Origin of the sequence: Polycladomyces abyssicola (assembly GCF_018326425.1) — a bacterium.
GTDB classification, from domain to species: Bacteria; Bacillota; Bacilli; order Thermoactinomycetales; family JIR-001; genus Polycladomyces; species Polycladomyces abyssicola.
Genome location: NZ_AP024601.1, coordinates 2835539 through 2893209, shown reverse-complemented (window position 1 = coordinate 2893209; position 57671 = coordinate 2835539). Strand labels below are relative to the sequence as shown.

Here is a 57671-nt window from a genome sequence, read left to right as displayed (position 1 = left end):
AGGCACAAAAGTACTGGAGCATCGCAGCCGAGATGGATCCTGATTCTCCCGTACCCCGGTACTATCTGGGCTTGCTAAAGAAATGGCGTCTGGATCAGCGGGAGCTTCCGCTGATCAGCTACCATTATCAGTTGCCGTTTCATGAACAGGCGAAGTCGTCGAAGGATCAGACGAACCCCGTGCCCGAGCAATTTCGGGTCAACCCCTTGGTCCGTTCGTCGTTTTACTGGGCCCTCCAACACGGGGATGAGGAGACGAAACAGCAAATCCTGCATTTGTTGAGCTGGATGGCGGATGAGGAAGTGGAGCAAATCCTGCGCCAGTTCCTGTTGAGTCCGGATCACGATGATGAACTGAAGAAAACGGCCCTGATGATCTTGTATCAGATTGGGGCCAAAGGTCCTTACCGTGTCCGGATGGGTGGTGCTGAGCACGTCATTTCGGCAGAACAATTGGCCAAGCAAGCCAGTGAGATCCAAGTCTGGCGCCAAGTGCTGGAATGCTGCTTCGGCCACATGAAAGGTCGTTATCCAGAGGCGTTGCTCCAAGACGCACAGATCTTGTGGACCGCCTTTTTGACGCAAAAACAAAAGGAGTTGCCCACCGTCAGAAAAGTGGAAGGCTGGGCGGCTGCCTTGGAATATGTGATCGCCAAGCTGCACGGACAAGGGCGGACACAAACAGAAGTGGCGGAAAAATACGGCGTATCCCCGTCCACAGTCGGCAGACACGCCCGCCAGATGGAACAAACATGTGCACTGAGCCGCCATTTCAAGGAGATTTCCACCCGTTCAACCGAGTAAACAGCATCGGGCGTTGACATCGTGAGGTTGCAAGGGGGGAGAGTGCGATGGAAAAATTGAATCAACAGTCGTTTGCACAGTTTATCGCATCAGGAAAAAAAGTGGTGGAGTTCAATGCCGGCTGGTGCGTCGACTGTAAACGAGTGGCACCGTTTTTGCCTGAGATCGAGAAAAAGTTTGCTTCCGATTTTCAGTTTGGCGAGATCGATGTGGATGAATCACGTACCATCGCAGAACAATATAATGTAAGAGGGATTCCGACATTCATCGTGTTCGAAGACGGTCGGGAAACCGGCCGTCTGCCGAGTCGGGAGGCCAAAACTCAGGAACAGATCGAAACATTTCTGGAACAGATGGCCAAATAAAGGGTGAAGAGTGTGAGCCGCTTGCCCGGTTGAGCGGCTTTCAGGCGAACCTGACAAATGGATGCAATCGAGGAGACTCGCCCTTGCGAAACAGTTCCCGCCGTGGCGAAGGTTACGCCGACAGGTGGGAACCTGTTTTAAATGGGCTCTGTTTTGGCATTTTTCGAGTTATCGATGGCAGCAAAACGGGTATACAGGAGTTGGAAAGGTTCCATTGTACATCCCACCTCGAACGTGGGATGTTTGCATGCGATTGTATAACCAGAGGGAGGATTGGCTGTGGCAGAAGAAAAGGTATACGACGTCGTGATTATCGGTGCCGGCCCTGCGGGTATGACAGCCGCAGTATATGCTGCGCGTGCCAATTTGGACACCGTGATGATTGAGCGGGGCATCCCAGGGGGGCAGATGGCCAATACAGAGGATATCGAAAATTACCCGGGATTTGAGCATATATTAGGTCCGGACCTCTCCAACAAAATGTTGTCCCATGCCCAAAAATTCGGGGCCAAGTACGAATACGGCGATGTGAAACGAGTCGAGGACGGTTACCCGTACAAAAAGGTGATCACTTCCAAGCAGACGTATCTGGCCAAAGCGGTGATTGTCGCCTCCGGCGCGGAACACCGGAAATTGGGTGTGCCGGGAGAAGATAAGTTGTCCGGGCGTGGTGTTTCCTATTGCGCGGTGTGTGACGGTGCGTTTTTCAAAAACCGGGTGCTCGTGGTGGTCGGCGGCGGGGATTCGGCCGTGGAAGAAGGCGTGTTTTTGACCAAATTTGCCAGCAAGGTAACCATCATTCACCGACGTGACAAACTTCGTGCACAGAAGATCCTGCAGGATCGCGCATTCAAAAATGAAAAGGTAGACTTTATCTGGAACACCGTGGTGGAAGAGATTATCGGCGACGAAGTGGTCAAAGGCGTCAAGCTGAGAAACCGCGTAACCGGTGAAGTCTCCGAATTTCCCTGTGACGGGGTGTTCATCTATATTGGCATGGAACCGTTGTCTGCTTGTGTCCGGGAGTTGGGGATCACCAACGAGGAAGGATACATCCTGACCGATGAACGGATGAGGACGCGCATCCCGGGTATCTTTGCTGCCGGAGATGTGCGGGACAAAACGTTACGACAGGTCGTCACGGCTACGGGTGACGGTTCGATTGCCGCGATGGAGGCACAGCATTATATTGAAGAATTGAACGAGCAATTGGAAAAAGAGGCATCGCATCAGACGGCGGGAAACTGAAGACCAACGGGAACTCTCCGGTGCGGATTACCGTTTCGATAAGTGAAGGACATGTCAGCGTCCGAACGGATCGAAGCAGTTGCGCATGAAATGGAGAGAAGGCGCATCTGGTGCAAGTTTTTTCGCCGCCGGAGCGCCTTTCCGGCGGTGTTTTTATGTCCAGCCTATCGACCGCATTTCCGCGACAGGGGAGAGCAGTATGAAAAACGACGGATTCCTGTTTTCCAGAGAGATTGCGTCGTTGATCATTCCGAAGGAAAAAGTAGTGACGGTGGCGCCCGACTGGACATTGGAGCGTGCATTGCGGGTGTTGATGCGGCGCGGATACGCATCGGTCCCGGTGATCAATGATAACGGGGAAGTCGAGGGATTGATCAGTAAGACGAACATCTTGGACTTCATGATGTCCAAAGGAGATTTCAATTTCCACATGCTCCCTCATCATCGTGTGTACGAAGCAATGAACAAGAATCACTCAGGAATCATGGCCAATTCCATTTTCTCATTCGCTTTTGAAGTATTGATCGATCGGCCCTACATTCCGATCATCGATGTGAAAAACAAATTTATTGGTATCTTGCCCCGACGGGTATTGATGCAAAAGGTGACCGAGTATTTTCAGCAGGAGTTTTGGCAGGCAATGCAAGCGGACTCTCATCCCGAAACAAAGCGGGAAGCGCGGGAATCCGATTCCATTTTGCCCCGAAGATGACGACCGGTTGGTTTTTCCACGCCCACAGGATATGCAAATCGTCTCAGCGGGGGTCATCCCCGCTTGTTTTCTTTTTAAAAAATTTACACGCCAAGGAATAGAATGATATGCTAAAATCCAGAGGTGAAAGCGGATGCAACGTGTGGCCAATTGTATTTTGCGGGATCGGAACCGCGTGTTGTTGCTGCAAAAGCCGCGACGTGGATGGTGGGCCGCACCCGGTGGCAAAGTGGAACCCGGTGAGACGCTGATGGAAACCGTTCAACGTGAATTTGTCGAAGAGACCGGGCTCACCCTGATCCAACCCCGTTTGCGCGGGATATTTACGATTTGTGTTCGGGACGGGGATCAGTTGGTACAGGAATGGATGATGTTTACTTTTTATGCGGATCGCTATACGGGTTCATTGTTGCGGCACACAGAAGAAGGGATTTTGCGCTGGCATCCCGTGGATACGATCAGCCAATTGCCGACGGCACCCGGCGATCGGTTTGTGTTTGATCGCATCGCATCCGGTCAGGACTTGCTGATTGGTCGATTTACGTATACGCCGTCGGAAGAACTGATTGATTACACGCTTCACACCGAGACAGAAAATATCATTGCTTGACCGGTTTACCTTATTGGAGTATAGTCATAGCAAGTCGCAAGACCATTCAGACGAGGGGTATGGAGGCATGGAAGCACGTTACATCGGAATCGATTTGGGTGGTACAAGCGCCAAAATCGGTGTGGTCGATGGAGAAGGGAATTTGTTGAAGCACACGGAGGTCCCAACGCATGGAGAAGGGCCGGAACCAGTTCTGCAACGTGTGGTGGAGACCGTACGAGAGGTGACGATCCAATCTGGAACTTCCTGGGATCAAGTCGTCGGCATCGGTATGGGATTGCCGGGATTTTTGGACTTGGAGCGGGGAGTGATCAAGCGGCTGACCAATTTACCGTGGGAAAACGTACCCATCGTGGAACGGTTGGAAACGCTTTGCAACAGACCGGTTCGCATCGACAATGATGCCAACGTCGCGGCATTGGGAGAATCATGGAGCGGTGCCGGAGCAGGAGTGGACGACATGGTGGCAATCACGTTAGGGACCGGCGTTGGCGGTGGTGTGATAGCGGGCGGCCGTTTGATCCACGGGGTATCCAACGCTGCCGGGGAAATCGGTCATGTTTGCGTCGAGCCGGATGGCGCGCGTTGTGGATGCGGTCAACGCGGTTGTTTGGAAACGATTTCTTCAGCCACCGGCATCGTCCGACTGGCCAAAGAAGCGTTGGAAAAAGGGGAGTCCACTGTATTGGCTGAAACGGCCCAAAAAGGAGAGCTGACTGCCCGAGACGTATTTCAGGCGGCGGAGCAGGGCGATGCGGTTGCTTCCCGGGTGGTGCAGACAGCTGTTGATGCATTGGCGCGGGTGATGGCCATGATCACGGTTGTTCTTAACCCTGCGCGGTTTGTAATCGGAGGCGGGGTTGCCCGGGCGGGTGATACGCTGTTCCAACCGCTTAAGGAAGCTTACCGGAAACATGTGTTGCCGAGTGCAGCGGAGGGTGTGGAAATCGTGCCTGCGAAGCTGGGTAATAACGCAGGCATCATTGGTGCTGCTGGTTTGATCGCGAGACGAGAGAATCCGGCTTCCGCTTCATAAAATAAGTAGAGGCCGTTAATGGGGTGATAACGATGGATGCAAAAAAGGAGATCAACCTGGTCGTGATCACCGGAATGTCCGGAGCGGGCAAAACGGTTGCCGTACAAAGCTTGGAGGATCTCGGCTTTTTTTGCATCGACAACTTGCCGCCCATTTTGCTGCCCAAATTTGCGGAGTTGTTGGAGCAATCGAAAGGGAAACTGCGTCGGGTCGCGCTGGTGATCGATCTTCGCGGACGGGATTTCTTTTCTTCACTTTTTGAGTCGCTGGATACACTGGAAAAGCATCACGGTATTCATTATCATATCCTTTTTTTGGACGCCAGTGACCAGACATTGGTGCGACGGTACAAAGAGACGCGGCGGCGCCATCCGTTATCCCCCGACGGGACACCATTGGACGGTATCACGCAGGAACGGAAGCTGTTGGAAGAAATCAAAGGTCGTGCACACCAGATCATCGACACCAGTTCGCTCAAACCGGCGGAGCTGAAAGAAAAGATCGCGTCCCGTTTCGGCTCGGTCGACACCAATCCGTTTTCGGTTACCTTCATGTCGTTCGGGTTTAAATACGGGATTCCGATCGATGCCGATCTGGTTTTTGATGTTCGTTTTCTTCCCAATCCTCACTATGTCGAATCATTGCGTCCTCATACGGGAAAAGACCAGGATGTGTTTGACTACGTGATGAAGTGGGAGGAAACCAAGCAGTTTCTTGAGAAGTTGGAAGACCTCCTGCGCTTCCTCCTTCCCCATTATCACAGGGAAGGGAAAACCCAATTGGTGATCGGCATCGGTTGTACGGGAGGCAAACACCGTTCGGTGGCGATTTCCGAATATCTCTGCCAAAAGTTCCGCAATCAAGCGCATTGTCAGGTGATACATCGGGACATGGGGAAAGACAGGTGAGCGATCGGGATGTCAGCGATGGTGAGGAGAAAAAGAAGGAGGTATCGCCGCCTGCGCATCGTAGTCATCGGAGGGGGGACCGGGCTTCCCGTGATCTTACGCGGTCTCAAGAAATTTCCGGTAGACATCACGGCCATTGTGACGGTGGCGGACGACGGTGGAAGTTCCGGACGTCTGCGCAATGACATGCAGATGCCGCCGCCGGGGGATATCCGCAATGTATTGGTCGCGCTGGCAGATACGGAACCCCTCTTGGAAAAGGTGTTGCAATATCGGTTTAAAAATGGGGAAGGACTTGCCGGTCACACGTTGGGCAACTTGCTGATTGCTGCCATGAACGATTTGACGGGTGGATTCACCCGTGGGATCAAGGAATTGAGCCGTGTGCTTGCCGTGCGCGGACGCGTGTTGCCGGCCAGTGAGCAGGACGTAGTATTGATTGCGGAAATGACGGACGGCACCATCGTCCGGGGAGAATCCCAGATTCCCAAAGCGGGCAAAACGATTCGTCGTGTCTTCTTGGATCCGCCGGATCCACAGCCGTTGGAGGAGGCATTGCACGCCATAGCCGAAGCAGATGGGATCGTAGTCGGCCCGGGAAGTTTGTATACCAGTATCCTGCCCAACCTTTTGGTTAAAGGAATGGCAGATGCCATTCGGGCCTCGCAGGCAAAAAAGATCTACATCTGCAATGTCATGACCCAGCCGGGGGAAACTGACGATTACACAGCGAGTGACCATATCGCCGCCATCCACCGGCACGTCGGCGAGAGATTCTTCGATGTGGCCATTGTCAACAATGAGTTGCCGCCGCCTTCCATCCAGAAGCAATACGCTGAAAAAGGGGCGATTCCCGTTTTACCCGATATCGAACGTATCCGACAGCTCGGTTGTGAAGTGATTGCGGATAATTTATTATTGTACCGTTCCGTGTTGCGTCACAACGCGAGCAGAATCAGTCGCCACATCATCCGGCTCTTGCGCGACCGGGTGTACCAGCGTCATGGCATGTGAAGGATGATGAATCATGTCTTTTACGTCTGCAACCAAAAAGGAATTGACCCGCATCGAATCGGACACCTGTTGCCAGCGGGCGGAACTGTCTGCATTGGCGCGCATGAATGGGGTGATGCAGATTGCCCGCCAGCGAATCGTGCTGGACATCACCACGGAAAACGCCGCCATCGCCCGGCGGACCTACGCGTTGATCAAGGACCTGTATCAGCTACAAGCCGAAGTACTGGTTCGCAAAAAGGTGCGGTTGAAAAAAAATAATGTCTACCTCGTCCGTTTGTCTGTTCGAGCGGAGGAAATCTTGCGCGATTTGCGTATCCTAGGGGAAGGATTTGAGCGGGTTAAAGGAATCGCGCCGGATCTGATCGAAAAAAACTGCTGCAAAAGGGCATATCTGCGTGGAGCCTTTCTGGCTGGCGGATCAGTCAACAATCCGGACAGCGGTTCGTATCATTTGGAGATTATCTCCACCTACCACGACCACAGTGAAGCCTTGTGCCGTCTGATGAATCGTTTTCGTCTGCATGCCAAAATCATCGAGCGGAAAAAAGGGTTTGTGGTCTACATCAAGGAAGGGGACAAAATCGGTGAGTTGCTTAACATCATCGGTGCTCACCAATCTTTGCTCCGTTTTGAAGATGTTCGCATCATGAAAGATATGCGAAACTCGGTCAACCGGCTGGTCAATTGTGAGACGGCCAACCTGAACAAAACCATCCAGGCGGCCATGCGGCAAATTGACAATATCCAATTGATCGACCGGGAAATCGGATTGAACAATCTGCCGCAGCGTCTGCGTGAGATTGCCGAAGTCCGGTTGCAGCATCCCGACATTACGCTCACGGAACTGGGACAAATGCTTCCCGGTGGGAAAGTGAGCAAGTCGGCCGTCAACCATCGCTTGCGCAAACTGGACGAGATCGCGGATCGTCTCCGACGCAAAACGAGCGGGGAATAACGGAAAAGGTCGGGGGAAACCGCTTCAATACGATCTCAAAACCAACTGACCACAATATGTTTCCAAGGAGGAATATTATATGGTTGAAAAAAAAGTAGTTGTTCAATTGCGCACCGGTCTGCATGCCCGGCCGGCTGCAATGTTTGTGCAGGAAGCAAACAAGTACACCTCGGATATTTTTGTGACCAAAGGCGATAAAAAGGTGAACGCCAAAAGCATCATGGGTATCATGAGTCTGGCGGTTGCTTCCGGAACGGAAATCACCATCTCCGCTGATGGCGTGGACGCCGAGGAAGCGGTAAACGCATTGGCGGAAATCGTCAGCAAAGCGGATTGATCTGTCCCCCGCACCGATTACCACTTTGTAAGCAGTCAGCCCCACACCCATCAGGTGATGGGGCTTTTTTGTTCCTGTTTTCAAAATGGACTAAATATTGGTATGATAGGAAAAAGGATGAGGTTGGCGGGAGGCGAAAAAGATGAGGGTGCCGACAGTAGGTTCGGTGGAGTATATCCAAAATGAACCTTCAGTCTGGGGAGTGTTGTGGGCACCGGATCAGCAATGGGAGCGGATTCGGGTCAAGCCGGTGTTCGGTGGTGCACTGGCTATATTGGCTTTGGCGGAGACCTTGTCTGGTGCGTTGACGGGATCCTTCCTCAGTCACAATCCCGCTGTTGCCGCTTCATTATTGCAAGCGGGTTTTCCAAAAGCATGGATGAGCCCGTTTCTCGCATTGTTGATCGGATTGTTCAGTTTGATCGGCCTTTTGATGAACGCCTTGGTCACCAGTGTCCTGACTTGGTTGATGATGAAAGGGTTGGGGGGGCAGGGGACATTTCGTCAACTCTTTTCTCTCCAGACACATCTGTTGGTTCTTATGGTGTTGCAAACCGCTGTCGGTGCCATCGGGCTCCTGGTGACCGACGGTTGGTTGACAAAACCACCCTCCTGCTTGGCCGCTTACATACCGGTGGAAGGCGGATGGTCCGGGCTTTTGATGACACTGGACCTGTTCATGATCTGGCGACTGTTGCTGATGGCGCGGGGGATGCGGATGATCTGCCGATTGTCAGTCACCCGATCATGGATGGTTGCGTGTCTCCTATTTTTACTCGATATTATCGTCAATACGTTGTCCGCATCGTGAGCATCTGGATAACAGGAAAGAAGCATGAGAAATGGAACAGTCCGGCGCCCGTTGGTAGACCGCAGCATTGATCCTGCAGATGTAAATTTCCCAAACTGCTGAAACTCGCCGTTTCTGGTTCGCTCGTAATCAGTGGCAAAGCAAATGGTATCCTTGAGGACTGCAGAGAAATTCGGTCAAACCATCACGCTCCTTCCAACGCATGGCCATCATTTGCCACCGGATCTTCAACATCATGTGCTGTAGTTTTGTGACGGTTTCCATCATCGTTGTCATGTTCGGGTTGATGGGGGAATTGGGAATTGTGAGAAACAAAGACGACGTATCGACGGCCAGGATATGAAACAGAGAAAGATTGGGATCCATCACGCTTACGTTGCATCATGTGTCGATGGAGCACTTTTACATCAGCATCGGATAAAAAACCTGAAAAAGAGTTGCCAAAATGGACAAGGAAAACGAAAATGGAAAGGAAAGATGATTTGCCCGTAGAGATCGGGTAAAAGATAAAGGGAGGAAATCTCCCGAAACGACATTGAAGAAAGCAAGATAGGAGTGGAATGGCATGCCTTCCCATCAACCCCAGGTGGAACCGTTTGTGATGGTGATATTCGGAGCAACGGGGGATCTTGCCAGACGCAAGCTATTTCCGGCTTTATATGGCCTTTTCCGGGATAAAAAGCTTCATGAACGATTCGCAGTGATCGGCATAGGTCGCAGACCGATTACGATGGACGAATTTCGCGACACGGTGCGGAAGGCGATTGACGAGCATTCCCGTTTGGAACGGGAAGAAGCGGGTTGGGCCGATTTTGTTGCTCGTTTTTACTACCAGCCGCTCAATGTGAAAGATGTTTCCGCCTATGCTCAACTTGGCGGATTGATGGAGCGGTTGGAAAATGAATGGAATTTGCCCGGCAACCGGTTTTTTTACTTGGCCATGGCTCCCGATCTGTTCGGCACCGTGTCCACGAACCTGAAAGCGTCGGGATTGACAGAGACAACCGGATGGAAGCGGCTGATCATCGAAAAGCCGTTCGGAGAAGATTATGAGTCGGCCAAAGCATTGAACGATCAGATTCGGCAAACCTTTGCTGAGGAGGAAATTTACCGGATCGATCACTATTTGGGTAAAGAGATGATCCAAAACATCGAAGTGATCCGCTTTGCCAATTCCTTGTTCGAGCCGTTGTGGAACAACCGTTACATCGACAACATCCAGATTACCGCCAGTGAGACGGTCGGCGTGGAGGAGCGTGCCGCCTATTACGACAAGGCGGGAGCGCTCAGGGACATGGTACAGAACCATATTCTCCAGATGATCATGATGGTGGCGATGGAGCCACCCAGCCGGCTGGTACCGGAAGCAATCCATGCTGAGAAAGTGAAAGTGCTTCGTTCCTTGCGCCGCCTGACTAAAGACGAAGTGAATCAATACATGGTTCGCGGGCAGTATCAGGCGGGAGTTTTGGACGGGCGCCCGGTACCGGGTTACCGGGAGGAGGAGAACGTTGACCCTCATTCGCTTACGGAAACCTTTGTGGCCGGAGAGTTGTATGTAGACAATTTCCGTTGGTCCGGTGTGCCGTTTTACATCCGTACAGGCAAACGAATGGCGCAAAAATCGACGGAGATCGTCATTCAGTTTAAAGAGATGCCCAAAAACCTGTATTTCAACAAAAACGGCGATCTCGGGCCCAATCTGCTCGTCATCAGCATCAACCCGGTCGAAGGGTTGCATTTCGTGTTGAATGCCAAAAAGCCGGGTGCCGATAACGATGTGGTCCCCATCGCCATGGCGTTCTGCAACGATAGAGGCGGGTCGCCGGAAGCATACGAACGATTGATCGGAGATGCGATCAAAGGGGATATGACATTCTTTACGCATTGGGATGAAGTGTCACTGGCATGGAAATTCATTGATCCCATCCGGCGTGCGTGGGATCAGCAAGACGAGTCGACCTTGCATCCATACCGGGCTGGAACCTGGGGACCGGATGCGGCGCATCAGCTTCTGAGCAGAAGAGGCGCACGTTGGTGGCCGTCACGGAATCAGGGTACAATGCCCGTCATTCAAGGGAATCAGGCCATCGAAATCATCACGTGCAAGTAACCGGTGGAATCAGGGGGAGGTCTTTATGTACAAGGTATACGACGTGTCCGCGCCGATCTATGAAGGAATGCCCGTTTACAAAAACAAACCGGAGAAACAACCGAAAATCCGTGTGGTCCAAGACTTTGATACCGGCAAGGTGAGAGAATCCCGCATCGATTTGGATGCACACACCGGGACTCATGTCGATTCACCATTGCATATGGTGCCGGAAGGCGGCACGATGAAAACCATCCCATTGGACCGTTTGGTCGGACCTTGTCGGGTGTTGAACCTGACGCACGTGGAGGGTGGCATTACACGTGAGCATCTGGAGCCTCACGGTATCCGGCGGGACGATTTCGTCCTTTTCAAAACGCGCAACTCCATGGAGGATGCCTTCAACTTCGAATTTGTTTTCCTGGCCGAAGACGGTGCCCGTTACTTGGCTGAAATCGGTGTTCGCGGCGTCGGAATCGATGCCCTCGGGGTCGAACGCAGCCAACCCGGCCACCCCACGCATAAAACGCTGTTTGCTGCCAATATCATCATTGTCGAAGGATTGCGGCTCGCTGAAGTGAACGAAGGTGAATATTTCATGGTTGCCGCTCCGATCAAGCTGGTCGATACGGAAGCGGCCCCGGCCCGGGTCTTGCTGTTGAAAGGGTTGTCGTGGTAAAAACAGAAAAAATGATTCGCAACATCCCGCATCCGTCGCGGGATGTTTTCTTTTGGGAAGTAACAGCGCGAAATTGACACTTTAGGTTGTTGATCGGGAAAGCGAACGGTCTGACTCATCAGATGCAAACTCGATCACTTTGTCATCAGTCTCAAGCGCTATATCCGTGCTTTTTGGTAATACATTACGGAACTTTCTGGGTGGGGCGAACTTTGCTATCGCTTATCGCATAAGTTGAAACATCGGGTTTTCATCTTGAGTACAATACTCAACTTAGTCAAGATTCATGGTGAATTGGAGGGCGATAGCATGGACTTCGTTTCGTGTTTACACCGTTTGCTTCAGAATCTCCATCGTCCTGACATCTGGCGTCTTCGGCAAACGGTTGAACAGTTGGACTGTACACGGGAATGGATTGCCCAGTTGGTGACACAACCTCAGCCTCCCATGAGCTACGGAAGGAATGTCGTATTACGATCGGATCGGTTTGAAGCGATTGTGATTCATCTTCCTCCCGGGACGGAAACTCCGATCCACGATCACGGGAGCTCCATCGGTTGTGTCCGAGTGGTGGCTGGGACATTGGAAAACAGGGTGTTTACGTTGAAGCCGGGCGATACCGAACCGGTGTTGTCTTCAACCGGACGCCATCTGCCGGGGGAATATGTTGTGATTGGTCCTGGATTGATTCATGCCATGTGCAACGCAGGAGAGGAACCGATGATCTCATTTCACGTGTATACCCCATTGGAAAACACGAAGCAGTATCCGTAACGGGGTTCTTTCAGCCTGATTTCTGTCTCACGTATCCGACAGGTGCATCGCTCAACGTGCGAAACCAAGCAGTGATTTTCCTCATATTCTAAAGTAAAATGAGAATAATCTCGCGATTGCCAATTGATATTGGGGAGAGGTGGATGAGGGTGGAAGGCCCTGTCATGCAGGAACATGCCATCAAGAAAACGCGTTGGCCGCTGTGGATCGGGGTGGCCGCTTTAGCCGTCGCCGTCCTGATCGCCCTGGGGGTTGCGGTCAATGGATTGATCAGCGACGCATCCTCGTTTTTGGAGATGGAGCCGGGAGTGAAGCTGGCCAACGAGGTGGATGCCCACACACTGAAGACCCTGCAGCAGCGTCACCTGTTGCAACAGGGGGAAGAGTTGATCGCATATTATGACCGCTCATTGGATATGGATGATTCGGAAATCGCCCTGCTCACCTCCAACCGCCTGGTGTATGATCAACATGGTCGGATCACAGCCGTGCCTCTCACGGAGATCCGGGATATCACTTTTGGGCAATATTCGGACATCGACGGCAAATGGCAACGCATCGAAGTGAAATATCGGGATTTTCACCGTATGAAGGTCGAATTTGCGCCGTTGGAAGGCGGGGATGTGTTTTATCGGGCGCTCAAGGATGTGTGGCAGGCGAAAAAGCTGCAGTCGGCATCTGATGGAAAGGGAGGAGATGGACGATGAGTTGGACTGTGAGACCAATCGGAATTGTCCATTCCCCGATCAGTGAAGCAAGGGACGAAAATTGGGGATGCGTGGAGTCAGACATCGAGCTGTTCTCCCCATATGACCGAGGATTGAAGGGGTTGGAGGAATTTTCGCATCTATTGGTGGTCTTTTGGCTTCACCAGGCCGACTTTCATCCTGAACGGGACTTGATTCGCCGTCCACAGGGAAGAGCGGACATGCCGGATACGGGCATTTTTGCCCAGCGGGCCAAACATCGGCCCAATCCGATCGGGATCACCACGGTCTCCATCCTGGAAGTGGGGGACAACCGCGTCCGGGTGCGCGGGTTAGATGCGATTGACGGAACGCCGGTGCTGGATCTGAAACCGTTTGTACCCGCTTTTGATCAGGTGGAGGATGCCCGCACACCGGAATGGTTGGACAGATTGATGAAGGCATACTTTTGAGAAATGGGGTCAATGGAATAAGCGGCCGATCATGGACAACAGCATAACCAGGGCGATGACCATGCATAACCAGAATAATCTCCGTTCGTGTAGATCCCATTGGCTTTTCATAAGGACCTCCAGTCAACATAGTTCCCTGTTATTTTGTTCTAAACAGAAAAAAGAAAAGCCTCCCGAAGGAGGTCTACAAGAGATAGTGGTTTTTTGGGCGCGTAACCGGACGCGCCCTGTGGATTGATGCCGGTCATTTTGAGGAAGGTAAACTGGTGATCACGTGGTCGATCAGTCCATATTCTTTTGCTTCCTCGGCCGTCATGAAGTAATCGCGGTCCGTGTCCTGTTCGATTTTTTCCAGGGGTTGGCCGGTACGTTCCGCAAGAATCTGGTTGATTCGATCCCGCATTCTCAAAATGCGTTTGGCGCGGATTTCGATATCGGTCGCTTGCCCTTCGGCTCCGCCCAGCGGCTGGTGAATCATCACTTCGCTGTTGGGCAAGGCATACCGCTTGCCTTTGGTGCCTGCCGCCAAAAGGAATGCCCCCATTGAAGCGGCCATCCCGATGCAGATCGTTTGGATGTCCGCTTTGACATACTGCATCGTGTCATAGATGGCCATACCGGCAGTGATAGAGCCGCCCGGCGAGTTGATGTACAAATGGATGTCCTTATCCGGATCTTCGGCATCCAGGAACAACAGTTGGGCCACAACCAAGTTGGCCACTGCGTCATTGATCGGACTGCCCAGAAAGATGATCCGGTCTTTCAAAAGCCGGGAGTAGATATCGTAGGAACGTTCACCGCGGTTGGTTTGCTCAACAACAATCGGAATCAGGTTCATCCGTTGCTTCCTCCCTCATCGGTATGTTTCTCATTTCCATCATACTCCAAAGAACATCAAAGGTCAATAAAGGTCAAACAATCCTGTTCGTGAACATAAAAAGAAAAAGCAGCCGCATTCGGCTGCTTTGGTTTGGCGCGCCTACCAGGATTCGAACCTGGGCACCTGGTTCCGGAGACCAGCGCTCTATCCCCTGAGCTATAGGCGCATGTGCGAATCCATCGAGTGACAGCATACATTATATCGCAGGGTGTGGAATTTGACAAGACCCTCGGATGATTTCGCAATTTTCCAGCCTTAGCGGTGAATTTGGTTATTTCTCCATCTCTATTGAAAAAACGCAACTACCTCACGATATGTTACAATAAAAAGGAGAAAATGACCGACACACCATAGGACGTGTCTGATGAATCCAAGAGCTGGGTAAGCGGTGTCAGTGTATGGACCAGACACGAGTCGAATTTAACATCAAGTTATCGGTATTTGGCATATGATGTAACACGCGGAGGTGAGAATGAATGGCGCTGTCCATGGGTTACGGTTTGGTGCAGGAACAACGCATGAAATTGACGATGACGCCGGAGTTGCGCCAAGCGATTGAGATTCTGCAATACTCCGCGACGGATCTATTACATTATATCCAGGAACAATTGATTGAAAACCCGGTATTGGAAATCGACGAGACAGAAGAACGCGGCACCGAGGAGAAAAACAATTGGGACGTACAGGACCTGCGTGCGTGGGCACAGTATCTGAAAGCGCGGACGGGAAGTGTGGATCGCGAAGCAAAGGGAAATGAAACGGACCCGATCGCTCGGATTGCCTCCCCGGAACAAACGCTGACCGAGGTACTGGAAACGCAGTTGCGGTATTTGGCTCTGTCACCGATGGAACGGAAAGTGTGTACCTATCTGGTCGGCAATTTGGACGAAAAAGGGTATCTGGATATATCTCCTGATTATGTTTGTAAGCGCTTTAATATCGATGAAGACAAGGTGGAGGCTTGCCTGCGGGTGATTCATTCGCTCGATCCCGCCGGAGTCGGAGCGCGTTCGTTGGCTGAGTGTCTGCGTATCCAACTGGAACGGGACGAGGAACCAGATCCCATCGCATTGAAAATTGTCGAGTCTCACTTGCGAGATTTGGCTGAAGGCCGGATGAAAAAAATCGCACGTGCTCTCGACTGCGATATAGCCGTAATTCAGCGTGCGGTGGACCGCATCAAACGATGCAATCCCCGGCCTGGATTGGCCTATCATGCCGGCGAACCGCGGTACGTGGTTCCGGATGTGGTTGTTGAGCGAGTGGAAAATGAATATGTGGTGCTGGTCAATGACGGGTATGTGCCAAGGCTGACGGTAAGCAGGCATTACGAACAATTGCTTTACCAAGAAGATGACCGGAGCCGGCAGGCGACCCATTACCTGAAAAATTGGTTTCAATCAGCGATGTGGTTGGTCAAAAGTATCGAACAGCGCCGGCATACATTGGCCCGGGTCAGCAGCGTCATCGTCAAGAAACAACGGGATTTTTTCGATCGGGGTCTGGATTACCTCAAACCGCTTACCCTGAAGGAGATTGCGGATGAGCTGGGAATTCACGAATCCACGGTGAGCCGGGCGACTCAGCACAAATACATGCAGACACCACGAGGGTGTTTTCCTTTTCGGTTTTTCTTTCCATCCGGTGTTTCCACCGATTCGGGAGGGAATACCTCTGCGGAAAGCGTGAAAAATAAGATTGAACGGTTGATCGCGCAGGAAGATAAACGTCAGCCGTTGTCCGATCAGAAAATCGCCGATCTCTTGAAGGCGGAAGGAGTCCGGATCTCGAGGAGAACGGTGGCGAAATACAGAGAAGAAATGGGGATATTGTCGTCCACCCTACGCAAACGATACGAAAATTGATGATAGGCCGCTTCGCCTTGTCAAAACCGGGTTGTTTCGATACAATGAAGATGAACAGGCTGAAACCGGCCATGCTCTTTTTTTGCCGCGGATGGGACGCATTTTGCTACGAGGGACAAAAAATGTCCCGGGTGAGAAGATGGACCAACTGTTGCGGTTGCAGAAACAATTGTTACCCGATTTGTTGGAAGTCATGCGTAAACGGTACGAAATCATGCGCCACCTGCAGTTGATGCAGCCGGTCGGACGTCGTTCGTTGGCGGTGGCACTGGATACCACTGAACGAATACTGCGCTCCGAAGTGGATTTTTTACGGTCGCAGGGATTAGTGCGCGTCGATTCAGTCGGCATGAGCCTGACAGAGCGGGGGGCGGATTTGTTGTCCGAGATGGAGCCGCTCATCAAAGATCTGTTTGGACTCACCGATTTGGAAGTGCGCCTGGCTCGACGGCTCGGCCTGAAAAAGGTGGTCATCGTCCCGGGAGACGCGGATCAATCCGATTGGGTGAAAAAAGAAATGGGGCGCTCCGGTGCTCGGCTGTTGCGTCAGATGGCCCGGCCTGATCAAGTGGTAGCCGTTACCGGCGGGACGACGGTTGCGGCGTTGGCGGAGATGATGACGCCGACCCCGAGCCTGAAGTCTACCATGTTCGTCCCGGCGCGCGGCGGGTTGGGTGAGGCGGTCGAGTTGGAATCCAACTACATCGCTTCCTTGATGGCGAAAAAAACGGGCGGGGATTACCGGCTGATGCATGTGCCCGACCAATTGAGCGACGAAGCGCGAGAGATGTTGCTCCGAGAACCACATATTCAGGAAGTGATGGAGCTGCTGCGCAAAGCGCGAATTGTGGTGCACGGCATCGGTGAAGCGACGAAAATGGCGATCCGCAGAAAATCATCTCCGGACGAAGTGGCGCATATCCAGCACAGCGGCGCTGTGGGGGAAGCCTTCGGTTATTACCTCAACTCGAGCGGGGAGATTGTATCCCGGGTGCGCACGGTCGGTCTTCAGCTGGAGGATTTGGGCGAGATCGAATCGATCATCGCCATTGCGGGCGGCAGGAGCAAAGCACAAGCGATTGCGGCTGTGTGCCCTGCTGTGGGCAATGACGTCCTGATCACGGATGAAGCTGCCGCGCGCGCCATTCTGGAAGAAACCGAAGCGAGTGGAGAGGAACCATCCAATCAGAACGGTTCTTTTCACCAATAACACTAAGCTTAGGAGGGTTAACCATGGGCAAAACGAAAATTGCGATTAACGGTTTCGGACGCATAGGACGGGCAGTGTTCCGGAATGCGCTGAATCATCCGGACTTGGAAGTGGTGGCGGTCAATGACTTGACCGATGCCAAAACGCTCGCACACTTGCTGAAATATGACTCGGTTCACGGCAAATTGGATGCTTCCGTCGAAGTGACTGACGAAGGATTCGTGGTGGATGGCAAAACCGTACGGGTGATCGCCGAACGTGACCCGGCGCAACTGCCGTGGGGCGAACTGGGTGTTGATCTCGTCGTTGAATCGACCGGTCGTTTCACCAAACGGGAAGATGCGGCCAAACACCTGGAAGCCGGCGCGAAAAAAGTGATCATCTCCGCTCCGGCCAAAAACGAAGACCTGACCGTGGTGATGGGCGTCAACGAGGACAAATACGATCCGTCCGCTCACCAAGTGATCTCCAACGCTTCGTGCACGACCAACTGCTTGGCACCCGTGGTCAAAGTGTTGCATGAGCAGTTCGGTGTTCGTCGCGGGTTGATGACGACGGTGCACGCCTACACCAACGACCAGCAAATCCTGGATCTGCCGCATAAAGACCTGCGCCGTGCACGTGCAGCGGGTATGTCGATCATTCCGACGACGACCGGTGCCGCTGTGGCGGTGGCCAAAGTATTGCCCGAGCTGGCCGGCAAATTGAACGGTTTCGCGATGCGCGTGCCGACGCCGAACGTTTCCGTGGTGGACTTTGTGGCTGAGTTGGAAAAAGAAGTAACCGCCGAAGAAGTAAATGAAGCTCTGCGTCAAGCAGCCGAAGGTAAACTGAAAGGCATCCTCGGTTACTCCGACGAGCCGTTGGTATCCCGTGACTTCAACGGAGATACCCGCTCTTCGATCGTGGACGCCCTGTCCACCATGGTTCTGGAAGGCAACATGGTGAAAGTGGTCTCTTGGTATGACAACGAGTGGGGCTACTCCAACCGCGTGGTGGACCTGGCTGCGTATATTGCCAAGCGGGGACTCTAAGACTAGAATATAGGTGGAATTCGGGAAAGAGGAGAGTGGGAGCGGTTTTCTCTCCTCTTTCTCATGCCGAGGAGGATTGGCCCGGATGAACAAAAAGACGATCCGAGACGTGGATGTACGAGGCAAACGCGTTTTTTGTCGAGTAGATTTCAACGTGCCGATGGAAGATGGGCGGATTACCGACGATACACGGATTCGGGCGGCATTGCCGACGATTCGTTATCTGACGGAACAAGGAGCGAAAGTCATTCTCGCCAGCCACCTGGGCCGTCCCAAAGGCCAGGTAGTCGAAGAGTTGCGCTTGGCGCCGGTGGCGAAGCGGTTGGCTGAGTTGTTGGAAAAACCGGTCGATTATGTGAAGGAAACCGTTGGGGAAGAAGTGGAACGCCGGGTGGCAGCACTGAACGAAGGCGACGTGCTTCTGTTGGAGAACGTGCGCTTTGAACCGGGTGAAGAGAAAAATGATCCCGAACTGGCCCGCGCGTTTGCGCAACTGGCTGATCTGTACGTCAACGACGCGTTCGGAGCGGCGCACCGGGCGCATGCGTCGACAGCCGGGATCGCCGAACACTTGCCTGCAGTGGCCGGTTTCCTGATGCAAAAAGAGCTGGAAACGCTGGGACGTGCGCTGGAAGCACCGGAGCGGCCGTTTACAGCGATCATCGGCGGAGCCAAAGTACGAGACAAAATCGGTGTGATCGAAAACCTGTTGGAAAAAGTGGATAACCTGCTGATCGGTGGCGGTTTGTCCTATACGTTTGTCAAAGCGCAGGGATATGAAATCGGCAAATCCCTGCTCGAAGAGGACAAGCTGGATCTGGCCCGCTCCTTCATGGAAAAGGCAAAAGCCAAAGGAGTGCGTCTTCTGCTGCCGGTCGACGTGGTCGTGGCTGATCGGTTCGCTCCGGATGCCCGGGCGGAAACGGTGGCCATCGATGCGATTCCGGCAGACATGGAAGCGATGGATATCGGGCCGAAAACGCGGGAACTGTTTGCCGAAGTGGTGAAAAGCTCGCGACTGGTCATTTGGAACGGTCCGATGGGTGTGTTTGAATTCGACCGGTTCGCTCACGGTACCAATGCGGTGGCTCAAGCACTGGTGGATTCCGATGCGCTCACCATCGTCGGCGGAGGCGATTCGGCGGCAGCCATCGAGAAAGCCGGTCTGGCCGATCGTGTCAGCCACGTGTCCACCGGCGGTGGTGCGTCGTTGGAGATGATGGAAGGAAAAGCGCTGCCGGGAGTTGTCGCTTTGGACGATCGGGAATGATTGAAGTTTAAGGTTGTTGTCTTTCATACAAAGAAGGGTGACCATTTCCGTAACAGAAGTAGATACGGAAGATCTATTCGCAGGCTGGATATGGCAACCTCAAGTTGAACCGATAAGGTGGTGTGACTGGTGCGCAAACCCGTAATCGCAGGCAACTGGAAAATGCACAAGACCAGCGCGGAAGCCCTTGCGTTTTTCCGCGCATTGAAAGCGGCCAAAGAAACGACAGACGTGGAAACTGTGATCTGTGCGCCGTTCACGGCTTTGCCCGCTTTGGTGGAGGCGGCGAAAGACAGCGGTATCGGTATCGGTGCACAAAACATGCACTGGGAAGAAAAAGGAGCGTTTACGGGTGAGATCAGTCCCGTGATGCTGAAGGACCTGGGGGTGCAATACGTCATCCTCGGCCATTCGGAACGGCGTTCGTATTTCGCCGAGACGGACGAAACAGTGAACAAAAAAGTACATGCCGCATTTGCCCATGACTTGATTCCGATTGTTTGCGTCGGTGAAACGCTGGAAGAACGGGAAGCGGGGCAAACGAAACAGGTTGTGGGCCAACAGGTGGAAAAAGCGTTGGCTGGTCTCTCGAGTGAACAGGTGAAGCGCGTCATCATCGCATATGAGCCGGTGTGGGCGATCGGATCTGGCAAGGCGTCCACGGCTGACGACGCGCAGGAAGTGATCGGATTCATCCGCAAGATGGTGGCCAACCAATACGATCAGCAAGTGGCAAACGAAGTGCGCGTTCAATATGGCGGCAGCGTCAAACCGGACAATATCGGCGCGTTCCTGGATCAGCCGGACATCGATGGTGCATTGGTTGGCGGCGCCAGCCTGGAACCGGAGTCGTTTGACCGTCTGGTGACCGCGTCGGTACGGGGGGATCTCGCATGAGCCGGCGCAAACCGATTGCTCTCATCATTTTGGATGGCTTTGCCTTGCGCGACGAAGTGCATGGTAATGCCGTGGCACAAGCGAACAAGCCCAACTTCGACCGTTATTGGTCCACCTATCCGCATGCGACGCTTCGGGCGAGTGGAGAAGCCGTCGGTCTGCCTGACGGTCAGATGGGCAACTCCGAAGTGGGCCATCTGAACATCGGCGCCGGGCGAATTGTATACCAGGATTTGACGCGGATCACCAAAGCGATTGAAGACGGTTCTTTCTTTGAAAATGACGTGTTGCTGAGCGCTGTTCGCCATGTGAAGGAAAAAGGCACGCAACTGCACCTGCTGGGGTTGCTTTCCGACGGGGGCGTCCATTCCCACATCAACCATTTGTTTGCCCTGCTGGAGCTGGCCAAACGGGAAGGCGTGGACAATGTCGTCGTGCACGCGTTTCTTGACGGTCGCGATGTAGGCCCGGATACAGGCGTCACTTACCTGAAACAGCTACAGGATGTGATCGCGGAAAAAGGAGTGGGCCGCATCGCTACGGTGCAAGGGCGGTATTATGCCATGGATCGGGACAAACGGTGGGATCGGGTGGAGAAGTCCTACCGTGCGATGGTGTACGGGGAAGGACCGACACATACCGATCCGGTAGCCGCTGTGGAGCGGTCGTATCAGGAAGAGATCTATGACGAGTTCGTCGTTCCGACCGTGATCACGGACCAAGACGGCACTCCGGTAGCTCGGGTGCAGGACGGCGATGCCATGATCTTCTTCAACTTCCGGCCCGATCGCGCGATCCAGCTGTCGCAGGCGTTCACCCGTGACGACTTCGACGGATTTGACCGGGGAGAAGGACGACCGAACGGATTGCACTATGTGTGCATGACCCATTACAGCGAGACGGTCAATGGCGAAGTTGCTTTCCCCACGGTGGATTTGACGCGGACATTCGGCGAAGTGGTGGCCGAACACGGGTTGAAACAACTGCGGATCGCCGAAACGGAGAAATACCCGCACGTCACTTTCTTCTTTAGCGGTGGCCGGGAAGAGCCGTTCCCGGGTGAAGATCGGATCCTGATCCATTCACCCAAAGTGGCCACCTACGACCTGAAGCCGGAGATGAGCGCTTACGAAGTGACCGACGCCTTGGTCAAAGAGATCGAGGCCGGCAAACACGATGCCATCATCCTTAACTTTGCCAACCCGGACATGGTGGGTCACTCGGGCAAATTGGAGCCGACGATCCGTGCGGTGGAAGCCGTGGATGAATGCCTGGGCCGCGTGGTCGAGGCAGTACTGGCCCAAGGTGGTGTGGCCGTCATTACGGCGGACCATGGCAACGCAGACATGGTGCTCACGGCTGACAACAAACCGGTAACATCCCATACCACCAACCCGGTACCGTTTATCGTCACGGACAAAAACGTGAAACTGCGCCAAGAGGGGATTTTGGCGGATATCGCGCCGACTTTGCTGCATCTGTTGGGCATCGAACAACCGGAAGAAATGACCGGACGCTCGATGATTGAATCATAAAAGCCAATGCATCTATTCAAGGAGGAAGACGAAACATGACGAGAATCGTGGACGTATACGCGCGGGAAGTGCTGGACTCCCGAGGCAATCCGACCGTCGAAGTGGAAGTGGTGTTGGAATCGGGCGATGTGGGCCGTGCGATTGTGCCGTCCGGTGCATCCACCGGTGCTTATGAGGCTGTGGAATTGCGGGATGGTGACAAAGAGCGCTTTCTCGGCAAAGGTGTCCTGAAAGCTGTGCAACACGTGAACGAAATCATCGCTCCTGAACTGGAAGGTTGGGACGCTACCGACCAAGTGGGCATCGACAAACACCTGATTGAGCTGGACGGTACGCCCAACAAAGGGAAGCTGGGTGCCAACGCCATCCTGGGTGTCTCCATGGCCGTGGCGCGTGCGGCTGCAGAAGCACTGGGTGTTCCGTTGTACAACTATCTGGGCGGATTCAACGCCAAAACACTGCCCGTTCCGATGATGAACATCCTGAATGGCGGAAAACACGCTGACAACAACGTGGACATTCAGGAGTTTATGATCATGCCGGTGGGAGCGCCCTCCTTCCGTGAAGGTTTGCGCATGGGGGCCGAAATCTTCCACAACCTGAAGGCTGTATTGAAAGAGAAAGGCCTCGCCACTTCCGTCGGTGACGAAGGGGGCTTCGCGCCTAACCTGTCTTCCAACGAGGAAGCATTGCAAACCATTGTCGCAGCGATCGAACGGGCCGGTTACAAGCCGGGTGAAGATGTCCTGCTCGCTCTCGATGTGGCCGCGACCGAGCTGTACAAAGATGGAAAATATCATTTGGAAGGCGAAGGCGTCACCCGCTCCTCCGAGGAAATGATCGCCTTCTATGAGGAACTGGTTTCCAAATACCCGGTTGTCTCCATCGAAGACGGCTTGTCCGAAGACGATTGGGATGGTTGGAAACAACTGACCGAGCGTCTGGGCGGCAAAGTTCAGCTGGTGGGCGACGACCTGTTCGTCACCAACACCCAGCGCCTTGCCCAAGGTATTGAAAAAGGCGTGGGCAACTCCATCCTGATCAAAGTGAACCAAATCGGCACCTTGACTGAAACGTTCGATGCCATCGAAATGGCGAAACGCGCCGGTTACACCGCGGTCATTTCCCACCGCTCCGGCGAGTCGGAAGACACCACCATTGCCGATATCGCCGTGGCGACGGGTGCTGGTCAAATCAAGACAGGAGCACCGTCCCGTACCGACCGCGTGGCCAAATACAACCAGCTCCTGCGTATCGAGGATGAACTGGCCGAAACGGCGCAATATCCGGGCAAAACCGCGTTCTACAACCTGCGCGGATAATAGCATTGTTTCACCTGCCGCCGGCACTGACGCCGGCGGTTTTTTGCTGCCGAACATAAACTACAAATGGCCCCAGGTGTTACTGTATCCGGATCCATTGCAGACGTGCTTCCTTGATGGGACGGGGTCACCGTCCTGAAGAGGTGCGGATGTGGAAAACTCCATCACCAACTAGTGGGACTTCCCAATCCGCGCGCTATGGGTTTTCTTCATTTGGTACGTGTCTTTTTTTCCCACTCACCTTTATTGAAAACCCGCGTCCGATGTGGTACAGTATCCCCAGTGAGACTCGGGAGGTAGATCGGTGTGGAAATCGCAGCAAAGATTCTGTTGGCGATCGTGAGTATCGCATTGATCATCGTTGTTCTGCTTCAATCCGGAAAAAGTCCGGGCCTCTCCGGTGCGATTGGCGGTGGAGCGGAGCACCTGTTGGGAAAAACAAAAGCGCGCGGCATCGACGCACTTCTCAACAAAATCACCGTGGTGCTAGCGGTGTTATTCATCCTGCTCACTTTGTTGGTCGGATATTTTGTGAAATAACACCAAACATGATTTCCATCCACTGTGGGTACGATAGAAATAACAGATCAACAGCGGGTGTTTCCCAGCTGTTTTTCTTTTGAAGCCGCAAGAAGGAGCGTATGACGGTGGAAGGCTTTTTGCTGATCCATGGTTACGCCGGTACGCCGCATGACGTCCAACCTGTACTCGATCGTTTACAGGAACTGAATTTGCCCGTATCCGCTCCGCTTTTGGCCGGACACGGCGGTACGCGGAAAGAGATGCGATCGTCCTCTTGGCAGGACTGGATTCAAAGTGCCGAGGAAGCGTTGATCCAGCTTCGCCGAGAGTGCGATCCTGTCCATCTGGTCGGTTTTTCAATGGGAAGCCTTATCGCCATCGATCTGGCAGTACGGTATCCCGTTGGCAAAATGGCATTGCTCAGCCCGGCCGTCTTCTCCGTTAACACGCCGGAAATCGTCCGAGGTATGGCAGAAACGCTGAAAAGTCCGTTTAACAAACGCGCTCGGGCCTTGCCGCTCAAAGTCTACATGAGGCGCACCATGCGCTCTTCGTTTCGCTCCTTCGCTCAGTTTTTCCAACTGGTGGAACACGTTCGTCCCAAATTCCCTGAAGTGCGCATTCCGACGCTGATCATCCAGGGAGAGCGCGACGATGTGGTTAAGCCCAAAGGTGCGATCCATCTCTACCATGAAATCGGATCAGTCGAGAAGAAGCTGGTGCTATTACCACAATCCCGCCACCTGATCTGTCATGATTGCGAAGTGGTGGAGATGATGCGGGAAATTGAAACTTTTTTCGGACTGCCCTCGCGAAACCCGGAGCCGGTACAAGAACAAGCCTCCGTTTAAAAGGGGGCTTGTCAAATCGGCGACAAGGTTGTATAATCAATCTCGTCTGGTGGTGATAGTGGAGGGGAACCACCCGTTCCCATTCCGAACACGGAAGTTAAGCCCTCCAGCGCCGATGGTACTTGGGGCGGGAGCCCCTGGGAGAGTAGGACGCTGCCAGGCAAGTGAAGCGGTTCGCTGATTAAGCGAGCCGCTGTTTTTTTGGATGAAAACAAAAAATCCCTGTTTTGGATAAACACTCTTGCGTTTTTTGCGGTATGGATTTATATTGGAATCTGAACTTCATTCATTATTATCGAAAACGGTGGTCAAATTGATTAATACGATGATTGAACCACAACGAGAAGTGGATCCCGAAGAGATTCAGGAGAAAATCAGGCAATGCATCTGTCTGGAGCTGCTCGTCGCATTGCTGGATGAAGACAAGCCGCTGACCAGACCGATGCACACCGGATGGATTTTTGCGCAATTTATGGATGCGGTCATACAAACGATCCGGGATGACCTTTCAGCTATGAGAGAGGATTTGCAGTCCAAAGGCGTGGAAATTCTTTCTGTGACGCAGGACACGTTTGGCCGCACCGTCAAATTTGCGGTTGGCGGCCAAGTCTATGAACAGCGTTATCTTAACGAGTCTATCCGTGTGGAATGCGATGACTTGCTTCGGATGGTTCTGGGGCTGAAATAACGCCGGTAAAAAAGCGTTCCCGGTTTGGGAATGGAATTGCGACGATTTGACCTCACTGGGTTTCCCGGCATCGGTAGCGGTACGGAGAACGAGGTGTCGCATCCGTAGGTTATGATGGGAACCCGCCTCCCGCTTCCTCCCCCTCATTTTCCACTCCCGATACTTCACAGGATATTCCTAGGACCATTTTGCTTCTCAACATGAATCAATGAGAGCTTAACCGTAGGTAGTATATCTGTGTCAGGTTTGCTTGTGGTATCGTAAGGTTATCCGAATATCTTATGCATGGTAGGGAATGAATGAAAATATGAAAGCGGGAGGTTGTCTGAATGAAAATCGTCCGTCGTTCTCCGGATCCGTTTTTTTATGAAGGTGGGGAGATCGGCGTATTGTTGATTCACGGATTCACCGGAACACCGTCTGAATTGCGCCCGATGGGGGAATATCTGAAAGAGCGGGGATACACGGTGCATGCACCGCTTTTGGCCGGGCACGGCACGACTCCGGAGGAGATGGCCTGCACGACATGGGAGGATTGGTGGAACAGCACAGTAGAAGGATACCGGCGTTTACGGGAGTCGGGAGTTCGTCGCGTGTTTGCCGCAGGTTTGTCGATGGGTGGTGCACTGGTACTCAACTTGGCACGACAATATCCACTCGACGGTGTGATCGCGATGTGTGCACCCGTTTACCTCAAAGACAAGCGAGTTCACGCCGTCAATCTGATTCGCTGGGTGATGCCATACCAGATTCGGCGTGGAACCAAACCGGCGCACATCGAGGAACACTTGGTTCCTTACGATCGCACGCCGCTCAAATGCGTTTCCAGCCTGCAACGTCTGATCCGCCACGTACGCAGTCATCTGCACGAAATCCAGGTACCTACCCTTGTCGTTCAGGCGGAACAGGATGAAACGGTGGAACCACGAAGTGCCCACTATATCTATGAAAAGATCGGTTCTGCTGTCAAACATCTGAAATGGTACAACAAGTCATCCCACATCATCACACTCGACCGAGAACGGGAACATTTGTTTGCTGATGTGGATGCGTTTATTCAAGAAGTGGACAAATCCATATCCACAAGGGAGAGAGGAAAGGGGTTTTGATGTGATCGAAGAACAAGAGATCTTGACATTCATGAAAAAAAAGGCGTACAAACCGCTTACATTCATGGAATTGGTCGAAGCATTTGCGATCGATGAGGAAGAGATCGAGGCGTTTCGATCTTTGGTCGATCAAATGGAACAAGAAGGCAGAATCGTACAGACTCGATCCCGGCGGTACGGGGTGCCCGAGCGGTTTAATCTTGTGCGTGGAATACTGCAGGGACATCCCAAAGGGTTCGGTTTTGTCGTGCAAGACCGGCCCAACGCACCGGACATCTACGTTCATCCCAACGACATGAACGGGGCGATGGACGGCGATACGGTACTCGTCCGCCTACAGGGGAAACAAGCACGGAATATGCGGCCTGAAGGGGAAATTGTCCGTATTTTGAAACGGGGTCGTACTGTCGTGGTGGGAACGTTCACCAGCCCATCCACACACTTCGGGTTCGTCATTCCCGATGATAAACGCCTGCCGACAGACATTTTCATTCCCCCGGAGGCACGAAATGGTGCCAAACAGGGGGACAAAGTGGTTGTCGAACTGCATCACATTCCCGACAGTCGTTTCACCGCAGAGGGTGTGGTCACGGAAGTGCTGGGTCACAAAGATGATCCAGGTGTCGATATCCTCTCCATCATTCGCAAATACCAACTGCCTGAGGCTTTCCCTGAAGAGGTGCTGGCCGAGGCCGAACAAATCCCCACCGAAATCGATCCGGCGGAAATCGAGGGAAGGCGGGATCTGCGCGACCGTACGATGGTGACCATCGACGGGGAAGACGCCAAGGACTTGGACGACGCGGTGTCAGTGGAACGCCTGCCCAACGGCAACATCCGCCTTGGCGTTCATATCGCCGACGTCAGCTATTATGTGAAAGAAGGGAGTGCGCTCGATCGGGAAGCCTATGCCCGTGGCAACAGCGTCTATCTCGTGGACCGGGTGATCCCCATGTTGCCGCCGCGGCTGTCCAACGGCATCTGCAGTCTCAACCCTCAGGTGGATCGTCTGACACTCACCTGCGATATGGAAATCGACCCGGATGGCAATGTCGTCAGTCATGAGATCTATCCCAGCGTCATTCGTACGAACGAACGGATGACCTATACCGCTGTCAAACGTATCCTGGAGGACGAAGATCCCGAGCTGATCGCGCGTTATGAGCCATTGGTGGACGATTTCCGCTTGATGGCCGACCTGGCCCGTACTTTGCGTAGAAAGCGGCTCAAACGGGGCGCCATCGATTTCAATTTCACGGAAGCCAAAATCAAGGTGGACGAAAACGGAAAACCGGTTGAAATTGTGAAACGGCCACGTACGATCGCCGAGCAGTTGATCGAGGAATTCATGCTGTGCGCCAACGAAACAGTGGCGGAGCATTTTGCCTGGGCGGATATCCCGTTTTTGTACCGGATTCACGAAAATCCGGATACGGAGAAACTGCAGGCGTTTTACGAGTTCATCACTCATTTCGGCTACAGTGTCAAGGGACGGGCGGATAAAGTGAAACCCCGCGCGCTCCAGGAGTTGTTGGAGAAAATCAGTGGCAAACCGGAAGAGACGCTGATCAGCACCGTCCTGCTTCGTTCGATGAAGCAAGCGCGTTACGCCGCGGAATGCACGGGCCACTTCGGGTTGGCGGCAACGTTTTACTGCCACTTCACCTCACCGATCCGGCGGTACCCCGATCTGGTCATTCACCGTATCATTCGGGAAGTACTGGCCAATGGGACGTTGTCCCCCGAGCGGATGAACCAGTTGAAAGACAAACTGCCGGATATTGCCCAGCAATGCTCAGTTCGCGAGCGCATCGCCGTTGAAGCGGAGCGGGAGACGGACGATCTGAAAAAAGCCGAGTTTATGCTGGACAAAATTGGACAGGAATTTGACGGCATCATCAGCGGTGTCACCTCGTTTGGCATTTTCGTTGAATTGGACAACACCGTCGAAGGACTGGTGCACATCAGCTACATGACCGACGACTATTATCACTACGATGAAAATGCCTATTGCTTGATCGGGGAGCGCACGGGGAACATTTTCCGCATTGGAGACCGGGTTCGCGTTCGGGTGGTCGGTGTCAACATCGACGAGCACAAGGTGGACTTCGAGCTGGTGCCGGACTGGGAAGACGGCGGGCTGTTCCAACGAAGCCCCAAACGCAGAAAGCGCAGGAAAGAGACGGATTCGGAGTCGAGAATGCGCAAGGGAAAGAAGAAAAAGAAAGCCAAAAAAGCGGAGGCGAAGGGGAAAAAGAAGAAGCCCTGAAGTAGTCGTTTCTGGTTTAGCGATGTCATGACCCTGATACGGACAAAATAGATATCGACCGGAATGACGGAGAGTACCTCCCCGTTGTTCCGGTCTGTTCGGGGGATGCTTTGATCTTCCTGCGTTTAAAAAAGAGTTGACGATTCATCGGATTGATTGTTACAATGATAATTGCTACTTTTTCATGCGCGCAGGGGGTGAGCACAATGCCGAAAAAAGGTACAAAAGTGATTGCACGCAACAAGAAGGCGACCCACGACTACCACATCGAGGAGACGCTGGAAGCAGGCATTGTCCTCACCGGTACCGAGATCAAGTCGATCCGGCAGGGCCGGGTCAACCTGAAGGACAGTTACGCGCGCATCAAAGACGGGGAAGTGTACGTGGTCAACATGCATATCAGCCCGTATGAGCAGGGCAACCGTTTTAACCACGATCCCACCCGGGAGCGCAAATTGCTCTTGCACAAGCAGGAAATCAACAAATTGATCGGTCTTACTCAGCAAAAAGGGTATACGCTGGTGCCGTTGGATATTCACTTGCGTAACGGTTTTGCCAAAGTGGAGTTGGCGTTAGCCAAAGGGAAGAAACTGTATGACAAACGCGCTGCTATTGCCAAACGCGATGCCGAGCGCGAGATTCAGCGACAATTGAAGGAACGTATTCGGGGTTAACAAAAAAATTATTCCAAAATCAAATTTCCCCCTTTACAAAGGGTAAAATCGGTGATAATATAAGTAACTGTCAAGGCCGTAGAAGCTTGGCCAAAACAAAGCTGACTCGTCGGAATCCTGGGGGCGTTTTGGGATTCGACGGGGATAGATCGAGCGTTAGCTGCGAGCCGAGGGGTTGCGTCCTTCGTAAAAAACGCAAGGCCAAATGTAACTGGCAAACAAGAAAACTACGCTCTGGCTGCTTAATTCCAGCCAGGATCCACTTCACCATCGCCCGTGTGGTGAAGCTGGGTCTCAAATTCAGCGGGCTAGCTAACCGGAGTCGTCACCGGCCGGTTGGCGAAATCTAGGTGACTGGTCCGTAGGAACGCCTGTCACTGGGCAGTCCGACGGACGAGATCTCAATACAGTGACTACGCTCGTAGACGCTGACGCGGCGATATCTTCGGACAGCGGTTCGACTCCGCTCGCCTCCACCAAATGCATATGCTGATGTAGCTCAGTTGGTAGAGCACTTCACTCGTAATGAAGGGGTCGGGGGTTCGAGTCCCTCCATCAGCACCACTTGAAAAAAGAACAGGTGACAACCTGTTCTTTTTTAGTTATATTCACTTTAAAATCAATGTCTGGTTACGTCTTGGACTTTCTTTCTAGGCATCTAAAGTTCCATTCGCATAGGTTTCTTGCACCATAACTTTTCGTTAGCCACTAAAGCTCGCCCAAACAAGCTCTTGGGTGGGCTTTTTTAGTTATGAAAGGTATTTAAGGTTACAACATAGTTCAGTTAATTGATTTTTCGATAGTACGATCTCAATATCCACCTGACAATCTACTGTTATCCGGCAATTGGATCGGTTCCTCGGGGAATACGGAAGTGTTTTTTGAAACCTTCCCGTGGTTTACATGGGCGTGGTATCGTACACGTCAAAAAAAGAGAGATCGGTATCGGGTCAGCTTCAGGGAGGGGAAGACCGCTTCTATACTTACGAAGAGACAGGTGGTCGATCTGTTGAACCAGCTGAAAGATCGGAAAACCTATCTGATCCAGCAGGCGGTTCAAATGAAATATGGAAAAAGTCCCGTCGACTTCCGTGTGTACATGCAAAAAGACAGCCGGCAACAATGGACCTGTAAAGGGATGGTCGCTCGGATTGCCAAAGCAGGTAGCATCGTCACCAACCTAGGATACTTGGACCGGTTGATGTACCCTGACGAGGCCATCCAGAAGGTTTACCAGCTCAACCACGATGAAGCGAAAAGCCTCGAAAGGCAAATTCGCGAGGTTTGCTGTAACGTCTGCAATACCCTGGACCGTTTGTCCGTTGGATTATATGGGGACGTGGCGATCGACCCGACGGTTGATAGAAACAGAAAAGTCTGGATCCTGGAGATCAACAAAAAATACGGTTGCAAATTCCTGGAACTGTTGGGTGACACCCATCTCCTCCGCGAAATTTTGACCGGCCCCCTCAAATACGCCAAGGCACTTGCCGGTTTCCCGGATTGAGAAGAATTCTCGGAAGATCGTTCAACGTCAGTAATAGCGGTTTCGGGCCAAGATAGTCGGATGTTGGACCAGATTCTTGCTTCTGAGTCCGATAATTCAGCGAAAGCACCCGCCATTGCTGACAAAGGGAAAGACGATCTGTCTGTTGAACCATCTGCAAATCTGGAGAATCAATCGGTATCAGTCGATCCCCAAAAAGGGGATCCCCCGAATAGGAAACTTCGACCGGTTGCTGCACGCAGTGGCAATCCGCTTTCGAACCGACCGCGAAGTGAAGAGTCTCGATCCGTATATCCGTTGCGACTTTTACGACGGTCTGGGTCCACTGTTCGGGGTATGGATGTTCGCGCCGCAATGCGTCTGCACAGGGGAGATTGTAAGAATAACCAAATAATGCCATATTCTCATCAACCCGATAAACCTCGACCGTTTGCCTTAGGCAGTGGCGGTCCTCTTTCGGGCCAATCGCGACGAAGCGAAAAGACTGAAAACGTAAATTCACGGAGTACTTTACGACATCATTCATACCCTGCACCACCGCTGATTATCCATGAGTCTGTATGGGCGCCGGGTAGTCGATCAGGTTATTGATAGCACGAATCTTGGCGATAACATGCGACCTCCTTTTTCCAGAGGTTGTTCCTTGCGGTTAGAGGATGCATGGCAGAGCACTACACTCGTAATGAAGGGGTCGGGGGCGAGTCCCTCCATTCAGCACCAAAGCCCATACTACTAATCGGTAGGATGGGTTTTTTATTTTTACATTCAGCGGCTTGGAATGATGAACAACGCGATATGGGACAGGTGCAATTAAACTATGCTTACATAATTAAACAATATATTGAAATTTGATAAAAGATTGTTCCGCGCATTCTAAGTGTTATGTGAATAACTGTGTCAAAGCGAATTGTCCACCTAAAAACTTTAGGGAAGGGATTTTATTAGTTAGCGTAGAATTCAACAATAGCAACCACTTTGAGAGGAGTAATAGATATGCCTAATCCCGAAAGTTTACTTACACTGGATTTTTTTTCGCCCGAATTCAAGTCTAATGCTTGGAAGGTGTACCGGGAACTGCGGGAAAGGGGAGCGATTCACCGCATCCGGATGCCCTGGGACGAACCGGCTTGGCTCATCGTCCGTTATGATGAAGCTCAGGCGGCACTGACAGAGAAACGATTGCTCAAAAATGTGAAACTATTCCAGGGTAAAGAAATATTGCGCCGACTTACTAAGGAATTACAAATATTTGTGCATCATATGCTCTCATCTGACCCACCGGATCATACACGCCTTCGGAATCTGGTGCAACAGGCTTTCACCCCCAGGATGATTGAACGAATGAGAGAACGCATCGAGGAGATTGCGGAAGATTTGCTGGACGCTATTGTCAGTTCACCGGGCAGGGAGGTGGATCTGATCCGAGATTATGCATTTCCCCTGCCCATCATTGTTATCAGCGATATGCTGGGTGTCCCGCGGGAAGATCGCGATCGATTTCGGGAGTGGTCCAATGCGGTTGTCTCCACGATCAACCGGCCGGAGGGGTTTGAAGAGATCCGTTCCCAGATGAAAGACTTTCAAGACTATCTGGGAAGGCTTTTCGAAGAACGCCGGCGTAATCCCCGGGAAGACCTGATCAGCGGCTTATTGGCGGCGGAAGAACAAGGGGACCGTCTCAGTGAGAAGGAACTTTACTCCATGGTGTTTCTGCTCATCATCGCGGGACATGAAACCACCGTCAACCTGATCGGAAACGGTGTCCTCGCCTTGCTGCAACATCCGGAGCAAATGGCACTTTTACGTAGGGAGCGACAACTGATCACGACCGCGGTGGAGGAAATCCTGCGTTACTACAGCCCTGTGGAGATGTCGACCAACCGATGGGTCGGTGAGGATTTTTCCTTCGGGGGACAATCATTTCAACACGGAGACCTGGTCCTGGTTTCCATCGGTTCCGCAAACCGGGACGAACGCCGTTTTCCTGATCCCGATGTTTTTGACATCACCCGCGAGCCCAATCCCCATATCGCTTTCGGCAAGGGTATCCATTATTGTCTGGGAGCTCCTCTCGCCAGGATGGAGGGGCAAATCGCCATCTCTCGCCTGCTCGACCGTCTGCCGGAACTACATCTGGATCTGGACGAGAAATCCCTTCCCTGGCGTGAGGATTTCCTTATGAGAGGATTGATGCGATTACCAGTCCGATTTTGAGGAAAAAAGTCGCCGGAGAACCCGGTGACTTTTCTTCGTCGAAGGTCTCAACATTGTATGAACAGAGGAGATACGATTGATCCATTACGGACTGTTTGACGGAATAACAAGGTTTATTCGTTTCCCTGTATTTGTTTTTGATTTTGACAATGGAGGTCATTCAGATGGCAAAGGCGCTTTTGGTCAATTTTTCCGGAGAAGGCCATATCAACCCGACGGTGGGACTGGTTGAAGAATTGATCCGTCGGGGTGAAGAGGTAGTCTATGTCGGCGGGGAAAGGTTCAGGGAACGGATTGAAAAAACCGGCGCTGACTTCCGAGGGTACCAGGAGCCTTTCTTGGCCAACTCCCCTCGTTTCCAATCGGATCAGTTGCAGGAGAAGATGCGGGAAATGTTTCCGAAAATGCTCGATTTTATGGAGAGAATCACTCCGGAGATCCTTGAAAAAGTGAAAGGAGAACAGTTTGACTATTGTCTGTATGATATGATGTTTATTCCGGGAATGATCATAGCCCAAGTGTTGGGCCTGCCCCGCATTGCTTTCTCCACCACTTTCGTTTGGAAGGAAATACCCCGGTTCGGTAGGGAGCGAGCGGTAAGCCTGTTGGAAGGGATGAAAAAACTCACACAAAAAATGGCGGATCGGTATGGTGTTGATTTGAACCCGGGCAATTTTCCTTCATTCGGAGATATGACGCTCGTATTTACATCCCGGTATTTTCACCCGGATGCGGAAGCATTCGACGACAGCGTCAAATTTGTCGGTCCGTCGATCGCCCCGCGAAAAGATTGCGAAATGTTAGATATCCACATCGGCAAACAGGGTGACCGTCGTGTCATCTATATATCCATGGGTACGATTGTGAATTATCAGGTTGAACTATACCGCAAGTGCATAGAAGCATTTCGTGATCTGGACACTACGGTGATTCTCTCCATCGGCCAACATACACCAATGGAGGAGTTGCTTGAGATTCCGGACAACTTCATCGTTCGCCGTTATGTTCCGCAATTGGAGGTGTTGAAGCACGCCGATCTGTTTATCACCCACGGTGGCATGAACAGCACCAACGAAGGCTTGTACTACGGTGTTCCGCTGTTGATCATCCCCTTGGTGAACGATCAACCCCTTGTTGCAAATCGGGTGAAAGAGCTTGGAGCGGGGATTGTACTCGACCCTTCAACGGTGACGCCGGCGGTACTCAGAGAATCAGCGGAAAAAATCTGGGCGGACCCGCGGTTTGCCCAAAACAGTCGGCTCATCAGTGAAACGTTGCGAGAGGCGGGAGGGTATCGCCGAGCTGTGGATGAGATTTTGCGTTTTATAAAGAGCGAGCGGGAAAACCCAGCCCTTCAGGTTTGGGATGAAAGCGAGCGTCGGACGAGGGAGGGCTTAAGCCCTTTTGCAAGTCCGACAGAATTTTGGTACAATTAAGCAGAGAAGTGCGAAAACACTTAAAACTACTTTGCGAGCGAAATCTCGATAAACTAAAATCACTAGGCTTGGACGAAGCCATCGTGGATGGATGTGGGTTGCCACGCCAGATGAAGCGAGAAGCCCACGGCTTTAGCCGTGTGGGGCAAGTCACGAATAGCCGTCAGACTGTTCACGAGTCCATCGATAACCGGAAATAGGCATCCATCGGCACATTTGCGAAAGAAGGTCAGGGCTTCCCCTGTCCTTTTTCTTTTCCGTCATGACAAAATCGTACGGCTGTGCATGATATATTATAAATAGTCAGATTAGTAATAAATTTAAAATCAACTGCCATATCCATTGAAGTCGCTGTTATCCCAACCTTAAACGAAAGGAACGCGTGTTTCAGAAGCTGAAGGAATGGCCGACGGATGAGGGGATGAGTGCGGGTCACCATCAGAGATTTGGCTGCCGAGTTTGTTGATTTGTATGAAACATTCCTTCATGGGAGGATGAAAGTATGAAAGGCATTAAAATCGTCACCATCGGCGGAGGATCGAGTTACACCCCGGAACTGGTGGAAGGGTTGATCAAACGGTATGACGAATTGCCGGTACGGGAACTGTGGATGGTCGATATCCCGGAAGGGAAAGAGAAGTTGAATATCGTGGGCAATCTGGCCAAACGCATGGTGAAAAAAGCCGGGGTTCCTATTGAGATCCATCTGACGCTGGATCGGCGTGAGGCGCTTCGGGGTGCCGATTTCGTCACTACCCAATTGCGTGTGGGATTGTTGGATGCGCGGGCTTTGGATGAAAGAATCCCGTTGAAGTATGGTGTCATCGGTCAGGAGACCAACGGACCGGGCGGGCTGTTCAAGGCGTTACGCACCATTCCGGTCATTTTGGATATTTGCAAGGATATGGAGGAACTGTGCCCGGACGCGTGGCTGATCAACTTTTCCAATCCCGCAGGCATGGTGACCGAAGCCATTCTCCGTTACAGCAACATCAAAAAAGCGGTGGGACTGTGCAACGTTCCGATCGGCATGCGGATGGGCGTAGCCAAACTGCTCGACGTGAGCCCGGATCGCGTGCATATCGATTTCGCGGGACTCAACCACATGGTGTTCGGGTTGGATGTGTATCTTGACGGTGAAAAGGTGACGGATCGGGTGATCGATCTCATCACCAGCGGTGAAAAATCAAATGTCACCATGAGCAAGATCGTCGATCTCGGCTGGGAGCCCGATTTTATCAAAGGCCTGGGAGTACTGCCTTGCCCGTACCACCGTTATTATTTCCAAACGCAGAAGATGCTTGAAGAAGAGCTGGCTGCGGCAAAGGAAAAAGGAACCCGTGCCGAAGTGGTCAAAAAGCTGGAAGCGGAACTGTTTGAACTGTATAAGGACCCCAATCTCGCGGTGAAGCCGCCGCAATTGGAAAAACGGGGCGGTGCCTACTACAGTGATGCGGCCTGCAACCTGATCAACTCCATCTACAACGATAAACGCGACATCCAGCCGGTCAACGTGAGAAACAACGGAGCGATCGTCGGCATCCCGGATGATTCCGCCGTTGAGGTCAATTGCGTGATCACCAAAGAGGGGCCGGTACCGATCTCCGTGGGAGAATTGCCCGTTGCGGTCAACGGTCTCGTCCAGCAAATCAAATCCTTTGAACGCGTGGCTTGTAAAGCCGCTGTTACGGGAGACTATCGCACGGCGCTGGTGGCGATGACGATCAATCCGCTCCTTCCTTCCGACACGATCGCGAAGCAAATTTTGGATGAAATGTTGGAAGCGCACAAACCATATTTGCCCCAATTTTTCCAAGAGGCACAGTTTTCCTGATTCATCCGTTCCCGGGGATTTCTCCGGGAACTTTTTTGTTGGAATCGGGATATACTGAAAGCGGAAGCCATTCCATCTGACATTGACGTTTTTCGATTGGTTTACGGGTACCCGAAAAAAAGTGCTTGACTTTCTCATGGACATGTTATAAACTAATCTTCGTCAGCGGTTGAGACAAATTCAAAACACGGGGCTGTAGCTCAGCTGGGAGAGCGCTACACTGGCAGTGTAGAGGTCGGCGGTTCGAGCCCGCTCAGCTCCACCAAAACAAAAAACCCTCGAGTCGATCGAGGGTTTTTTGTTTTGCACGATTTATTCCTGTGGTTGTTTCGCTTTTCGGGGCAAATGATTGGCTTCTGTACCCCAACGCGTATACTCTTGAAACAACCAATTTCTCAGCCGCTCCAAAACATACTCCCACCAATTCTTGACAAAAGCCATATGAATCCCCCTTTTTGGTTATGCCAAAATTATTTTTTGTGTTTGCGTGTATATTGAGTAATCCATTTTTTTCTATTCGCATCATCGTGATGATAATAAAGAAGCGCTTCAGGAAATGAAAAAACTGTAAAATGGATTTTCCCGTGAATTGTACATACTGGATGATGGAGATTTGTTCACGGGAGGACGGCGAAGTGTCTGTCGGGGTGTCTGTAGAGAACTATGAGGACAGGCTATGTACATGGGATGGGGTTCATCTTCGGTATCGGACGTGGCTTCCTCATGAATCCCGCGGTGTCGCGGTGTTGGTACATGGTGCGGGTGAGCACTTGGGATTATACGAACATTTGGGGGAAAGGTTTATTCGGGATGGATTCGGTTTGGTTTTGTATGATTTGCGAGGATTTGGCTGTTCTGAAGGAAGATGCGGTCATATCACACATTTTCATGAATACCTGAATGATCTGGACCAGCTGGTGCATGTATTCAGGAAAAAACTGGGAAATCGCCGTATTTACTTGATCGGACACAGCTTGGGAGGGTTGATCGTTGCCCGTTATGTCCAACACCGGCCTGATCATGTCGACGGTATTGTTTTATCCGCTCCTGCTCTAGGTTTGCGGATTCACGTCCCGATCTCTGTGAAGCGGTTGATCTCCATCATCAGCCGGGTAGCGCCTTCATTCAGTGTCAATCCATATGGCTTGATAAAAAAAGCGCAACGCATTCCGAGGCTGAAGTCGTTTGTGACCTATAATGTTCAAACCAAGTTGGTAGACCCGTTGATCCCCCTCAAATATTCCTTCCGTTGGATTCAGCAGCTGCTTGTCCAAACTGAAGAAGCGTTGCAAAACGTGGCCAGAATCACCGTTCCCACCCTGTGTATCTGTGGTAAAAATGATACCTTGATCCCTGAGGATATCGTTCGCCAGTTTTTTGACTCGTTAACAGTAAAGGAAAAAGAGTGGCTCCTTCTCCCCGAATTCGGGCACCGTATCCTTCACTCCGAACAATCCACTTCGGTTATTGACACTTTGATCGGCTGGCTGAAACGGCAGGAGCAAGTAGCTATTCGGGGATGACAGTATAAAAGTCGGGTGACCGAAGTCCAGCAAAACAAATTCAAAAATTGAGCCCATATTGCCACTCGTGAAACGGGTGGCTTATTTTCATGCCGATGTTATGATTGTTGCTTGATTTGTCGATCAAGACGTAAAATTCCGTTTTGAATTTTTCTTTTGGGGAATAAAGGTGATGAGGCTATGGCTATGGAGCCCCTCATCAGCGAGAGGGAGAAGCGATCGATCTATCCAAAACAAAGGGGGAAGCTTGGTGTCAAAGAAACGTTTTTTGAACGTCGTCATATTGCTGGTTTTCATCGTGTCTGCAACGGCATGCGGGCTTAATTTTGGATTGCATGGCCAGGATACTCTCAAGCGTGCGAAAGAAGAGGGTGTTGTCACAATCGGGTTCGCCAATGAGAAACCTTATGCTTACAAAGATGAAACTGGTAAAGTGACGGGAGAGGCCGTCGAGGTTGCACGCTCTGTTTTTAAAAGAATGGGAATTAACGAAATCGAGCCGGTTTTGGTGGACTTTGGATCATTGATTCCCGGATTAAAATCAGGTCGTTTTGATGTCATTACCGCAGGGATGTACATTACACCGACTCGTTGCAAAGAAGTGGTGTTTGCCGACCCTGAATACAAAATCGGGGAAGCTATCGCTGTGAAAAAAGGCAATCCGAAGAATCTTCACAGCTATAAAGACATTGCCGCCAATCCGAAAGTGAAGGTCGCCGTAATGAAGGGGGCGGTTGAAGTTAGTTATTTGCAGAAATCAGGTGTGAAAGAGAATCAAATCATCATCGTTCCGGACCAGCCTTCCGCGATCTCCGCATTGGAATCCGGACGGGTGGATACGATCACGATGACCGGTCCTTCTTTACGGGCCATGATGGAATCTACCGGTGCCCAAGATATCGAGGAAGTGAAGGACTTTAAACAGCCGATTGTGGACGAAAAAAGTGTACTGGGATATGGAGCGGCTGCCTTCCGAAAAGAAGATAAACAATTTCGCGATGCCTTCAGTCGAGAATTGGCGGAAATGAAAAAGTCCGGTGCATTATTGAATGTTCTCGAGCCGTTCGGATTCACTGAAGAGAACTTGCCCGATAAAAAGGCTGAAGAACTGTGCAAACCTTAAGTGTCCGGCAAAAATCTGATTGATGCGAGACACACTTTTGTTTGAATCGTAACAGGAAAGGATGTGATTTCGATCGGGGTCTTCGAAAAAATATTGCCAGCTTTGCTGCAAGGGCTTGGAATTACGGTTCAGCTGACGATCTATTCGGCCATATTGGCCTTTTTCGTCTCCTTTTTAATAGGATTCGGACGCCTGTCGAGATTTTATCCGATCCGAGTGGTGTGCAGTGTTTTTGTTGTAGTTTTCCGCGGGACCTCTTTGCTCGTTCAATTGTTTTGGCTTTATTTTGTCCTGCCGCAGCTTGGCATCTGGTTACCGGCGGATTTAGCGGGTTTGCTCGCACTCGGTCTTAACGCTGGGGCGTATGGATCAGAAATCGTCCGCAGCTCGATACTGGCTATCCCCAAGGGGCAGATCGAGGCGGCTATTGCGCTGAACATGACACCGGGGCAAAGGATGCGAAGTGTGATCCTGCCGCAGGCGTTTCGGATCATGTTACCATCTTTCGGTAATCTCCTCATCGAATTGTTGAAAGGAACCTCCTTGGTTTCCTTGATTACGATTTCTGATATGACATTTCAAGCGACAACCTTACGGACAAATATGAATCAGCATACCCCTGAAATATTCGGTCTGTTGCTCATCCTGTATTTTCTCGTCGCATATCCGCTGACGTTGGGCGTGCGCTGGTTGGAGCGCAGACTTTCAACGGGGAGGTCTTAACGTGGGATGGTCTTGGAAATTTACTTTGCAAATTTTACCGCAACTTCTCGATGCATTGAAGATTACGATTAGTGCAACGGTCGTCTCTTTCTTGATTGCACTTGTCGGCGGCCTGTTATTAGCCTTTGCACGACGGTCTGAGGTAAAACTTTTGTCATGGGTGACCGGCGGTTTTGTCGAATTTGTGCGCAGCACACCGCCATTAGTTCAGTTGTTCTTCATTTTTTATGTGGCACCTCATTTTGGGTTGATGTTGTCTCCGTTCACGGCTGGTGTGTTGGGATTGGGCATTCACTTTAGCACCTATCTGTCGGAGGTATACAGGGCAGGGATTGATGCAGTACCGCGCGGGCAATGGGAAGCTGCCATCGCGCTCAACTTTTCAAAATCACAAACGTGGATGCGGATTATTCTCCCGCAGGCCATCCGGCCGATTGTTCCCGTATTGGGCAACTATCTGATCGTGATGTTCAAAGAAACGCCTCTTTTATCGGCAATCACACTGATTGAGTTGCTGAGTCAAGCACAAATTATTGGCTCCAATTCATTCCGCTATTTGGAACCCATTACACTTGTGGGGGTATTTTTCCTCATATTGAGTTACCTTTCCTCACTCTTGGTACGACGCTTGGAATCAAGGCTCAAAATCAATCAAAAAGGATTAATTAACTGAGGGAAATGAGGTTATGCGTATGAAATCGGATAATATAAAATCCATTACGGTTCAACCGGAACCAATTGTGCGTTACCGAAAGGTCAGCAAGTTTTATGGCGAGACTCAAGTATTACACGAAATCGATTTCGATTTGGCTCCGGCAGAAAAAGTAGCAGTCATTGGGCCGAGCGGGTCCGGCAAGACTACATTTGCCCGTATTTTGATGACGTTGGAAAGGCCGACGTCGGGGACGATTGAAGTAGACGGTGAGTTGCTCTGGCACAAAAAAAAGGGTGGAAAGCTTGTTCCGGCTGATGAAAAGCATCTGCATCAAGTGCGCGGCAAAATTGGAATGGTGTTTCAGCAGTTTAATCTGTTTCCGCACATGAACATTTTACGAAATGTGACGGAGGCTCCGATCAAGGTATTGGGATTATCTAAGGAAGAAGCGACAGAGCAGGCCAAAACAATGCTTGAAAAAGTGGGGTTGCTGGATAAGATGGACGCTTATCCATCACAATTATCTGGCGGCCAGCAGCAACGGGTGGCGATTGCCCGTGCCTTGGTGATGCAACCCAAGATCATGTTGTTTGATGAGGTGACATCTGCGTTGGACCCGGAGCTTGTCGGCGAGGTGCTCGGGGTGATCAAGGAGATTGCTGCTGAAGGGAATATGGCGATGTTGTTAATTACGCATGAAATGGGTTTTGCCCGGGAAGTGGCGGATCGGGTCGTTTTCTTTGACGAAGGACGAATTATGGAAGAAGGACCCCCGGAAAAGATTTTTGGTAACAGTCATCCGAAAAGTCCACGCTTAAGTAAGTTTTTGGGCAGTTTCTGTGAGCAGACTTTAGGGTCGATGTCCAATTAGAGATGAATATCAGTGGAATGAAGCGTGAAAGGGAGCATAGATCAATTAATCCGATCTGAATACAGGAGAACAAGTATGTTTGGAAAATAACGGAATTTATCGGCGGTGAGTAATTGCGGGGAATATGGTAATATAAAGAATATGAAAATTATTAACTATTTATTGAATAAAAATGTTTATTTTGACAATTAAAGATATCCCGTATTTCGATGGAAACGGGGGAACCAAGTGTTGGGGGAATTCCGGTTAGACACCGGAAGGGATGTAAAGCACTTTTCTGCCATCCTGCCCGCCAGCCAGCCTCGTCGGCTGGAGCTGGGAGATCCAAGGGATCTGCCCTTTTGCACCGGACTGATGTTTCCGATGCAAGAGAGAGCGGATCAGAGTCTTTACCTGACCCATACGGATTTCACAAGACGGACCGGTACAGACTTTTTCCTTGGAATTTGGTTCCTGGGAGAAAGTTTGCACCGGTCTTATCTTTTTCAATCGGCGATGACGCGCTATGCGTGAGGTTTTTGGCATAGTGTCGAGCCGTCGGTACTGGTGAGGAGGTGATAAATCTGGAAACCGGGTTGATGAACAAAGTAGTGCTTCGCCAACCGCAGGTAGCGGATGGAACCAGTATCTGGCACCTGGTTAGGGATACCGGAGTGTTGGACGTCAATTCCCCTTACAGTTATCTGATGCTGTGCAAGTTTTTTTCGGATACTTGTGTGGTGGCCGAACAGGAGGGACAAATCGTCGGTTTTGTGTCAGCGTTTCGACTACCGGCAGACCAGCAAACCCTCTTTGTGTGGCAGGTGGCGGTGGCCGAGTCTCAACGGGGCAAAGGGTTGGGAAAGGCACTCCTGAAAGCGTTGATCCGTCGGGAAGCTTGCAAGAATGTCCGTTACCTTGAAGCAACTGTCTCTCCGTCGAATCTTTCATCCGAGGCTTTATTCCGGGGATTCGCACGGGATTTTGCAACGCGCTGCGAAGTTTCGGAGTGTTTCCCCGCCCATCTGTTTCCGGGGGGAAATCATGAGTCGGAGATGACATTTCGGATCGGACCATTTCGTTATCAAACTTAACCAGGGGGGATTTGGTGAAAGTTGTAGAGGAATTACGTTCACCATTGAAGGTTTTTGAAACTTTGGAATCAGAGGTTCGTAGTTACTGTCGAAGTTTTCCAACTGTCTTTGCAAAAGCGAGCGACTATCAGCTGTGGGATCGGGACGGCCGGGAATATGTCGACTTTTTTGCCGGTGCTGGAGCGTTAAACTACGGTCACAATAATCAACGGATCAAGGCCAAGCTGATCGACTATTTGATGGATGATGGTATTACGCACAGTCTTGATATGGCGACAGAAGCAAAAGAGAAACTGCTGGAACGATTTCATGATGTCATTTTAAAGCCGCGAAAGCTTCACTATAAAGTGATGTTTCCGGGACCGACAGGCACCAATTCGGTGGAAAGTGCGCTGAAACTAGCCCGCAAAGTAACCGGTCGGGATTTGATCATGAGTTTCACAAACGCGTTTCATGGCATGACAATCGGTTCCCTGTCGATTACCGGGAACGAATCCAAGCGAAAAGGCGCTGGTATTCCACTAACGAATTCGATCTCAATGCCGTTTGACAGTTATTTTGGCAGCGAGGCCGACACGGTCAGTTACATTGAGCGTTTTCTCGAAGATAATGGCAGCGGCATTTCTCTCCCTGCAGCCATTATCCTTGAGACCGTTCAGGGTGAAGGCGGAATCAATGTGGCCAGTTTTGAGTGGCTCCGCAAAATTGAAGAACTGTGCCGACGCTGGAATATCCTGTTGATTGTCGATGATGTACAGGTAGGATGTGGACGAACAGGGCCATTCTTTAGCTTTGAACCGGCCGGCATCTATCCTGACATCGTCTGTCTGTCGAAATCAATTGGAGGATATGGCATCCCGTTGGCCATGACCTTGATCAAACCTGAGTATGATTTGTGGGAACCGGGTGAACATAACGGCACTTTTCGGGGCCATAACTTAGCTTTCGTCGCTGCAACAGAAGCACTCAGTTACTGGGAAGACGACCAGTTCAGCCGAGAAATCCTGGAGAAGGGAGAGAAAGTCAGACTCTTCCTGGAAATGCTTGCACAAAACTATCCCGAGATGGAAGCTGAAGTGCGAGGAAGAGGGCTTCTCCAGGGAATTAAAATCGGCGTTGACGGGTTAGCTGAAAAAATATGCGCGGCCGCGTTTGAACGGGGATTGATTATGGAAACTTCTGGTCCCAACAGTGAAGTCGTGAAAATCATGCCTCCTTTAACAATTGATGAAAAGGGACTTGAAAAGGGACTGACCATTCTCGAGGAAAGCTTTCAGTGGTGTAAACAGATGATTTGAAAAGGAGACATGAAATCATGATCGTCAAACATCTGAATGACATCATCGGAACGAAAGATGACGTGGATACTGAGACGTGGAACAGCCGCCGTTTGCTTTTGAAGAAGGACGGGATGGGCTTTTCGATGCACGATACGATTATTAAGGCGGGAACAGAAACCACAATTTGGTATAAGAACCATGTGGAAGCGGTGTACTGCATCGAGGGAGAAGGAGAAATTGAGGTCGTGAAGGATGGCACCGTTTATCCGATTCAGCCTGGGACTTTGTATGCGCTCGACGGCCATGAAAAGCACTACTTGCGTGCGAAGTCCGATATGCGGATGGTTTGTGTATTTAATCCGCCATTGACAGGGCAAGAGGTACATGATGAAGAAGGGGTTTATCCCATCATCGAAGAGGAGTCACAGGAGTATCAACAGAAAGCGTACCCCGGCGAAAGGGCTCAAAGGGTAGAAAAACAAGCCGTTCGGGGGGAGTTGGGACAATGAGCAACATAAAGGATCGGGTGATGGATCTCTATCCTTCGCGCGTCAATGATTATCCGGAGATTCTGAAACGGAAAGATCCCGTCATTTATTCAAAAGATCCAGCAGCAGGTCCGCTTGATGCCGAGCAGATAAATTTCTATCAGAAAAACGGATACCTGCTCTTTGAGCGTTTCTTTTCTGAGGAAGAAGTGCGGGAATTGCGCAATGAGTTGAAACGGCTCTGGGATGCGAACCAGGATTCAGATGCGAAGGAAGTGATTCGTGAGCCGGAAAGCCGAGAAATTCGATCGATCTTTGCTGTTCACCGCAATAGCGAAACTTATAAACAGTTATCGCAAAATCGGCGGCTGACAGACATTGTTAAGCAAATCCTCGGCAGCGATGTGTACATCCATCAATCCCGAATCAACTACAAAAAGGGATTTTCAGGAAAAGAATTTTATTGGCATTCGGACTTCGAGACCTGGCATGTGGAGGATGGAATGCCGCGTATGCGGGCGTTGAGCTGTTCGATCACGTTGGAAGACAATTATCATTTCAATGGGCCTTTGATGTTGATTCCGGGATCCCATCAATATTTTATCTCTTGCGTGGGCAAAACGCCGGAAAATCATTACCAGCAGTCACTTCGGAGACAGGAATACGGTGTACCGGATCAGGACAGTTTGACCTTGTTAGTGAAAAAGCACGGCATTGACTCATTAACAGGTCCAGCTGGTTCGGTCGTGCTGTTCGACTGTAACCTCATGCATGGATCCAACAGCAATATTACCCCTTTGCCGCGAAGCAATGTGTTCTTTGTTTACAACAGCGTGGAAAACAAGTTGGTGGAACCGTTCTCCGGGCAAGCACCCCGGCCGGAGTTTATTGCAAGCAGAGAACAGTGACCGGAAAAATACAAGGCCGCCATTCGAATGGCGGCCTTCTTCAGTGATGGATCACATCACTACCACTTTTTCTCCTCCATGTACCGGTAAATCGGGAGCTTTTTCCCCGCTTCCGAACGGATGAACCCGAAAGTAACATAGCTGTCGGTGGACTCCGGTTCGAGCGCCAGGGCAGCCAGGTTGGCCGCTGGCTGATCCATCGGGATTACCCAGCTCCCTGCGGGGAAGTGGACTGTTTCTGCGGCTGTATCCGTAGTTACATGATACTGCGGATGACCTTCATATGACTCGGAAGTCTCCTTCGACCGAACGGTGTAGCTTTCCACAGACAAGACCATCTCTTGCTTCAGCCGTTTTATTTTGATCCCGGCATTCCACAGTCGTTCCACGGCTTCCTTTTGGTCCGGGGACAAGAGATAAGCGGTGGGGCGTTCCCGGGTGAGGATGGGCTTTCCTTTGGTGTGGCTGAACCAGCGGACAGACACCTCCTTCACCTTGCCCTCGGCGATGTCCACCACCGGCAGGGTGCTGTTGGGGATTTCTGTCGCTTGGCTTACTACCACAATCTCGTCGTCATCCCCGACAGTGCGTCCCTTGTCGACGATCTCTTCCCGGGCTTGATCCACGAGGCGTTTAATCTCGTCAGCCCGTTGGGCGGTGGTCTCCAGCAAGCTTACATGGGTGGTCACCTGGGCGGCTACCCGGCGGGGGAAGTTTTCCCGTCCGATCCCAATGCCCCGGGTTTCCACGAGGAAGGAGAGGGCAGGTTTCAGGGCGAAGCTGTTGCGGCCGATGCGGGGTTCCGGTCCACCCTCGGTCAGCTCCAGTTTTCCGTCCTTTTTTGTTGCCGTGTAGTAGTCGCCGCTGGAGAATCCCTTCTCCGCTAAAGCTTTCTTGGCCTTCTGCGACATATTATCGGCGAATGTTCGAACATGTCTCGGGATGTTCAGGTTCTTGCCCGAGAGGATGAGAAGGTCGTGATACTTGAGGGAGCCTTCCTTGCCGATGTCTTTCAGCAACTCGGGTTCGGGGCTGTACTCGTGAGCGTCTATCGCCACTTCCGGTTGTACCCGGTTGAAGAGGGAGTGGATCGCCCGTACTTCCTGTGTGTCAAACTTCAGATGATCCCGGTTGCCATCAAGCCCGTTCCTCATCTGCCGTTTAAAGGCGTAGGAGCCATCGGGATTGACTCTGGGTACGATGACCACGTTGATCTTATCCAGCAGCTTCTTGCCATAGGAACCTGCCAGCTTCTCTGCCATCACCAGCACCGCTTCCCCGGCGGCCGGTTCATTGCCGTGGATCTGTCCCTGCAGCCAGACGGTGGGCTTCTTCTTGCCGCTTCCCTTCTGGAAAAAGAGGGCAGGTATCTCCCGTCCCTCTTGGGAGTGGCCGATCACCTCCAATTTCATCCAGGGGCTCTTCGATTCCAAACCACGGAGGAAAGCCATCATCTCTTCTTGGCTGGTGAACCGCTCCTTTCCGGAAGTGAATGCAGGGGTGTCAAACCGTTCATCCGGATCGGGATACAGTTTCAGCACCTTTTCCGGCTGGGAATAACTCTTCCCGTAATATGGCGTGGACGGCTCCGCCTGAGCCACGGCCAAGGACGAGAAGGCCAGTACTGCCGCAGCCGACAGGGACAACCACTTCTTATTCGTCATCAAACCCCTCCCAGCTTTCTTGCTGCTAACGAAGTCTATTTTTACAATGATTCACTTCTTTGTATGCATTAACCTTCTATTATACTAAGATTTTTGGCTAGAGAGGGTGTGTCTGGTGGATAATGTCCACATCGCTTTCCCGGCTCGCTCCACCTGCGCCCTACAGGGAAGCAGATGATGACACCGCTCCGACCCAGTCAGCGCAGGTCGCGGGCAAAGTATGCTTCGTTTTGAGGAAATTGCCCGCGATTTCAATAGGGAAACAGGAACAACGGCCCCTGAATGAACGTACCATCGACCAAGTTTCCGGTGACAAACGGATTACCAACAAAGAATTCATATTGCCCGGTTTCGTCCTCGATCGCTTTCATGTTTCGGTGACTTGCTCCACACAGCTAAAGCCGTGGGCTTCTCGCTTCATCTGGCGTGGCAATCCACATCCATCCACGAAGGCTTCGTCCAAGCCTAGAAAAGGTTTAGTTCTAATTGCCCGTATCTCGGTTCAGGAACGTATCCCATCGCTCGATGCAGGATATTTCTTGCGGCATTGACATCTCTGTCTGCCACATATCCGCATGAGCAACGATGGGTACGTTCTTTTAATGTCTTCTTTACGATCTGACCGCATTTCGAGCAAACTTGCGACGTGTTGCGAGGATCAACTGTTATCACTTGCTTACCGGCCCACTCTGCCTTGTAAGTCGTGAATTGAACCAGCATCCTCCAACCTGCGTCTGCAAGCTCTTGGCAAGATGGTGATTTTTCACCATCCCCCGAATGTTCAAGTCTTCAAAGGCGATCCCATCGTAGTTGTCCACCAAATATCGGCTGATTCTGTGAGCGGCGTCTTTTCTCTGATTGGCTATGTATTCATGGCATTTGGCCAACATCAGGGCCGCTTTTCTCCAACGATTTGATCCCTTCTTTCTGCGGGAAACCATCCGTTGGAGCCATTTCAACTTTCTTTCCGACTGAAGATACCGATTTACCCATTCGTTTGTGTCTTGTAATCGATCCGGATATAGAGTGAGAGAGGGGATACGAAAGTGAGGACTCCAATCTTTCGGCTGATAAGATAGGGTGATATTCTTCTGTATCAATTTGTCTGTTCATGGCCCGAAGGAAATCGCCCTAGCTCAAGGTATGCTAAGGGTTTTTACTCAAAATAAAGAAATCGGACACCCTAAAGTGTCCGAATATGAATCAATTATCCAGATGTAGGATCTCCAGTGTTGGGGATGATATTGCTGGAAATAAAAGATGGAGTAGGTTGATAAAGCAATACTCCGCAAAATAGTGCAAGGACTATCGATAACATCGCAACTATCTTACAAGATTTCATAATAATCCTCCTCCCCGCCGTACCATTGCAATGTTGCTGCTACTTCATACATATTTTCTAAATGACTGACGAATTCCTCTTTGTTTTGCTCTTTTTTCAAACCAGCTAGACGGAAGAGTGCCTTATATTCCAGTGCATGATTATGGTAATACTTGGACACTTCCAGTGCCTGAACATATAATTTGATAGCTTCTTGATCTCTACCAACTTTTTGCAAATAGTCCCCCATCACCAATAAAGCGAAAAATCGAGGGATTACATGGGCTTCTTCGCTTAAAGATACCGCCCTTTGTAATGCTTGTTCAGCTTTGTCAGGAATTCGTTTGTGGAAATATACCAGACCGAGTTTTGTATAGACTTGTACCAAAACATTAATAGATGAGTAACTCTCTAAATTCAAGGCAGTTTGAAGGCAGGTTTCAGAAAGATTCCAATCCTTCTTGTACAAATAAACGCTACCCAACGCAGTCCATAGATTGAAAAGCCAATCAGCTTTCCCACTTAGCCTTGCTTTTTCAATACCTTCTTTTGCATAATGTATGGCCCTATCATAAATTTTGTTTCTTTTTAGCAGGTGAACTTGAAGATCATACAACTGAAGGGAAGGGAGGATTTCCATCCGATCAATGTGTTCCCACATATTTTGCACAATCTGCATCGCTTCTCCTAGACGTCCCATTTTTTCGAGGTAGGTGGCTTGGTTTAAGGCGATGGTATATTTGAGTTGAGGACGTTCTCCATTTTCTTCGTAGGCATCTGCGGCTGACTCGGTGAAATGGAGGGCTTGGTTTAGATCTCCTTGGTGATAGTAACAAATCCCCAGCTCATTAAAACTGAGTGCTTCGAAATTCCTTTTTTTGTTTAATCCTCTGCTGGAAAGTCGAATAGCATTAAACAGGGACCGTTCCGCTTTCGAAAACTGGGATTGTTGGATCAAACATCTTCCCCTTATATAGTGGACATAGGGGACGTAAGGGTGGTCATCCTCTACTTCAATCGTATTCAGCACTTGCAAAATCTGTTGTGTGTCGACATAGCCGATTTGGGACTCCAATGAAAATAATTGAAGATATAAGTGCTCTGCCTTTTCATCTTCCCCCACCAACAACTCCGGAATCTGCTCCAATGACAGCCCTAGCTTCTTCAACAGATACATCACTTTTTCCGCATTGACGTGTGGGACTCCGCGTTCGATGTTGCTGACAGTGGCAGGGGAGATGTTTTCATCCGCGAGATCCTCCAGACGCAATCCCTTGCCTTTTCTTACTTTTCGGATAATAGATCCGATTTGAATGAGATCAAGTTCTGGCATCATTTTCTCCTCCTGTCATTTTCCTCTATATCTCGACATGTTCATCATACTATGAATGGGTTTTGATTGGAATATGTAATTTAGACTATTTTATTTAATTTCAGTGTGATTAGATACAAAAACATAAAAAATGAACCAAGTTAGGATTGGGTCAGTGTAACGATTCAATCAGGCAGGAACAATTTTTAGTTGGAACGATTTTGGGGACGATCGGGAAAAGACAATGACGTTAACCCATTCACACTGAATGGGCCATTTTTGCATCAATCATCTTTGAACCTATAGGAAACCTGTATGGTCTTAACAGATCATGTGCATAAAACACATGGCAGTTGATTCTATCTTTTCAAAGGTTTAAACTCAGGGTGATCGTGATTGACTCTGAGATGTATTGGTTTCCAATCTGGATTGCCTGTTTCTCGTGATCATTCGTACCAAAACATCTGGGAGGTGGAGAGATTTGTCGATCAAATCGCTTTCCGATGCAGCGACCCTGTACAACGGGGTGAAGATGCCGTGGTTGGGATTGGGCGTCTGGCGTGCGCAAGAAGGTGGCGAAGTGGAAAACGCGGTGAAGACGGCGATTCAGGTGGGTTACCGCAGTATTGACACGGCGGCGATGTACGGCAATGAGGCGGGCGTGGGCCGAGCCGTCCGGGAGTCGGGTGTGCCGCGCGAGGAGTTGTTTATCACAACTAAGGTGTGGAACACCGATCAAGGTTATGATTCCACATTGGCTGCGTTTGAGGCAAGCCTCCAGCGACTGGGGATGGACTATGTCGATCTCTACCTGATTCACTGGCCGGTGGCGGGCAAGTACAAGGAGACGTGGAAAGCGCTGGAGAAAATCTACCGTGATGGTCGTGCACGGGCAATCGGGGTGAGCAACTTCCAAATTCACCATCTGGAGGATCTGATGGCTGATGCCGAGATCAAGCCGATGGTCAACCAGGTGGAGTTTCATCCATATCTGACTCAGAAGGAACTGCGTGAGTACTGTTCTCAACACGCCATTCAGGTGGAAGCATGGCGTCCGTTGATGAAGGGCGAAGTGGCCAATGTGCCGGAAATCCGGGAGTTGGCTGCCAAATACGGCAAGACACCCGCGCAGATCGTCCTCCGATGGAACCTGCAACATGGTGTGGTCACCATTCCCAAGTCGGTGAGTGAGTCCCGTATCCGTGAGAACGCGGATGTGTTTGATTTTGAACTGTCCCAGGAGGATATGGCCAAGCTGGATGGACTGAACCGGAACCAACGTTTCGGTCCCGATCCTGACAATTTTGATTTCTAGTGTGTCTGGATGATTCAATTCTACGGGTTTTCGATGGGTTTTCGATAACCCAATCCTCCGAGATATTGAACAAAAAAGCACCGCTTAGGGCTCTCGGTGCACACGTGGATGTGACAACTTGTCATGGTGAAAGAAAAGAACCCAGCATTAGAGCTGGGCAAAATCCACATGGGAATCCAATCCCTTCACTATTTTAGTATAGTAATATAACGGCACTGGCTTGTTGCCGCGTCGTCAACAGGAAGGATTTACCGTGGATTGCGCAGAATTAATTTTGAAGGAGCCTGAGGACGGGTCGCGTTCCTTCTTCCTTCATCCGGCGAGGGAAGGAAGTGGTGCTAATGAGTGTGACGATCGCTCTGCTGTCCCTGATCTTCCAGGTGATCACTACGATCCTGTGGTGGTACAGGTAGTCGTTCACATCATGGTGCAAAAAAAGTGACCCGTCGGGCTGCCAACCTACCAGGTCACTTTTCTGTGGCTAGGTTTTTAGGTTGAAAGATCGCGGCCCTTCCGATGAGGGCTCCTTATTGCTTATTCATATTATACGCACATTTTGCCAAAAAAATCAAATTGAATCTCCAGTTCTGGAGATCCAAATACACTTCATTCGGACAGATACCGGTAAAGCGTCGCTTTGGACACCTGAAGTGTTTCATAAATATCTTGGATGGAAAGGTTGGGGGCCTTCATAAGAGATTGGGCCATTTTCACTTTCCGCTCATCCATCACCCGTGGTCGCCCGCCCAATTTCTTCCTTGCACGAGCCGCAGCCAAACCAGCCTGCGTTCTCTCTCGGATTATCTCCCGTTCAAACTCAGCAAGCGCTTCAAACACATGGAATATCAATTTTTTCTCCACTACAATACTGCGAAAACCTATGCCCCTTCACGGAGACCGTTCACTACTTCGATAAGGAGTAGCTCGGGTCCGGTACCTGAACCTGTTATTTAGCCGTTGGCCTGATCTAAAAGGTCAACGGTATTTTGTTTTTCATATAAGAATTGGACACGAAAAATGACGGATGTTTCGAAATAGATAATAAGAGCTTATTTACAGCGTATAAGAAGGGGACCGGCCCTCTCAACGCAAAAGAAACCCTCTTCTTCGAAAGCATGCGCATGGTGGGTGGAAGACCATCCAACAATGTGGACGGTTTGGATCACGACCACGACGGAATCGCATGTGAAAGTTTACCGTAGAAAGAGGTTTGCCCGGTTCCATGGAGTTGGGAGCCTGGGCATTTTGTGTTTGGAAACACTGAAACAACCTTCTTTCTTCGATATCTTCAGTGCCGCCTGAGAGGAGGGTTTTTCGTCCATACTGAATAAGGGTGATTTAGCGAAATGACCTTTGAACGTGGTGTTACAGGGTTTAAACCGCTCAAGGTTGTAGAAAACCTTCTCTTTCCTCGAAAAACAGGAAGTGGAACCCTGGGGGTGGAATTATGGTGAAAGAAGAGGGTGAAGTGAAAGGGAGCGTTGATGCACCGATGAACAAGCGCGATTGGTTGGTCGTTTTCTGCGGATCAGCGATGTTCGTGCTGATCATTGCAGGGATCCTTCTTTTGGTGATCGGGTTGGTGCCTGCGTTGGATCTTTATAAGCAGTCGTTGGCAGGCGGTATGAAGGGAATGTCCAAGGATATGGTGCAGCTGTTGTTAGATTCACCGGGAAGTGTTATATGGCAAATCGGCGCCTTGCATGTGGTGATCGGGGTCGTGGGGTTATGGTGGGTTCGTCGGGTACTGGGTGGCGATCGGCAGCAGGACAGGGATCAAATCATGTGAACGCAAGAAAACAAATAAAATCCCCCGAACAGAATCCGGGGGATTGTTTTCCGGGTTTCACTGTCAGCTCTGCATGCCATGGGGAGTCACTTTTCGCTCCAGCAAACGGAACATCAGATCGAATGCCAAGGCCAACAAGGCGGCAGGAATGGCGCCGGCCAAGATGAGATTATTGTCGTTCATGCTCATGCCACGGACGATCAGATCACCCAATCCGCCGCCCCCGATAAAGGCGGCCAGTGCTGCCAAGCCGACAGTGAATACGGATGAGGTGCGGATGCCAGCCATGATAAACGGGAGCGAAAGGGGTAATTCCACCATCCACAGGATCTGGCGGGAGGTCATGCCCATTCCTTTGCCCGCATCGATGACGGAGCGATCGACTCCGAGGATGCCGGTGTAGGTGTTCCGGATGATGGGCAGGAGCGCATACAGGGTCAAGGCGACGATGGCCGGTGTCTTCCCGATCCCGAACAACGGCAGCATAAAGGCCAGCAGCGCAAGACCTGGAACCGTCTGAATCAGTGCGGCAAGCCCGATAATTGGTTCCGCGATCCATCGGTAGCGGGTAAGAATGATACCCAACGGTACTGCAACCAGGATGGCGATCAGCATCGCCACACCGGACAGATAAAGATGATCGACGAATGCCATCCAGATGTCTGATTTCCGACTGACGATCGTTTCCCACAGGCTCATATTGTCACGCTCCCTTCCGGTTGATGATGTGTCCAGTCGGCCAGTCCGCGCATCATGCTGCCGCGGGTGACGACACCGATGAGCCGTTTCCCCTCCACTACGGGTACGGCATTTTGCTTACCGTCCCTGAACACTTCGGCCACCTCGTTGACCGGGTTATCGATCGTGAGGGTGGGAATCTCCGTTTCCATGATGTCTGCAACCGTGCAATCTTCCTGATTGTAGTGTTGATCCACCTTCTCTAAGGTAACGCTGCCCAGCAGTTGGCGTTGGCTGTCGATGACGAACAAGCTGTCTACTTTTTTCTCTTTCATGATGCGGAACGCTTCGGCCAATCCCCGTTTGGGTGAAACGGTAGCCGGAGACTGATGCATCAGGTCCTGTGCCGTCGGAACGGCCTTCTCTGCTGCATTCGTCAGTCGTTCCTCACCGATGAATCCGCGTACGAATTCGTTGGCCGGTCGACGCAGGATACGGTCAGGACTGTCCACTTGTACCAGCTTGCCGTCATTCATGATAGCGATCCGGCTGGCGATCCTGATCGCTTCATCCATGTCGTGGGTGACGAACACGATGGTTTTTTGTATCGACTCTTGCAGGTTTACCAGTTCCTCCTGCAATTGTTCCCGACTGATCGGGTCGAGCGCGCTGAACGGCTCATCCATCAGAATGATGTCCGGCTCACCCGCCAGTGCCCGGATGACACCGACACGCTGTTGTTGCCCCCCGCTCAGCTCCGACGGGTACCGGTCCTTGTATGTGTCGGGGTCCAGACCGACCAAGTCCATCAACTCGTTTACCCGTTGCCGGTAACGCTCGGGATGCCATTTTTTCAGCTTGGGTACCAGGGCGATATTTTGTTCGATGGTCATGTGGGGAAACAGGCCGATCTCTTGGATCACGTACCCGATATTGCGCCTGAGTTCGACAGGGTCGATTTGGGAGATGTCTTGCCCGTCGATCGTGATCGTACCGCTCGTCGGTTCGATCAGCCGGTTGATCATACGCATGGTCGTCGTTTTCCCGCACCCGCTGGGGCCGATCAGGACGAGCAACTCCCCTTTTTGGATTTCCAGATTCAGATTGTCGATGGCAACCGTGCCATCTTTGTACCGCTTGCTTACATTTTCAAAACGAATCATATTTTTCCTCCCCTTTCCAAATTTTCTCCCCTTTCCAAGCGATTCACACCCTCATGCCCTCTCAGCGGGTGCCTACATCAGCGTGGAATCAAACCCTTGGATTTCAGAAAGTCCCGTGCTGCCTCCTGTGGCGTTTTCCGTTTGCTGTTCACTTCGTCGTTCATTTTCATCATGTCGGGAATGGTGATTTTGCCGGCCAACCCGTTCAATGTTTTTTCCAGTCCCGGATTGGCGCGCAACACTGCTTGTCGCACCACCGGCACCGCGTCGTAAGGCGGGAAATATTTCATATCATCCTCGAGCGTCGCCAAGTGCAACTGCTTGATCCGCGGATCGGTGGTGAAGGCGGTAATCACGTCGACATCCCCGTTATCAACGGCTTTGTACATCAGATCCTCATCCAGCGTCACCTTTTTGCCGAAGGACAGGCCGTACATTTTCGTCATTCCGTCATACCCGTCTTTCCGCTCAAAGAAAGTGGCCGGGGCACCGAAGGATAGTCGGGGAGCCAACCGTTTCAGGTCGCTTACCTTGGTGACATGGAGCTGTTTCGCTTTGTCCGCCCGCATCGCCAGGGCATACGTGTTGTAAAAGCCCAACGGTTTCAGCCAGGTGCTGCCGAATTGGGTTTCGTATCCTTTTTTGGTTTGCTGGTAAATATACTGAGGAGTCATTCCCGGCTTGTAAGGTTTTTTGAGAATCGCCTGGTAACCTGTTCCAGAATACTCTACAATAGCGTCGATTTCCCCTTGCTTAAGGGCTTGGACCAGGATCGCTTCCGTGCCCAACCCTTCGCGCACTTGTACGTCCATATCCGTGTGGGCCTTCAAATATTCGCCCAAAATGTGGGCCAAGATCCACTGCTCGGTCCAGTCCTTGCCCGAGATAACGATTTTTCCGGGCTCGGCGGTCTTCCCGTCTTTGCATGCGGTGAGACTGACCAACAAAATGAGACAAATGGATAACAGCCAACTTCTTTTTAGCATCCAATCCCCTCCATACATGCTAACCTTTAAACACGTACCCTTTATTCGCCCGGAATAAACGGCTTTTTTTCCACAGAGATTGTAAATTTTTTCAGTCAAGCTAAATGATGCATTTCTGAAGTCCCCATTTTCCTTGTTTTATGCGATAATAGAAAGCAAATCCGATAGTGGAACGGATCAGATGGGAAGGAGAACTTTATGGGGAAAAAGAACCGACAAAAGAAGAAGCAATCCGTGTCGTACCAGGCAAAAAGGAAGAAAAAGGACATGAGAATGTTGACGATGATCACGGTGGGGTTGGTAGTGCTCATCGTGGGCATCTTCGGAATCGCGCATATGGCTGCTGACGGTCAACAGGAGAAAATCAACCGGTTGGCGCAGGGTCAACCCGTCCTGGGCGATCCGAATGCACCAGTCACTTTGATCGAATTCGGAGATTTCAAGTGTCCGGTGTGCAAACGGTTCGAGGAAACCGTCTTTCCTTTGTTGAAAAAGGAATATATCGACACCGGCAAGGTCAAGATGGCATTTCTCAACATGCAGTTCATCGGGCCGGATTCGGTGACGGCCGGCATCGCGGGGGAGTCGATCTACCGTCAAAATCCGCAGGCATTCTGGCAGTTTTATGACGCGGTCTACCGGAATCAGCAGGACGAGTACACCATCTGGGCCACGCCGGAGTTTCTGGTGCAATTGGCCAAGCAACACGTTTCCGGCATCGATGTGAAACGTCTGGAACAAGACATCCGCACCCGGAAATACGAGGCGGATGTACAGCGGGATATGGCCAACGGAAAGAAACTGGGCATCAATTCGGTTCCGACGATCTACGTCAACGGAAAAGAAGTGGAAAATCCGCTGGACTACAACCAATTGAAACAAGCGTTGGATGAAGCGCTTCAAGAATCGGGCAAGAAAGGATAATCCGGAATGATGGCGTGGATTCGGCAATACGGATTGTATTTCGCATGGGTGGTGTCATTGGTTGCGACGGGAGGCAGTTTGTATTTCAGCGAGATCGCGTTGTTTGAACCATGCAAGTTGTGCTGGTTTCAGCGGATTTTCATGTATCCGTTGACGGTGCTGCTGGGAATTGCCAGCTATCGGGATGACCGGAGGATTATCCCCTACACGCTGCCGCTCAGTGTGATTGGTGGTTCGATCTCGCTTTATCATTATTTGCTGCAAAAGGTACCGGCGATGAAGTCGTTCACTCCCTGCACGCAGGGAGTGCCGTGTACGGGTGACTATATCAACTGGTTCGGAATTGTCACCATTCCCTTTTTGGCATTGACGGCGTTTGTATTGATCACTTGGTTTCTAATGGCAGCTCGGACGGCGGAATCGGACGAAAATGAAACAGCTACGGAACAGGAAGCATAAACGGTATCGGATTCGGTTGTCCGTTACTCCGGCAGTGCATGACCTGAAACGGGAGCGAGGAGCGTACAAAAAAACGCACGTGAGGTGTAAAACGGGCGGTCCGGTCGGTCAAACACGGAGAAATGTTTTCACGCAAAAGCATATACTATGTTTGAAGAGAACCAGGAACCAGGACGAGGGTGTGTCTGGAGTCATTTCGTGAGGGGAAAGACCTGAAATCATTGACAGGTGCCCCGTTCTTTTTGTATATTTATCTCCAAATCCTTCGTTTGTCAGTTCGGAAAAAATCACATAATCCGATTAGCGGAACTCTTATCCAGAGCGGCGGAGGGACTGGCCCGATGAAGCCCGGCAACCTATTTGAAAGGGATAGCCTTTCAAATGTGGTGCCAATTCCTGCAGAGGGTATCTCTGGGAGATGAGAGTTTGCGCGTTTACGACGCCAACCTTTCATCCGATCAGAGATGAAAGGTTTTTTATTTGATGGAAGGAAAGAGGATGATGGACATGGGTATTCAACCGTTGTCGGAACGGATGAAAGAAAAAATTCTGATTCTGGACGGCGCGATGGGAACGATGCTGCAAAATGCCTGTTTGACGGCGGAGGATTTTGGTGGCGAAGCGTATGAGGGATGTAACGAAATGCTCAACCTGACGCGCCCCGATCTGATCCAATCCATTCATGAAGTCTATCTGGAAGCAGGAGCGGACATCGTGGAGACCAACACGTTCGGTGCCACGTCGGTGGTATTGGCCGAGTACGGACTGGAGAGCCGTGTGGAAGAGATCAACC

At 51.2% G+C, this 57671-nt stretch carries 58 protein-coding genes, 3 tRNA genes, 1 rRNA gene, 1 other RNA gene, 1 pseudogene and 2 riboswitches (2 of these 66 running past the window's edge); of the genes and pseudogenes, 52 read left to right on the top strand and 12 right to left on the bottom strand.

The window, feature by feature from the left end:
• The 16 genes from KI215_RS14415 to tsaA form a co-directional block, all read left to right on the top strand.
• Positions 1-803: the final stretch of a tetratricopeptide repeat protein gene (locus tag KI215_RS14415; RefSeq protein WP_212773380.1), read on the top strand. Its footprint begins 931 nt before the window's first position; only the last 803 of its 1734 coding nucleotides appear in the window; its start codon lies beyond the left edge, outside the window; its stop codon occupies positions 801-803.
• Positions 804-850: 47 nt separating this feature from the next.
• On the top strand, positions 851-1168 hold the full coding sequence (locus KI215_RS14410; protein WP_212773379.1) for a thioredoxin family protein: 318 nt from the start codon (positions 851-853) through the stop codon (positions 1166-1168).
• Positions 1169-1447: 279 nt separating this feature from the next.
• Positions 1448-2416 (top strand): thioredoxin-disulfide reductase, encoded by a 969-nt coding sequence (gene trxB, locus KI215_RS14405; RefSeq protein ID WP_212773378.1) that lies wholly within the window; start codon positions 1448-1450, stop codon positions 2414-2416.
• A 199-nt stretch (positions 2417-2615) separates the two neighbouring features.
• The gene (locus KI215_RS14400; protein ID WP_212773377.1) at positions 2616-3128 is read left to right on the top strand and encodes a CBS domain-containing protein; all 513 of its coding nucleotides are present in this window, start codon (positions 2616-2618) and stop codon (positions 3126-3128) included.
• Between the two features lie 133 nt (positions 3129-3261).
• Positions 3262-3738 (top strand): NUDIX hydrolase, encoded by a 477-nt coding sequence (locus KI215_RS14395; RefSeq protein ID WP_212773376.1) that lies wholly within the window; start codon positions 3262-3264, stop codon positions 3736-3738.
• Between the two features lie 67 nt (positions 3739-3805).
• Positions 3806-4774, top strand: coding sequence for an ROK family glucokinase (locus KI215_RS14390; protein WP_212773375.1), 969 nt, complete (start codon positions 3806-3808; stop codon positions 4772-4774).
• A 32-nt stretch (positions 4775-4806) separates the two neighbouring features.
• Entirely contained in the window at positions 4807-5682 is an 876-nt protein-coding gene (gene rapZ / locus KI215_RS14385) for an RNase adapter RapZ (protein WP_212773374.1), read from the top strand.
• A 9-nt stretch (positions 5683-5691) separates the two neighbouring features.
• Positions 5692-6696 carry a gluconeogenesis factor YvcK family protein gene (locus KI215_RS14380; RefSeq protein WP_275956715.1) on the top strand — a complete coding sequence of 335 codons (1005 nt, stop codon included), beginning with the start codon at positions 5692-5694 and terminating at the stop codon, positions 6694-6696.
• 13 nt (positions 6697-6709) lie between these two features.
• Entirely contained in the window at positions 6710-7654 is a 945-nt protein-coding gene (whiA, locus tag KI215_RS14375) for a DNA-binding protein WhiA (RefSeq protein WP_212773373.1), read from the top strand.
• A 79-nt stretch (positions 7655-7733) separates the two neighbouring features.
• Positions 7734-7991 carry an HPr family phosphocarrier protein gene (locus KI215_RS14370; protein WP_212773372.1) on the top strand — a complete coding sequence of 86 codons (258 nt, stop codon included), beginning with the start codon at positions 7734-7736 and terminating at the stop codon, positions 7989-7991.
• Between the two features lie 142 nt (positions 7992-8133).
• Entirely contained in the window at positions 8134-8802 is a 669-nt protein-coding gene (yknW, locus tag KI215_RS14365; protein ID WP_212773371.1) for a YknW family membrane protein, read from the top strand.
• Positions 8803-9367: 565 nt separating this feature from the next.
• Positions 9368-10915 carry a glucose-6-phosphate dehydrogenase gene (zwf, locus tag KI215_RS14360; protein WP_212773370.1) on the top strand — a complete coding sequence of 516 codons (1548 nt, stop codon included), beginning with the start codon at positions 9368-9370 and terminating at the stop codon, positions 10913-10915.
• Positions 10916-10940: 25 nt separating this feature from the next.
• Positions 10941-11573 carry a cyclase family protein gene (locus KI215_RS14355; protein WP_212773369.1) on the top strand — a complete coding sequence of 211 codons (633 nt, stop codon included), beginning with the start codon at positions 10941-10943 and terminating at the stop codon, positions 11571-11573.
• 309 nt (positions 11574-11882) lie between these two features.
• On the top strand, positions 11883-12347 hold the full coding sequence (locus KI215_RS14350) for a cysteine dioxygenase (protein WP_212773368.1): 465 nt from the start codon (positions 11883-11885) through the stop codon (positions 12345-12347).
• Between the two features lie 143 nt (positions 12348-12490).
• On the top strand, positions 12491-13054 hold the full coding sequence (locus KI215_RS14345; RefSeq protein ID WP_212773367.1) for a hypothetical protein: 564 nt from the start codon (positions 12491-12493) through the stop codon (positions 13052-13054).
• Positions 13051-13506 (top strand): tRNA (N6-threonylcarbamoyladenosine(37)-N6)-methyltransferase TrmO, encoded by a 456-nt coding sequence (gene tsaA / locus KI215_RS14340; RefSeq protein ID WP_212773366.1) that lies wholly within the window; start codon positions 13051-13053, stop codon positions 13504-13506. Before KI215_RS14345 ends, tsaA begins: the two co-directional genes overlap by 4 nt.
• A 244-nt stretch (positions 13507-13750) precedes the next feature.
• On the opposite strand, the gene clpP is transcribed toward tsaA, so the two are convergent.
• Positions 13751-14344 carry an ATP-dependent Clp endopeptidase proteolytic subunit ClpP gene (clpP, locus tag KI215_RS14335; RefSeq protein WP_212773365.1) on the bottom strand — a complete coding sequence of 198 codons (594 nt, stop codon included), beginning with the start codon at positions 14342-14344 and terminating at the stop codon, positions 13751-13753.
• 133 nt (positions 14345-14477) lie between these two features.
• Positions 14478-14552, bottom strand: a tRNA-Arg gene (locus KI215_RS14330).
• 310 nt (positions 14553-14862) lie between these two features.
• On the opposite strand from KI215_RS14330, the gene rpoN reads away from it, so the two are divergent.
• From rpoN to KI215_RS14245, 17 genes are all read left to right on the top strand, one after another.
• Positions 14863-16251 carry an RNA polymerase factor sigma-54 gene (gene rpoN, locus KI215_RS14325; RefSeq protein WP_212773364.1) on the top strand — a complete coding sequence of 463 codons (1389 nt, stop codon included), beginning with the start codon at positions 14863-14865 and terminating at the stop codon, positions 16249-16251.
• A 139-nt stretch (positions 16252-16390) separates the two neighbouring features.
• Positions 16391-17461 (top strand): sugar-binding transcriptional regulator, encoded by a 1071-nt coding sequence (locus tag KI215_RS14320; protein ID WP_212773363.1) that lies wholly within the window; start codon positions 16391-16393, stop codon positions 17459-17461.
• A 23-nt stretch (positions 17462-17484) separates the two neighbouring features.
• On the top strand, positions 17485-18495 hold the full coding sequence (locus KI215_RS14315; RefSeq protein WP_212773362.1) for an ArsJ-associated glyceraldehyde-3-phosphate dehydrogenase: 1011 nt from the start codon (positions 17485-17487) through the stop codon (positions 18493-18495).
• A gap of 85 nt (positions 18496-18580) precedes the next feature.
• Positions 18581-19765, top strand: coding sequence for a phosphoglycerate kinase (locus KI215_RS14310; protein WP_212773361.1), 1185 nt, complete (start codon positions 18581-18583; stop codon positions 19763-19765).
• A gap of 129 nt (positions 19766-19894) precedes the next feature.
• Complete coding sequence (gene tpiA, locus KI215_RS14305) at positions 19895-20662, top strand: triose-phosphate isomerase (protein WP_212773360.1); 768 nt, start codon at positions 19895-19897, stop codon at positions 20660-20662.
• The gene (gpmI, locus tag KI215_RS14300) at positions 20659-22197 is read left to right on the top strand and encodes a 2,3-bisphosphoglycerate-independent phosphoglycerate mutase (RefSeq protein WP_212773359.1); all 1539 of its coding nucleotides are present in this window, start codon (positions 20659-20661) and stop codon (positions 22195-22197) included. Before tpiA ends, gpmI begins: the two co-directional genes overlap by 4 nt.
• A 35-nt stretch (positions 22198-22232) precedes the next feature.
• The gene (eno, locus tag KI215_RS14295; protein WP_212773358.1) at positions 22233-23519 is read left to right on the top strand and encodes a phosphopyruvate hydratase; all 1287 of its coding nucleotides are present in this window, start codon (positions 22233-22235) and stop codon (positions 23517-23519) included.
• Positions 23520-23825: 306 nt separating this feature from the next.
• Complete coding sequence (secG, locus tag KI215_RS14290) at positions 23826-24059, top strand: preprotein translocase subunit SecG (protein ID WP_212773357.1); 234 nt, start codon at positions 23826-23828, stop codon at positions 24057-24059.
• A 107-nt stretch (positions 24060-24166) separates the two neighbouring features.
• Positions 24167-24892 carry an alpha/beta hydrolase gene (locus KI215_RS14285; RefSeq protein WP_212773356.1) on the top strand — a complete coding sequence of 242 codons (726 nt, stop codon included), beginning with the start codon at positions 24167-24169 and terminating at the stop codon, positions 24890-24892.
• A 45-nt stretch (positions 24893-24937) separates the two neighbouring features.
• Positions 24938-25054: ribosomal RNA gene (gene rrf / locus KI215_RS14280) — 5S ribosomal RNA — on the top strand.
• Between the two features lie 151 nt (positions 25055-25205).
• A complete protein-coding gene (locus tag KI215_RS14275) occupies positions 25206-25580 on the top strand; it encodes a YhjD family protein (protein ID WP_212773355.1) in 375 nt (124 codons plus the stop codon).
• Between the two features lie 329 nt (positions 25581-25909).
• The gene (locus KI215_RS14270) at positions 25910-26689 is read left to right on the top strand and encodes an alpha/beta hydrolase (protein WP_212773354.1); all 780 of its coding nucleotides are present in this window, start codon (positions 25910-25912) and stop codon (positions 26687-26689) included.
• A 1-nt stretch (position 26690) separates the two neighbouring features.
• Positions 26691-28958 (top strand): ribonuclease R, encoded by a 2268-nt coding sequence (gene rnr, locus KI215_RS14265; RefSeq protein ID WP_246512133.1) that lies wholly within the window; start codon positions 26691-26693, stop codon positions 28956-28958.
• Between the two features lie 206 nt (positions 28959-29164).
• Entirely contained in the window at positions 29165-29632 is a 468-nt protein-coding gene (gene smpB, locus KI215_RS14260; RefSeq protein ID WP_212773353.1) for an SsrA-binding protein SmpB, read from the top strand.
• Between the two features lie 119 nt (positions 29633-29751).
• Positions 29752-30111: a transfer-messenger RNA gene (gene ssrA, locus KI215_RS14255) on the top strand.
• Positions 30112-30120: 9 nt separating this feature from the next.
• Positions 30121-30196, top strand: a tRNA-Thr gene (locus KI215_RS14250).
• Positions 30197-30506: 310 nt separating this feature from the next.
• The gene (locus KI215_RS14245; RefSeq protein WP_212773352.1) at positions 30507-31139 is read left to right on the top strand and encodes a YheC/YheD family protein; all 633 of its coding nucleotides are present in this window, start codon (positions 30507-30509) and stop codon (positions 31137-31139) included.
• Here KI215_RS14245 and KI215_RS14240 read toward each other — a convergent pair.
• Entirely contained in the window at positions 31102-31665 is a 564-nt protein-coding gene (locus KI215_RS14240; RefSeq protein ID WP_212773351.1) for a hypothetical protein, read from the bottom strand. The two genes, KI215_RS14245 and KI215_RS14240, sit on opposite strands and share 38 nt — an antisense overlap.
• A 467-nt stretch (positions 31666-32132) precedes the next feature.
• Between KI215_RS14240 and KI215_RS14235 the strand changes: the two genes are divergently transcribed.
• From KI215_RS14235 to KI215_RS14220, 4 genes are all read left to right on the top strand, one after another.
• Positions 32133-33353: a cytochrome P450 family protein gene (locus KI215_RS14235; RefSeq protein ID WP_212773350.1), complete on the top strand. Its 1221-nt coding sequence runs from the start codon at positions 32133-32135 to the stop codon at positions 33351-33353.
• Between the two features lie 164 nt (positions 33354-33517).
• Positions 33518-34789: a macrolide family glycosyltransferase gene (locus KI215_RS14230; RefSeq protein ID WP_212773349.1), complete on the top strand. Its 1272-nt coding sequence runs from the start codon at positions 33518-33520 to the stop codon at positions 34787-34789.
• A gap of 502 nt (positions 34790-35291) precedes the next feature.
• Positions 35292-36623, top strand: a complete 1332-nt coding sequence (locus tag KI215_RS14225) for a 6-phospho-beta-glucosidase (RefSeq protein ID WP_212773348.1) — start codon at positions 35292-35294, stop codon at positions 36621-36623.
• A gap of 189 nt (positions 36624-36812) precedes the next feature.
• A tRNA-Ala gene (locus tag KI215_RS14220) sits at positions 36813-36888 on the top strand.
• 47 nt (positions 36889-36935) lie between these two features.
• On the opposite strand, the gene KI215_RS16145 is transcribed toward KI215_RS14220, so the two are convergent.
• Complete coding sequence (locus KI215_RS16145; RefSeq protein ID WP_275956714.1) at positions 36936-37064, bottom strand: hypothetical protein; 129 nt, start codon at positions 37062-37064, stop codon at positions 36936-36938.
• A gap of 194 nt (positions 37065-37258) precedes the next feature.
• On the opposite strand from KI215_RS16145, the gene KI215_RS14215 reads away from it, so the two are divergent.
• The 9 genes and pseudogenes from KI215_RS14215 (at position 37259) to thpD (ending at position 45267) form a co-directional block, all read left to right on the top strand.
• The gene (locus tag KI215_RS14215) at positions 37259-38146 is read left to right on the top strand and encodes an alpha/beta hydrolase (protein ID WP_212773347.1); all 888 of its coding nucleotides are present in this window, start codon (positions 37259-37261) and stop codon (positions 38144-38146) included.
• Positions 38147-38444: 298 nt separating this feature from the next.
• On the top strand, positions 38445-39269 hold the full coding sequence (ehuB, locus tag KI215_RS14210) for an ectoine/hydroxyectoine ABC transporter substrate-binding protein EhuB (RefSeq protein ID WP_246512132.1): 825 nt from the start codon (positions 38445-38447) through the stop codon (positions 39267-39269).
• Positions 39270-39332: 63 nt separating this feature from the next.
• Positions 39333-39992, top strand: a complete 660-nt coding sequence (gene ehuC / locus KI215_RS14205; RefSeq protein WP_246512131.1) for an ectoine/hydroxyectoine ABC transporter permease subunit EhuC — start codon at positions 39333-39335, stop codon at positions 39990-39992.
• A gap of 1 nt (position 39993) precedes the next feature.
• Positions 39994-40665: an ectoine/hydroxyectoine ABC transporter permease subunit EhuD gene (gene ehuD, locus KI215_RS14200; RefSeq protein WP_212773345.1), complete on the top strand. Its 672-nt coding sequence runs from the start codon at positions 39994-39996 to the stop codon at positions 40663-40665.
• A 19-nt stretch (positions 40666-40684) separates the two neighbouring features.
• Positions 40685-41518 carry an ectoine/hydroxyectoine ABC transporter ATP-binding protein EhuA gene (gene ehuA / locus KI215_RS14195; protein ID WP_275956712.1) on the top strand — a complete coding sequence of 278 codons (834 nt, stop codon included), beginning with the start codon at positions 40685-40687 and terminating at the stop codon, positions 41516-41518.
• Positions 41519-41705: 187 nt separating this feature from the next.
• A riboswitch (cyclic di-AMP (ydaO/yuaA leader) is annotated at positions 41706-41845 on the top strand.
• 251 nt (positions 41846-42096) lie between these two features.
• Complete coding sequence (ectA, locus tag KI215_RS14190; RefSeq protein WP_212773344.1) at positions 42097-42591, top strand: diaminobutyrate acetyltransferase; 495 nt, start codon at positions 42097-42099, stop codon at positions 42589-42591.
• A 14-nt stretch (positions 42592-42605) separates the two neighbouring features.
• A complete protein-coding gene (gene ectB / locus KI215_RS14185; protein ID WP_420830142.1) occupies positions 42606-43889 on the top strand; it encodes a diaminobutyrate--2-oxoglutarate transaminase in 1284 nt (427 codons plus the stop codon).
• Between the two features lie 17 nt (positions 43890-43906).
• Positions 43907-44293: pseudogene (locus tag KI215_RS14180) on the top strand (ectoine synthase); the annotation flags it as partial.
• A gap of 83 nt (positions 44294-44376) precedes the next feature.
• A complete protein-coding gene (gene thpD / locus KI215_RS14175) occupies positions 44377-45267 on the top strand; it encodes an ectoine hydroxylase (RefSeq protein ID WP_275956711.1) in 891 nt (296 codons plus the stop codon).
• A gap of 59 nt (positions 45268-45326) precedes the next feature.
• Here the strand turns inward: thpD and KI215_RS14170 are convergent, their stop codons facing one another.
• The 4 genes from KI215_RS14170 to KI215_RS14155 all read right to left on the bottom strand — a co-directional run bounded on the left by KI215_RS14170 (position 45327) and on the right by KI215_RS14155 (position 49585).
• Complete coding sequence (locus KI215_RS14170; protein ID WP_212773341.1) at positions 45327-46931, bottom strand: M14 family metallopeptidase; 1605 nt, start codon at positions 46929-46931, stop codon at positions 45327-45329.
• 465 nt (positions 46932-47396) lie between these two features.
• Positions 47397-47651 (bottom strand): zinc ribbon domain-containing protein, encoded by a 255-nt coding sequence (locus tag KI215_RS16395; RefSeq protein WP_212773340.1) that lies wholly within the window; start codon positions 47649-47651, stop codon positions 47397-47399.
• Positions 47600-48031 (bottom strand): RNA-guided endonuclease InsQ/TnpB family protein, encoded by a 432-nt coding sequence (locus KI215_RS16390; protein WP_420830141.1) that lies wholly within the window; start codon positions 48029-48031, stop codon positions 47600-47602. Before KI215_RS16390 ends, KI215_RS16395 begins: the two co-directional genes overlap by 52 nt.
• A gap of 228 nt (positions 48032-48259) precedes the next feature.
• On the bottom strand, positions 48260-49585 hold the full coding sequence (locus KI215_RS14155; protein ID WP_212773338.1) for a helix-turn-helix domain-containing protein: 1326 nt from the start codon (positions 49583-49585) through the stop codon (positions 48260-48262).
• Between the two features lie 466 nt (positions 49586-50051).
• On the opposite strand from KI215_RS14155, the gene KI215_RS14150 reads away from it, so the two are divergent.
• Positions 50052-50879 carry an aldo/keto reductase gene (locus KI215_RS14150; RefSeq protein WP_275956758.1) on the top strand — a complete coding sequence of 276 codons (828 nt, stop codon included), beginning with the start codon at positions 50052-50054 and terminating at the stop codon, positions 50877-50879.
• Positions 50880-51485: 606 nt separating this feature from the next.
• Here KI215_RS14150 and KI215_RS14145 read toward each other — a convergent pair.
• Positions 51486-51728 (bottom strand): recombinase family protein, encoded by a 243-nt coding sequence (locus KI215_RS14145; protein ID WP_275956710.1) that lies wholly within the window; start codon positions 51726-51728, stop codon positions 51486-51488.
• Between the two features lie 155 nt (positions 51729-51883).
• On the opposite strand from KI215_RS14145, the gene KI215_RS16385 reads away from it, so the two are divergent.
• Entirely contained in the window at positions 51884-52081 is a 198-nt protein-coding gene (locus KI215_RS16385) for an excalibur calcium-binding domain-containing protein (protein ID WP_212773337.1), read from the top strand.
• Between the two features lie 245 nt (positions 52082-52326).
• Positions 52327-52668 (top strand): hypothetical protein, encoded by a 342-nt coding sequence (locus KI215_RS14135; protein ID WP_212773336.1) that lies wholly within the window; start codon positions 52327-52329, stop codon positions 52666-52668.
• 63 nt (positions 52669-52731) lie between these two features.
• Here KI215_RS14135 and KI215_RS14130 read toward each other — a convergent pair whose 3' ends face one another.
• The 3 genes from KI215_RS14130 to KI215_RS14120 form a co-directional block, all read right to left on the bottom strand.
• Positions 52732-53367: an ABC transporter permease gene (locus tag KI215_RS14130; protein ID WP_212773335.1), complete on the bottom strand. Its 636-nt coding sequence runs from the start codon at positions 53365-53367 to the stop codon at positions 52732-52734.
• Positions 53364-54509 (bottom strand): ABC transporter ATP-binding protein, encoded by a 1146-nt coding sequence (locus tag KI215_RS14125; protein ID WP_212773334.1) that lies wholly within the window; start codon positions 54507-54509, stop codon positions 53364-53366. The genes KI215_RS14130 and KI215_RS14125 overlap by 4 nt, the downstream gene beginning before the upstream one ends.
• A 77-nt stretch (positions 54510-54586) precedes the next feature.
• Positions 54587-55495: an ABC transporter substrate-binding protein gene (locus KI215_RS14120; RefSeq protein ID WP_212773333.1), complete on the bottom strand. Its 909-nt coding sequence runs from the start codon at positions 55493-55495 to the stop codon at positions 54587-54589.
• 267 nt (positions 55496-55762) lie between these two features.
• Here KI215_RS14120 and KI215_RS14115 point away from each other — a divergent pair, with 267 nt between their 5' ends.
• The 3 genes from KI215_RS14115 to metH form a co-directional block, all read left to right on the top strand.
• Positions 55763-56419 carry a DsbA family protein gene (locus KI215_RS14115; RefSeq protein ID WP_212773332.1) on the top strand — a complete coding sequence of 219 codons (657 nt, stop codon included), beginning with the start codon at positions 55763-55765 and terminating at the stop codon, positions 56417-56419.
• Between the two features lie 9 nt (positions 56420-56428).
• Positions 56429-56878 (top strand): disulfide oxidoreductase, encoded by a 450-nt coding sequence (locus tag KI215_RS14110; RefSeq protein WP_212775214.1) that lies wholly within the window; start codon positions 56429-56431, stop codon positions 56876-56878.
• Positions 56879-57187: 309 nt separating this feature from the next.
• Positions 57188-57303: riboswitch (SAM riboswitch) on the top strand.
• 82 nt (positions 57304-57385) lie between these two features.
• Positions 57386-57671, top strand: the 5' end (the start) of a protein-coding gene (gene metH, locus KI215_RS14105; RefSeq protein ID WP_246512130.1) for a methionine synthase. The gene runs 3161 nt beyond the window's last position; 286 of the gene's 3447 nt are visible here — the first part of the coding sequence; it begins with the start codon at positions 57386-57388; its stop codon lies off the right edge, out of view.

Bases quoted from the DNA above. Each gene is read 5' to 3' on its own strand.
- KI215_RS14410 (WP_212773379.1), top strand. From the start codon at position 851: ATGGAAAAATTGAATCAACAGTCGTTTGCACAGTTTATCGCATCAGGA.
- KI215_RS14400 (WP_212773377.1), top strand. From the start codon at position 2,616: ATGAAAAACGACGGATTCCTGTTTTCCAGAGAGATTGCGTCGTTGATC.
- KI215_RS14395 (WP_212773376.1), top strand. From the start codon at position 3,262: ATGCAACGTGTGGCCAATTGTATTTTGCGGGATCGGAACCGCGTGTTG.
- KI215_RS14390 (WP_212773375.1), top strand. From the start codon at position 3,806: ATGGAAGCACGTTACATCGGAATCGATTTGGGTGGTACAAGCGCCAAA.
- rapZ (WP_212773374.1), top strand. From the start codon at position 4,807: ATGGATGCAAAAAAGGAGATCAACCTGGTCGTGATCACCGGAATGTCC.
- KI215_RS14380 (WP_275956715.1), top strand. From the start codon at position 5,692: ATGTCAGCGATGGTGAGGAGAAAAAGAAGGAGGTATCGCCGCCTGCGC.
- whiA (WP_212773373.1), top strand. From the start codon at position 6,710: ATGTCTTTTACGTCTGCAACCAAAAAGGAATTGACCCGCATCGAATCG.
- KI215_RS14370 (WP_212773372.1), top strand. From the start codon at position 7,734: ATGGTTGAAAAAAAAGTAGTTGTTCAATTGCGCACCGGTCTGCATGCC.
- yknW (WP_212773371.1), top strand. From the start codon at position 8,134: ATGAGGGTGCCGACAGTAGGTTCGGTGGAGTATATCCAAAATGAACCT.
- zwf (WP_212773370.1), top strand. From the start codon at position 9,368: ATGCCTTCCCATCAACCCCAGGTGGAACCGTTTGTGATGGTGATATTC.
- KI215_RS14355 (WP_212773369.1), top strand. From the start codon at position 10,941: ATGTACAAGGTATACGACGTGTCCGCGCCGATCTATGAAGGAATGCCC.
- KI215_RS14350 (WP_212773368.1), top strand. From the start codon at position 11,883: ATGGACTTCGTTTCGTGTTTACACCGTTTGCTTCAGAATCTCCATCGT.
- KI215_RS14345 (WP_212773367.1), top strand. From the start codon at position 12,491: ATGAGGGTGGAAGGCCCTGTCATGCAGGAACATGCCATCAAGAAAACG.
- tsaA (WP_212773366.1), top strand. From the start codon at position 13,051: ATGAGTTGGACTGTGAGACCAATCGGAATTGTCCATTCCCCGATCAGT.
- clpP (WP_212773365.1), bottom strand. From the start codon at position 14,344: ATGAACCTGATTCCGATTGTTGTTGAGCAAACCAACCGCGGTGAACGT.
- rpoN (WP_212773364.1), top strand. From the start codon at position 14,863: ATGGCGCTGTCCATGGGTTACGGTTTGGTGCAGGAACAACGCATGAAA.
- KI215_RS14320 (WP_212773363.1), top strand. From the start codon at position 16,391: ATGGACCAACTGTTGCGGTTGCAGAAACAATTGTTACCCGATTTGTTG.
- KI215_RS14315 (WP_212773362.1), top strand. From the start codon at position 17,485: ATGGGCAAAACGAAAATTGCGATTAACGGTTTCGGACGCATAGGACGG.
- KI215_RS14310 (WP_212773361.1), top strand. From the start codon at position 18,581: ATGAACAAAAAGACGATCCGAGACGTGGATGTACGAGGCAAACGCGTT.
- gpmI (WP_212773359.1), top strand. From the start codon at position 20,659: ATGAGCCGGCGCAAACCGATTGCTCTCATCATTTTGGATGGCTTTGCC.
- eno (WP_212773358.1), top strand. From the start codon at position 22,233: ATGACGAGAATCGTGGACGTATACGCGCGGGAAGTGCTGGACTCCCGA.
- KI215_RS14270 (WP_212773354.1), top strand. From the start codon at position 25,910: ATGAAAATCGTCCGTCGTTCTCCGGATCCGTTTTTTTATGAAGGTGGG.
- smpB (WP_212773353.1), top strand. From the start codon at position 29,165: ATGCCGAAAAAAGGTACAAAAGTGATTGCACGCAACAAGAAGGCGACC.
- KI215_RS14240 (WP_212773351.1), bottom strand. From the start codon at position 31,665: ATGAATGATGTCGTAAAGTACTCCGTGAATTTACGTTTTCAGTCTTTT.
- KI215_RS14235 (WP_212773350.1), top strand. From the start codon at position 32,133: ATGCCTAATCCCGAAAGTTTACTTACACTGGATTTTTTTTCGCCCGAA.
- KI215_RS14230 (WP_212773349.1), top strand. From the start codon at position 33,518: ATGGCAAAGGCGCTTTTGGTCAATTTTTCCGGAGAAGGCCATATCAAC.
- KI215_RS14225 (WP_212773348.1), top strand. From the start codon at position 35,292: ATGAAAGGCATTAAAATCGTCACCATCGGCGGAGGATCGAGTTACACC.
- KI215_RS16145 (WP_275956714.1), bottom strand. From the start codon at position 37,064: ATGGCTTTTGTCAAGAATTGGTGGGAGTATGTTTTGGAGCGGCTGAGA.
- ehuA (WP_275956712.1), top strand. From the start codon at position 40,685: ATGAAATCGGATAATATAAAATCCATTACGGTTCAACCGGAACCAATT.
- ectA (WP_212773344.1), top strand. From the start codon at position 42,097: ATGAACAAAGTAGTGCTTCGCCAACCGCAGGTAGCGGATGGAACCAGT.
- thpD (WP_275956711.1), top strand. From the start codon at position 44,377: ATGAGCAACATAAAGGATCGGGTGATGGATCTCTATCCTTCGCGCGTC.
- KI215_RS14170 (WP_212773341.1), bottom strand. From the start codon at position 46,931: ATGACGAATAAGAAGTGGTTGTCCCTGTCGGCTGCGGCAGTACTGGCC.
- KI215_RS16395 (WP_212773340.1), bottom strand. From the start codon at position 47,651: ATGCTGGTTCAATTCACGACTTACAAGGCAGAGTGGGCCGGTAAGCAA.
- KI215_RS14155 (WP_212773338.1), bottom strand. From the start codon at position 49,585: ATGCCAGAACTTGATCTCATTCAAATCGGATCTATTATCCGAAAAGTA.
- KI215_RS14135 (WP_212773336.1), top strand. From the start codon at position 52,327: ATGGTGAAAGAAGAGGGTGAAGTGAAAGGGAGCGTTGATGCACCGATG.
- KI215_RS14130 (WP_212773335.1), bottom strand. From the start codon at position 53,367: ATGAGCCTGTGGGAAACGATCGTCAGTCGGAAATCAGACATCTGGATG.
- KI215_RS14125 (WP_212773334.1), bottom strand. From the start codon at position 54,509: ATGATTCGTTTTGAAAATGTAAGCAAGCGGTACAAAGATGGCACGGTT.
- KI215_RS14120 (WP_212773333.1), bottom strand. From the start codon at position 55,495: ATGCTAAAAAGAAGTTGGCTGTTATCCATTTGTCTCATTTTGTTGGTC.
- KI215_RS14115 (WP_212773332.1), top strand. From the start codon at position 55,763: ATGAGAATGTTGACGATGATCACGGTGGGGTTGGTAGTGCTCATCGTG.
- KI215_RS14110 (WP_212775214.1), top strand. From the start codon at position 56,429: ATGGCGTGGATTCGGCAATACGGATTGTATTTCGCATGGGTGGTGTCA.